Origin of the sequence: uncultured Mailhella sp. (assembly GCF_944324615.1) — a bacterium.
Taxonomy (GTDB): Bacteria; Desulfobacterota; Desulfovibrionia; order Desulfovibrionales; family Desulfovibrionaceae; genus Mailhella.
In genome coordinates this window covers 1-48,557 of the sequence record NZ_CALUWY010000021.1, presented here as the reverse complement: position 1 = coordinate 48,557, position 48,557 = coordinate 1, and the positions used below count along the sequence as shown (strand labels likewise).

The following is a 48,557-nucleotide window of genomic DNA, read 5'->3' as shown; positions in this document are numbered from 1 at the left end:
GGCGCACGCTTGCCGCTCGCGTCCTGTCGCGTGCCCTCCCCCGCCTATGACGGCCCCCGGAACGCCACTGATGCGGCAGAACAGGGAAAAACGCTCCTCGGCGGGGTGGGTCAAACGCGTCTGCCTGCAAAAACGCCCTTCTCCGGCCCTTCCGGCATCTCTCCCCCATCGGAACAGATACACGGGCAAACTCCCGGCAGCATCCGGCCTTCCCGGACATTCCCCGCCATACAGAGCCCGGGCGCACGCTTGCCGTCCCCGGCCTTTCCCACACCCTCCCCCGCCTATGACGGCCCCCGGAGCGCCACCGATGCGGCAGAACAGGGAAAAACGCTCCTCGGCGGGGTGAATCAAGCGCGTCTGCCTGCAAAAACGCCCTTCTCCGGCCCTTCCGGGCATTTTTCCCCATCGGAACAGATATGGGCGACCTCCCGGCAGTATCCGGCCCTGCCCGGCCATTCCCCGCCATACAGAGCCCGGGCGCACGCTTGCCGTACCCGGTCTTTCCCGCCACCTCACCGCCCATGACGGCCCCCGGAACGCCACTGATGCAGCAGAACAGGGAAAAACGCTCCTCGGCGGGGTGGAAAACGTGCTCCGGAACCGTACTTGCGCAACTTTTTACCGGAAAAATGAAAAAAAAGAGGAAAAAGGCCTTTTTTCCTCTTGCCAAAGGCGGACTCTTCCTATACAAATCTCTTCGTCGTGCCGAGGTAGCTCAGTTGGTAGAGCAGGGGACTGAAAATCCCCGTGTGGGCAGTTCGATTCTGTCCCTCGGCACCATATTTTTTTAAAGCCCGGATGTATCTCTCCAGGCTTTTTGCGTTTTCGGCGCTTCTCTTCCGCCTGCTGTTCCTGGTGCAGCGCTCCCTCTGCGTATCCTGCGGGAAGCGCTGTCAGACATCCCGCCCCGACTCTTCCGGCAGTAACAGGGAATGCTGCTGCCATGCCTGCGGACATGCAGGCCCTGCCGCATTCCCGCCCCGGCGCACGGCATCCGGCATTGCTTCCCACGCCGGTTCTCCCAGCTTGTCGAAGGCGCCCCCCTCCTCCGGAAAAAGTCCGGCAGAACGCAGGCTCCGGCGGCACAGGCTGTGCCGGAGAGGCGTCTCCACTCAGCAGACAAAAAAGCCCGGCCGGGAAGGCACGGGCTCTTTTTCGCAGGCACGCTGTCTACAGGTCATGCACCGCCGGGTTCCTCTGCAGGTATCGGATGCTCCGCCTTTTTCCCTGCAAAGGAACCCGGTTTCTCTCTGTAACGGTGTTATCAGGCTGTATGGCGGCAGGCTTCTCCTTCAGGAAAAACGCATGACGACAACAAGCCGGCCTTCCTCGTCGCCGCAAGCCTTGAGGTTCCCGATTCTGCGGCCTGCCTTTTCCTGCATGGCAGGCAGCATCCGCGCCCACGCGTCATGGACAGCGCCCGCACCTCTTGTTCCGTCCGTTTTCCGGCGGAAAAGAATCCGTGCCGATACAAGTTCCTCTTCTCAGATTCTCTGTCTCCGCAGGTCGGAGAAGCCGCTTACATATTTCTTCCGTAGAACGGATGGATCTTATCCATATAGCTGCACACATCCGTATCCACGCCATAAACGAAACAGGCGATATTGGTAGAGGGATATGCACTTATTTTCTCACCAGCGAACTCAGTAAGCACCACCTGCGCTTCCGAGGCATTTTTCATACTCTTATCGACATAGATAAATTTAATACTGAACTTCTTTCCCTGATCATTTTTAACATTAACGACATATTCACCCATGCCGTTTCCATGTTTTATATCATTGGTGCTGTATTCAAATCCCTTTTCTTCAATGACATCCATGATGCTTTCTTCAAGGTCGATATCATATTTATCTTTCACATAATCGTTCAACTTATCGTACATCACTTCACGCTGTTCAGGAGCATTGCTGTTTTCTCCGGAAACAGTCATTTCCACTTCAAGGGCATCGAACAGCGAGGTTTTATGCGCAGCGTCTTCCGCATCGTCCATATAGAAGAAATAAAAACATGCCGAGAAAATAATCCACAGAAAAAACAGCTTTCCGATAATCTTCATACCATTTCTCCATAAAAAGATAAAAAATAAAACAAGCTATATCCTGTATCTGAAATATATTATTTATGAATACCCTCTTCACCTCCAGAATGTATCTATTTTCAGAAATATTTACGTCGCATGGTATGCCGTCACGGCAAGGTGAGCCCCGGCTTTTCAGCGGATCGCCCTTGCCGTCGGCAGAAGAATGCCCGATTTCCGGACCTCTCTGTCTTCTCGTGTCTGCCGTATCGAACGGCCCCGGATTTTCCCCCATGCAGAGCGTACAGAACGGCTCTTCCCTTTCCCGGCCCGACGAACGCCCCATGCCGGGCGGCAGCAGGCTGTGGACAGGTGCGCGGCCCTTCCGCGCCCGTCTCTTCCGCTTCCGTCTCCCCTTCTGTCCCCCCTTTCTCCATAAGAATCTGTTCGACAACCGGGGCAGATACGGTGCGGATTCCCCCTTGCCGTCGGCAGAAGAATGCCCGATTTCCGGATAACTCTGTCTTCTTTATGTCTGCCGTATCACGGCCCCGGATTTTCCCCATGCAGAACGTACGGAACGGCTCTTCCCTTTCCCGGCCCGACGAACGCCCCATGCCGGGCGGCAGCAGGCTGTGGACAGGCGCGGCCCTTCCGCGCCCGTCTCTTCCGCTTCCGTCTCCCCTTCTGTCCCCCCTTTCTCCATAAGAACCTGTTCGACAGCCGGGGCAGATACGGTGCGGATCGCCCCTTGCGTATGTGCCGGAGCTTCCATGGCGGCCGCATCTGACCTGTTCAGGGCACAGCCCTCAGACCACTCCTTTCATCCACCGGTAAAAGGAGTGTCATGACAGGCTCAGGACTTGCATTTTTCCTTCCGGCTTTTCCCCAGAACGCCGGAAGGCACAGACTCTTTTTTTTCGCAGGGCACGCGGCCTGTACAGGCATGGCGCTCCGGGCAGGCCCGCGCGTATTCAGGGCGCAGGGCCGGATTCCGGGCGTTCCGCCGCCATGTCCGGCCCTGCGGCCTGCTATGCGTGAAAAGACACTCCCTCCCCCACCTCAGGCCAGGTATTTCTTACGCGCTCGGACACGCAGAAATAGCGGTACCAGATGGCGGCCATGACGCACATGCCGAAAAGGTTGCCCAGCGTCTCTGCCGAATAGGCGGCTCTGAGGATGGGCATAAGCTGCGCGCCGGAGACCGTGAGGGTCAGCATCATGGCAAAGAGGAACGGGAGCACGGCGTTGACCAGCACCGTGCCCACGATGATTTTCTTGATTCTGGCCACAGCCCCCGGACGAAGCCGGACAATGTGGTACAGCGCCAGGGCGTACAGTCCGTACCAGACCACGCTCAGCACCACGATGAAGAGTTCCGCCGGAAGCAGCGCGGGATTCGCGGCGGCAAAGAGCAGATCCCGCACCAGCTGGACCAGCATCACCACAATGCTGATTGCGCCCAGCACCACATACAGAAGAAGCCATCCGCCGAGGCCCCGGGGGCCGGGAGTCAGCACAGTACCCTGATCAGCCATGGATCAACGTCCCTTCTTTTTATGGATTTCCTTTTCCAGCTCGTTCAGAAGAGAAAGCATTTCCTTGGCGGGCATGATTCTCTTCCACACCATGCTGTTGGTCAGCCGGGCCGTTCCCTGCGTTCTGGCGAATTCCACATGTTCGGCAAACGCTTCGAGATTATTGCGGAAGTTGGTATTGAGCCTGTCGTCTCCCGCGTATTCCTTGCGAAGCTGAAGGATCTTGTTGGCCACATCCTTCGGAGGATATTCCGCGATTTCCTTCACGCTCAGGCGGTAGAAGTTGGTGGAAATCTCCAGGTTCCGGTAATGTTCAAGGATCTGCTCCTTCATCTGCTTTTCCTTGGCGGCCGGAAGATTGGGAATCTTCTTCTTCACATCCTTGAGCACATAATTCAGCTGATAGCAGCGGAAGGCGATGTTGGAGAGAGAATCGGCCTTGTACACCGCAGAACGCAGGGAGCTGAGAAGGTTGGCGTCTCTTTCGCGCGTGAGGGAGGCGTTGACGTCCTTCAGAAGATCCCTGAACTGATCGAGATTACTCTTCACAAAGGGCGAGGACGTGGCTCCGTAGATTTTTTCCAGCTCCCGCAGGGGATCGCCGGAAAGATCAATGGACACAAGCCTGTCCCTGGAAGCGGGCTTTGCGCCGGCGTCCTTTTCGGGAGCGGCTTGCTGAGCTTCCGGTGCAGCCTGCACATCGGGCTGCTCCTCAACCTGCGCAGAAGGCTCCGGAGCGGAAGCCACGGCGCCGCTCAGCTGTTCCTCTTCCTTGAGAATGCTCATGGCGCGCTTCATGCCCGGCACGTTGATGGAGGCAAGCACCACCCGGGCCCCCAGAGAACGGGTGCTGTAGGGCAGGAACGAGCCGTCGGCCTGCTTCTGGAACATCTGCACTTCCACGCGCTTGCCCGGATACACGTCTTTTTCATCCGTGGCCAGGAAGCTGCCGCCCTTGACCAGCAGGCCGCCTTCCGCGCCGTGCAGACGCCGGACATGACCGCCGCCCGCCACGGTATCGGAAATGGTGAAGCGGAAGCCCCCCTGCACGAATTCCGCCACGTTGCCGGCCATGTCGTACACGCCGAGAGTGTTGGCCATGCGGGAGCCTACGGGCATGGGCGCATCGTAACGGGAACCGAAGATGGCGTAATCTTCCACCACGCGGCCCTCGTCGAGCACAAAGTCATTGTCCACCTGCACCTCGGGCGGAAGGTTGCCTCCGCGTGCGGCAAATTCCCATTCCGCTTCCGTGGGAAGGCGGAGGAAGGCCGGAACATTGTCGATGCGGGGCACGGCGTCGACGTGGGAGGAAAGCAGCCACTCGTTGTATTTACGGAAGAATTCCTGAAGATCGTACCAGGAGATGTCGCTCACGGGGAGGTTTCCGCCTTCGGTGACTTCCTTGCCCTCCATGACGGCGGCCCACTGCGCCCGAGTGATTTCATATTTGCCTATGAAGTAATAGCAGTAGGCGTCCTTTTCATCGGCGGGGAGCTTTCCGCTCCAGGCTGCGGGCAGATTCTCCTGCCGGAAGGGCGCGCTGATGTGGGCGGCCATCTGCTTTTCATACAGGCTCCGGCCCTCCTCGGTGGAGCTCAGGCCCATGGGAAACTGCTTGTCCCCCAGAAAGCCGCTCACAGGAATGGCCACGGGGCGCAGCACCATGGTCATGCCGCAGGGCATGGGCAGTTCGATATCGTCGGAAGCGGGACGGGGATTGCAGCAGTCGGCGGGGCTGAGTGCTGCGGCAGTCGTCTTCCTGGCCGGTTTGAGCGCGGCCTCGCCCGTACAGGGCAGAAGAAGAAGGCCCGCCAGAAGAGAAAGCACAACGGTCTGTTTCAGCATGGTTACCTCTACAGTTCTCTGATAACGGCTGAAGGTTCAATGGCGGAGGCCCGTATCGCGGCACGCAGTGACGCAAGGACGGAAAGCGCCTGGACGCAGAGAAACGTCAGACAGAGGAAGGCGGCGGACACGGTGCAGATGGCCTCGCCGCCCGTTCTGTCGGAAAACATCATATCAATGGCAAAGGCCACAAGCCCGTAAAAGCCGAAGGCCAGAAGGCAGCCGGTTCCGCCCGTTGCAAGAGCCTGCACCACGGGATAGACCAGCAGCGAGGAGCGCGTGAAGCCTATGAGGCGCAGCATGCCCATGAGCTTCCACTTGCGGCGCACGGCGGCCTGTGCGGTGCTGGCCATGAAGGCGAAGAAACCGGCGCAGGTGCTGAGCGCAATGAGCATGATGACCGAAGAGAGGGTGGAATCGATGTTCTTGATGTTGGCAATGTCGCGGGAACGGGTCTTGACCGGAACATCCTGGGAAACGAACCACTGTTCAAGCTTCTCCACATCGTCCAGTGAGGCCGCATAGGCGCGGAACGACTCGAAATGCCGGACTTTGGCCGGAGGAAAATCCCCCTCGAAGCGCAGAAGTTCCGACGTCACGCCGTCGCGGAAATCCTGTATGGCCGTCAGGGTGTTCATGTCCACAAAGCCCGTGTCCATGCCCGTGGCCTCGGGCGGAAGCACGCCCTTCACCGTGAAGGTCAGTTTCTTCTGCTGGAATTTCCCCGAAGACAGCCTGCGCCCCAGGGAGGCGGACACTTCGTCCCCCGCAGCGACCTTGAGCTTTTCCGCAGCCGTGGCGGCAAGCACGATTTCAAAGTTGTCCGGCGAGGAACAGGGCGCGGCTATGCCGTGGCGGGAAAGGACGGGATCGCCGGGAGCGCTAGCCTCCAGCGTGACGGTACGGCGCACGCCTTCCCCGGCCACAAGCTGTATTTCGGAAGCCACGTCGCGCGTGCGCCCTATGCAGAACACGCATCCGGGCTGCGCGCCCGCCTTCCCGATGAAGGCCTCGTCAAAGCCCGCGCCCCTGCCCCCGGCAGGAATGAGCACCAGCACGGCAGGATCGCTCATAAGGTTCTCGCGGAGCCTTTCGATCACCCCCATGTGCACCCCGTGCAGCACCAGAAGCGGGGCAAGCATGCTGGCCAGGGCGAGCACGCCGCAGAAGGAAAGATTGCTTTCCCGCAGCCAGTCCCGCAGGGCAAGGCGCATCGACAACATGGAGAGATGGAACATCTACGCTTCTCCCCCCCGCTCATCCAGAACGGCGCTTAAATGATCCCCCTCACTGCGCACCACGATGGGCACTTCCCTGAAGGCGAATTCGTGCACGAGAGACACATCGTGCGAAACCATGACCACGGAGGCGCTGCACTCGCGCACCACGTCGAGAAACAGCTTCATGACCTTGCGCGAAAGCCCGGGGTCAAGGGCGGCCGTGGGTTCGTCGGCCAGCAGCAGGCGCGGCCGGGGAGCAAGCGCCCGCGCTATGGCCACGCGCTGCCTTTCCCCTATGGAAAGCGTATCGGGCCAGGCCCTGCGAAGGCGCGTGATTTCCAGCCTGTCCATGAGTTCCGCGGCCCAGGCGCGGGCCGCGGCATTGTCCGTGCCGGAGGCGTGCGCCGTGAGCGCAATGTTCTCCTCCACCGTGAGGAAGGGAAAAAGACCGCCCGTCTGCAGGACATAGCCCATGTGCACGCGCCTCAGATCCGTGAGCAGCTCCGTCCGGGACTGCTCCCAGAGACCGGCCACGTCCACTTCCTTTTCCCCCGTACAGAAGACAAAGCGCTCCGCGCCGTCGGGACGCAGCACCATGCCCAGAATGTCGAGCGTGGTGCTCTTGCCGCATCCGCTCGGCCCGGTAATGGCGATGCGCTCCCCTTCCTGTACCGAGAAGCTTCGGACATGGAGGCGGTAGCCCGCCCCCATGTCGCGCTGCTTCATGACGTTTTCAAGCTTCGTTATCATCAGGGAAGCATGTTGAGGGGAACACGATACACCCATTCATTGCTGTTGGTGGAGCCGAAGCCCTCCCAGTGGGTGTTGTCGCGGTCGTATTCTTCATAACGACGCACCAGCCCCTTCAGGCGGCTGATGAACTTCTGCCTTTCGCCGGTGCTCATGTCCAGCCAGTCCTGCTGACGGAGGCGGAGCACTTCGCTCTTGTAGGGCAGGCCGTCCAGCACCTCAAGCAGCACGCCCTTCTGCGCCAGGTTGGCGCCGGGGTCCTTGTTGAAGCTGGAAGGATCGCGGCTCATCTGAGCGGCGGCGGACATGAGCTGTTCGTAGAAGTTGAACTGCTCGCTGTCCTGCAGGAAGGCCTCTTCGGCCGTGGTGATGATGAGCTTGAGCTGCTTGCGGAGCTGGCTGAGCTGAAGCTTGGTCAGAAGCACCGCAGGATACACCACGGGCACGGGCGCGGCGTTGGGGTTCTCCTCCAGCGCGGTGAGGTCGGCGTCGGCTATCCAGGCGCTGACCACCTGCGGAGCGCGCGTTCCCTTGTGATCGCCCACAAACTGCAGCTGCATGGCGTAACCTATGGTTTCCGCCGTGCGGCGCGCCATTTCCTCGGCAGAAAGCTCTGCGGAAAGCTCCTGCGTCTTCGGCTTCTGCATGGCGCCGCCCTTGAGCTGCTTTTCCGCAATGGCGCAGTAGGTGTCGGCAATGAGCCTGCCCACGGCGTTGAAGGCCTTGGCGCCCTCGGCGGGCGTGGGGGCGTTGATGGGAATGTAGCTTGAACGGTTGTTGCTCAGTATCGACAGTTCCCGGTAGCACTTTTCCGCGTAGGCGTGATTCTTCCTGCCGGCAGGGGTTTTCACATGCACGGCCGTGAGGAATATCTTGTTCGTGCGCAGGTAGTCCGCCATGCCTTCCGGACTCATGCCGGTATTCGACGTGGGATCGCTGCCCGCCAGGGGACCGGCGTCCGTGATGAGCAGCATGGTCCTTGCGTCCACCTTGTCCCAGCTCAGGGCGTCCACGGCTTCCTTCACGCCGGCGAGGGAGTCCTCGTTGAAGTCATGGGTGGAAGCGGTGCATTCCTCCACCTGCTGAAGCAGATTCTCCAGCACGTCGCGTTCCGCCACGGTGGCAAAGTCGCTCACGATGCGGGTGTTGTATTCCGTGGCCGGGCGCTTTTCCACATTGCTGCGGAAGGCCACCACGGCGATGGCGACATTGTCCTTTGCGGGAGACTTCTGAAGCCTGTCGTACACGGTGCGGATGATTTCGCGCGTCTGGTCGATATAGGGCTTCATGGACTTGGTGGTGTCGATGACGAACACGATGCCCGTGGTCATGCCGTCGGACTTCTGCTCCTGCTGCGCGTCGGCCTTCTTTTCCTCTCCCGGCACGCCGGGATCGATGCAGGCCACATGCAGAAGCTGCGTGCCGCTGTCGTTGAACTGCGTGTCGATGTCCAGCACAGGCAGAAGATAGAAGTTCTTCTGCGAGACCTGACCGTCCTTTTCCATGGGTTCCGTGGCTATGACGGGCAGATCCGCGGGCTTTCTGGCCCCCGGAGTGTTGAACAGCTCCACATACTGCGCCACCGTGTCCTTGATGCTCTCGGCCGTGCAGACTTCCTGAACGGCCTCATGGCTTCGGAAGAACAGCACGGGCTGACGCCCCATCTGATCGGTGAACACCATGGTGATGGCCTGCGGCCATTCCGTGGAATCCGCCAGCCTGAGCCAGCCGTCGGCTTTGGTGGAGGACACGCCCACGCGCAGCATGTCGTTCTGCCGGGCGTACACATAAAACGAGGTGAACGTGCGGGGAGAACCCACCACCTGCGCGGCCGAAGCGTCGCTGTAGAGCTTCGCCCCGGGGTGCGACACCACACGCTGGAAAACCGTCGTCTTTCCTTCCTGCGTGAGCGGCTGCTCGGCCATGGCCGGAACCGCGACAAGCAGGGAAAGCACACATAAAAACGATGCTGCTATGCGATGGTTCATAACCCACCTACTTCATTTCCCGCAGCCATGCCGCGGCCTGAGCGTCGCCCTTCTGCGCGGCCTGTTCCGCCCACTGACGGAGTGCGGCACGCGCGCTTTCCCCTTCGGGAGACTTGCCGTAGTAATACCAGGCTTCCGCGCCGTCCTTCCCGATGGTTCCCCAGGCAGGACGCGAAGGATCCACGCATTCGGCATAACGCTGCGCCCCTTCGGGGTTGTCGGCCGATGCGGCATAATAATACAGGCGGAACAGGGCGTCCTGCTGCTCCACGGTATCGGCGTCCAGTTCGCCCGCAAGCTTCATGGCCGATTCGGGCGTGCGTTCGCCTGCAAAGAAGGAGGCCACGCGGCCCTTGGCGTCGGCACGCATCGCCGCTTCCTCGGCGGCCTTCTTCGCAGCCTCGGCCTTCGCCGCTTCTTCCGCCGCCTTCTTTTCCGCCTCGGCCTTTGCCGCTTCCTCCGCGGCCTTCTTTTCCGCTTCGGCCTTTGCCGCTTCCTCCGCGGCCTTCTTTTCCTCTTCGGCCCTGGCCGCCTCTTCCGCAGCCTTCTTTTCGGCTTCGGCCCTGGCGGCCTGTTCGGCCTGCTGCTGTTCGGCGGCCTGATCGGCGCCCGTGCCGCTCATCATGAAGTATGCTCCGCCCCCGGCCAGCAGGGCCACCACCACGGCGGCGGCGATGATCAGGCCCTTGCCGGACTTCTTTTCCCCGGTACCGGCCTCAAGGGGCGGAATGTTCATTGCGTCGGCCGATGCCGCCGCGGCCTTTTCCGCTTCGGCCTTGGCCGCCTCTTCGGCGGCCAGACTTTCCGCCTCAATGCTGGCGGCAAGCGCGGAGGCCTTCGCTCCGTCGGCCTGAGCGGCTTCTTCCGCAGCCTTTCTCTCGGCCTCGGCCCTGGCCGCTTCTTCCGCGGCCTTCCTTGCCGCTTCTTCCGCAGCCTTCTTCGCGGCTTCCTCAGCGGCCTTCTTCGCCTCTTCCGCCTCCACTTCCCGGTAATCCCGCAGGGTACCGGTGTGTTCCAGACCCGACCAGGCGATGTCGTAGGCGGGCATGACGGCCTCGGCCTTCACCTGCCCCGCGGCATCCACAAGGCGCACCTCATAGGTGCCGCCCTCCAGGCTGTCCACATAGGCGGGCCGCAGCTCGAAGGACACACTGCCCTCTTCCACCACGGGCGGTTTTTCCAGCTTCAGGCTTTCGGGGCTGCCGCCCCACCTGCCGTCGCCTGCGGCGCAGAGGTATTCGCAGGTGTTGCCGGTATACTTTCCTATGGCGATGCCGTCCCCGTCTTCGTAGAAGCCCGTGTCGGAGTCCTCACGCGTCAACGTCACACGGGCATAGCCCGGATCCAGGTCGTTCTGATCAAATTCCGCTCTCATGCGCTTGCCTGTTCCCCGTTAATCTGTTTGATGATGTTGCCGAGCAGGGTGTTTTCCTCAAGATTGATCTTGATGCCGTCGGAAGAGGTCACGTTGTCCACCAGCATGCCGTAAAACGTCGTCAGCCAGTCCTTGTACCACTGCTTGGCCTGGGACTTCGCCACTTCCGGCAGCACCGGATAATCGACCACGACGGGCGCATCCCTGAACACCGTAACGCTCTGGCCCCGGTAGTTCACCACGCGCTGGGATTCGGGCATATCCGCGGGATTCTTGCCCATCCAGCTCACGAAATCGTTGAGCACGCCTATGGCGTAGCTCGCCTGCTTGCGTATCTTGCTGTCCCGCGACACGTCCACGGGCATGGCGATTTCCCGGAACTTGCTCTCCAGCTTGTTCTGTATCTCCAGCCGGTTCACGGCCACGTCGAATTCATCGAGCATGGCGAGGAAGGTGGTCTTGGGGAACATGTAGTAGCCCGTGCACTCCGCCGTATCCGCCAGATCGCGCATGCGCGAACTCCATGCCTCGATGATGCGCTCGGCATAGAAGTACAGCTCGTCCTTGTCCGCCGGAACGGCGGCGGCAGAACCGCTGGCGGTGGAGGCGGCGGGAGGATTGTCGTCCAGCAGGGCAAGGACGTCGATATCCTCCATATCTCCGCTTTCGGGGGCGGGTTCTTCCTCCTGAGGAAGGGTGAACGTCGATTCCCGGTATTCGTCGCAGCGGCGTTCCGCCTCGCCGAACAGGTAGAAGAGCTGTTCCGGAGAAATGGAGAAGCGGTTCAGCAGTTCGGGGAAGCGTTCCTGGAAGTTGGGGTTGAGGAACAACTTGCCGAAGCTCTGGAAGAGCTGCATCTTCTTCTTCAGCTCTTCTTCCTGATTGCCGGAATGGTAGAAGGGAGCCAGGGTGGCAAGCAGCGTCTGACGCGCCGTGTACAGGGAGCCTGCAATCTGGTTGAGCTTCAGGTTCGGGTCGCACAGAGGCTGCAGGCAGCGCTTGATGTGCTCGATGCCGCCGTCGTTGAGCTTCATCACCTCGTCGAAGGCCGTTTCCGGAGAACGGAAGTGCTTCCGCACCAGATGCGACTCCAGAAAGGCCTTGCGAAGCTCGTCCCTGTAGGCTTCCATGCTGGGCCGCACGCCGGTTTCCTTCCAGCCTGCGTTGTCGGAGCTGTAATCCATCATGCTCGACCAGCGTATGTTCACGTTACGCAGCATGAACAGATTGTTGAAGGGCTGGTTGGGCGTCCATTCCTCCACCCAGCGGGTGTTCTGGCTGTACGCGCCCGAGAAATGCCCGAGAAACATGCCCTTCAGCACGTCGTCCCAGCGGGTTTCAGACCTCGCGCCGCTTTTTTCCTCGAAGTGATGATCCGACTTGGTGAGGATGTAGAAAAGCGCGGTCTTGGCGTGCAGGCGGTCTTCCGGCGTCTTGCCGTGGGTGGCCATGATCCATTCCTCCACCGCGCCGGGCAGGCCGGGCGTGTTGTCGGAAGTGGCCACGCACAGCAGCAGGCTGGTCAGTTCCCGTTCCGCGTTGTAGCGCTGGAAGAGATAGGCCACCTTGCCGCGGCGGAAGAACTGTTCCACCGCGCTGTCTTCCTTGCCCTTGGTCAGGTAGTCGCGGATGTCCGAACATTCCAGACGGGCCTTGTAGCCGGGGAAGTCCAGAAGGTCGGTATGGTCGAAGTAGTCCGCAGGCTTGTGCGTCATGACGAGGGTAAGCTCGGCGATGATGGCCGTGGCGTTCTTGCGCAGAATGGAGGCCCTTCTGCCGTCGGCCGTGCACATCTCTATCTCGCCGCGCACATGGATCTCGCCGCGCACATGGCACTGCGAAAAGTCGGTGCGGCCCAGCGTTTCCACGTCGATGATGCTCGCTTCGCGGGGCACGAGGGCATCCATGGCGCAGAAGGCCTCCTCGGCGTTGCCGAGTCTGGCCAGATCCGTGGCCAGGGCGAGGAACATGTCGTTGAATTCCGGTATGCCGTCCCAGATGATGCCGAAGAGTCTCGCGCGGTCGTCCAGCGACAGGCGCGGCGCCATTTCGATGGCGTCGTGCCAGTACACCTCATCCAGCGCGGCGGCGCGGCTCAGCCCGCCGAAGGAATTGGTGACGTATTCGCGCAGATCTTCCATGACATCCAGCGTGATGTGCGCGTTCCCGCTCCCGGTGCGGCCCTTCAGCGCGGCCACGGCGGTCTGTATGGCGGTCTTGTCCACCTTTTCCTTGTGGTCGCAGTCGCAGAAGTAGGTGTTGGCGAAGATCTTGACCAGTTCCGTTTCCGACAGCAGGCGCACATGCACCGGATAGCCGGAAGGAATGTTCGCCGGGGGCGTCATGGTGAAGCGGGTGACAAGACCCGTGGATTCCTTGGCACCGCCGGGGTTCAGATCCTTGAGAAAGTCATACTGCCTGCCGTCGAAATCGCAGCGCACTTCCTTGTTCTCGTCGCGCGCGAGGGAGGAAAGCAGGTAGGACTTGCCCGCCTGGCTCGGGCCGAACACGCCGGCGCACATCTTGCGTTCCGCCGCCCTGCCGAGCTTGCGGAACAGGCGCGCCTGACGACGCAGCTTGACAAGCACTTCTTCTCTGGATTTACCGCAGGCGCGTACCCTGTCTTCATTGCGCCGTATCCACTCCTGCGCCTGTTCGGCGGCGGCGGTAAGGCGCCTGGCATCAGCTATAATCGTATCCTTTTCCATAAAAGGCTTCCTTTTCTCTTCTTTTCCGTGAGGGCGCATCAGGAGAACAGAATGGCGGTATCCATCCAGCAGCCTTCCTCATCCTTCTTGCCGAGGGTACGGAGAAGAATGCGCACGGGCTTGCCGGGAACACGCACAAGCTCCATCTGCCCGTCGCTCATCCGGCGTTCCTGCACGGCGTCGAAGTCCTGATAATCGATCTGCGGTTCATCCAGTCTGGCCTTGATGTCTCTGCCGCTTTCGGGAATGTCGTCGATGCCCTCATCCTGTTCGGGCATGACGAAGTGCACCTTCACCTCATAGGGCGTATGGCCCTGGGCGTTGCGGCGGGATTCCTCGTCGGAGAATTCCATGCGCCAGCAGCGCGTGGCCGTCCAGCGGGGCACTTCGAGCTGCCGGAAGCCTATGGTGATGGGCGCGCTGAATTCCACGATCTTCGTATAGGTATCCTCGCCCTTCGCCTTGTCGGGGTTCATGTTGGGGAACCAGACCTTTTCCCGGGACAGGGAACCTTCCACATCGAGCTCGCCTATGTAGCGCGCCGTGCTCTTGAGTTCCAGGCGGCTGGAATCGAACACGAAGCCTTCGATGCTGTTTTCCGCCAGGGCGCAGAGGATGGCGCCCATGACCACGGTGGTCTTGGGGTCGGTGATCCTGCCCGTATTGTCGGCAAAGCGGTACCACGGACCCACGCGGTAGGTATGCATGGGCACCACGCGATCCGGAGCCACGGAAAGCTGGGAGAACACCTGACGCACCACGGCATTCCAGCGGGAGGGACGGCCGGTGAGCAGGAGCACGTCGCAGCCGTAGGCGTTGACGACCTCGCCCATGCCGCTGATGACGGAACTCACGCTGCTGCCCACCACCTTGTCCACCTCGGAACAGCGGATATGCATCTCCATGTCCATCACGTTCACGGCAACGCCGCAGCGCTCCCGCAGGGTGTCGTTGAAGAAGTCCACCACCGCGTCCTGAGGCTGCTCCGCGCGTGCGGAGTTTGTGACATCCTCCCCGCCGCGGAAAAGATCGCGCACGGAAACATTGATCTCGCTGGTGACATCGCGCAGATCCTTCTTCTCATAGCGCGCCAGAATCTCGTAGGCGATGGGCATGGCCACCTGCCGCAGGAACTGGACGCGCAGATTCTGGATGCGGATGTTCTCGCTCTTCTTGCCGAACACATCCCTCACCACGGAGTCGGCGTCGCTGTTGCGCACCCCGTGCTTCACCAGCGTATCGACAAAGGCCTTGCACACGATGCCGGAAACAATGGTCTTGAGCACATCGTCGCCGCCGAAGTTGAAGCCGTCGCGCATTTCCTGCTTAGGCCAGATGCGGTTGGTGGAGGATTTGTCGTTGGCAAGCACATAGGTGGTCACCGAAAGGTCGGTGGTGCCGCCGCCCATGTCGATGGTGGCCACGCGCAGCGTGGGCCTGGTTTCCGTCTGCGACGGCATGGTTTCCTTCGGCACGGTGCGGAGCCTGCCCATGATTTCAAAGAACAGATGGGCGTCGCCCTGATAGTTGCGGTTGATCTCGTTGTAGAGATACACAAGCTGCGTGCACGTCGCCTCGTCCCAGCGGCAGCGGATTTCGGGATTCATGCGGAAATCCTGCGTTCCGCCTTCCGGAGCGCGCCTGCGTCCGCCCTTGCCCGAAGGCGGTTCGGCAAAGAATATCTTCTTCCAGCCCAGGGCCTCCCACAGGATGTTGACGGCGGCATACGCCCAGCGGCGGTAGATGCGCTGTTCGGCAAAGGGCATGCCCGGGGGCACGGTGAAGATGACGCTGCGCAGGCGACGCGGCCTGTCGGGATACTGACGGCGGTAGCGCTGCGCCGGGGAGTTGATGGTCACAAGCGCCTGCTGGATGAGTTCCATGAACAGGAACATCATCATGGACGAACGGGAGAAGCGCGGCTGGTTGGCGGGCAGCGCATCCTGATTGCGGCAGCCCGGCAGCGTGGCGTCGAACAGCTTGGTGAGATAGCTCTTGTCCGCCGGAGCATCGCCCGTGGGGTTCAGCTCACGCACGCAGCCCACCGGCGTGCCCACGTTGTTGAGATAACGGCAGATGGGATGAGAGGAAATGAGCTCCTCCCTGTCGTCGGCGTTGGTCCTGTTGAAATACCACAGGTTGCTCGCCTCCTCCTGATCCCACAGGTAGCGCTTGGGGCTCGTCATGCCCGACGTGCCTTCGGCATTGGAGGCCATGCCCGCAAGGCGGCTCGCCTCAGGCCCGGTACGCACGGGAGACACCCAGGTGAAGGCGTTGGTCCTGCGGCCGGAACGACGGCTGTAGGTGGTGGAGCCGAATTCCACCTTGGAAAATTCCACACGGGTCTCGAAGGGCTCGGCATAGAATTCTTCCGGGCGGCTCAGGTCGCGCAGCTGCAGGCGGTAACTGTCGTTGAGGTCCGTGGTCTTGCTGAGCTGATTTTCCACCAGAAGGCCGGTACTGCGGGAGTTGCCGATATCGAGGATGAGATCCACGTCGATGCATTCGGACTGCACGTCGGAAGCCGTGTCCTGCGTGCCCGCAAGGTTCACGATGCGCACCTTCAGATTCCCTATCACCATCTGCAGGAACTGAAGATAGACAAGGTACGAGGCAAGGTAGTCCAGATGATTTTCCTGCTCGGCCATGCTGCGCGGACGCTCGTTCCTGTGCGACTTGTCGAGGAAATACTCATCCCACAGAGAATGAAGCCAGCCGTCCACCCAGCCTTCCGTGATGAACCAGGAATTGTCCCTTTCCTGATCGGCCAGGGAGCACACGGCGCGGGCCGTCACATCGTCGGGAGAAAGGGCGGCGTGCCTGCCCTTCATCGGTTCCTCCACCTGCATGTCGAAGGCCAGCACCACGCGCCAGTTGAAGATTTCCGGATCCTGCGCCGAGGGAACCCGCGTCACATAGGCGCGCGCCCAGTTCGTGGGGCCGGAGCGGAAACGCGGCTTGCCGTCACGGTAAAAGTCGCCGGATTCACGCAGAAAAGGCACGGGCAGCCACTGCCCGATCCACGGACCGAAGTTCTTCTCCGCCTGCACCACATAGTAGTCTTCATCGCGGTATTCGCCCTTGCCTTCGGGGTCGAGCAGGTATCCTTCCTCAGGATCCTCAAACAGCTCGCAAAGCTGAAGCGTCTCCTTGTTCTGCTCCTCACCGTCCTCCTTGAGGGGAACGGTCTTTTCCACAAAGGTTTTCTTGATCCTGCGCGCCTTTTCCGGCGGTATTTCAAAATCAAGGAACTGGGGAAGCCCATATGGAATGAGGCTCACCGTATCTTTATATTCCGGCATCTGCTGCATGATCGAGTTCTCCCTTCATTACTTCAGGCGGACAAACGTGGCGCCGCTCCAGGTGATTCCGCCGTTTCTGCCGTTGCAGATGGCCTGACCGCCCTGATCGCTGCACTCCATGTAATTTCTGTTGTACCCGGCTCTCTTGTCCTTCGAGCGGAAGTCGGACGTGTTGATGCGCAGCACGCCCTTCTTGTAGGTGGCTCTGGCGGAAGCGTCGTACCTGTAGCCTTCACGTTCCCGGATGGTGGCCGTGCCCCGTCCGTTCCTGTCGAAACGGAATTCCATGACCACGGGCTGATTGTCGCTCGTGCGCACAAGGCCGGTATTGCAGCGCCAGTATCCTTCAAGGAAGGACATGCTCTTGTCGTTCGCAGGCAGGGAAAGCCTGCTCTCCTTGCGGCTGCTCTCTTTCCGGCTCTGCGAGGAGGAAGCGCTCTGTGCGGCGGCAGCGGCGCTCTGCGCGGCGGAGTTGGCGGAAAGTTCCGCCAGCATGCCGGCAATGTCCACATCCCCGGTCTGCGCTCCGGCCGCAGCGGCCTGGGACGCGTCGGCAGAGCCGGAAGCCGCGGCGGCGTCCGCGCCCGGTTCGGGGGCCACGGGCAGAAGCTCTTCCATGCTCATCTGCCTGTCCTGCTCATCAAGAAAATCCTTGGACACAAGGCTTCCGCCCTCGATGCGCGTCCAGCCGTTGGAGACGTCGCAGAGAAGTTCCGCGCTCCTGCCGCTGCTGCATTCCATGAAGGTGGGGTAATAGCCGTGCCCCTTGCCGTCGGAATAGGCGCCGGTTCTGACGCGCAGCGTGCCCTTCGACGAACCTGCTGCCTCGGCGGCCGCCTTGAATTCCTTGCCGGAGCCTTCCCGGATGAGGGAATAACCCTTGCCGTTCTCGTCAAAATGAAATTCCAGCGCCACGCTCTCGCCGTCGCTCTTGCGGGCCAGATCCCGGCTGAAGCGCCAGTCGCCGGCAAGGGCAGAAACGGCATCGGAACCGGCCTTCATCTTCGCCTTTTCCGCGCTCGCCATGATGTCGGGCGCAAGTTCCGCGCCTTCATCGGAAACTTCGGTGAAGTTCCCTTTCTCAGGAGCAGGCATACCGGGCACACCGGGCAGAGCGCTCCACGCTCCGGCCGGGGCGTTCTGCGCGCCCGACGCTGCGCCGGAAGCGGCGGAGGGCTGGGCCGCACTCTGCGCGCCGGAGGCGGCCTGCGCCGCGCCGGTATCCGCGCCGCCGATCAGCCGGCCGCCTTCCCAGGAGGAAAAGCCGTCCGAACCGTTGCACACGGCCGCGCCGCCGCTGTTGCGGCATTCCATGAACTCGGGATAGTACACATACGGAGATTCGGGATTGCTGAAGGTGCCCGTCTGGATTTTAAGCGCGCCGTCGCTCATGGCCGCACGGGCCGGAGCCGTATGGCGGACGCCCTTGTCATCCACAAACGAGACCGTGCCCAGCCCGTTTTCATCAAAGGCAAATTCCGTGCCCAGCGTGACGCCGTCGGGACGGACGAAAAGCCGGTCGAAATTCCAGCCGCCTTCCATGAACGAGGCGTCCTGCGCCCCTTCGGGAATGACCAGCGCCTTCCCCTTAAGGTCGTCCCTGGCCTTGTCCATGGCAAGACCCGTCACCGCTTCCTTTTTCCCGGAAGCCTTCTGCGCATCCGCCGCCTTCTGTTCCTCGGCGGCCTTCTGCGCTTCTTCCGCCTTCTGCGCCTCGGCAGCGGCCTGTGCAGCTTCTTCCGCCTTCTGGGCTTCCGCAGCCTTCTGGGCTTCTTCGGCGGCATTCTGCGCCTCATCGGCAGCCTTCTGCGCATCCGCCGCGGCTTCCTGCGCTTCTTCGGCATTCTGCGCCTCGGCGGCCTTCTGAGCCTGTTCCGCGGCATTCTGCGCCTCATCGGCAGCCTTCTGCGCCTCTTCCGCGGCTTCCTGCACTTCTGCGGAGTTCTGCGCTTCGGCAGTCTTCCGCGCTTCTTCCGCGGCCTTCTGAGCCTCTTCCGCAGCCTTCTGCGCGTCATCGGCGGCCTTCTGCGCATCCACGGAGTTCTGCGCTCCGGCCTGGTTGTCGGAAGGCAGCTTCAGAGGTTCACCCTCTTCCCCGCTCTGAGCTTCGGAAGGCTGCGCCTGTTCCGCGTTTTTCTGCGGAGAAGGAAGGCGCAGACTGTTGGCAAACACCGGGGAAGGCATGACGAGCGACGCGATGATCACCGCACAGCTCAGAGATTTCATCATGGAACTCATTGTGCATTCCCTCCTACGGTGACTTCGACATGCCAGGATTCACCGTTCCTGTTCGTCCCCGTGCAGGAAGGCTTGCCCTTGATGCACACAATGGAGAACGGATCGTAGTTGTTTTCATTGGGGCAGATAAGTTCCCCAAGCTCGAATCTGACGGTATCGTCGGCGCCGTGACTTGCCGTCACCGTGCCTTCGCAGGTCTGCGCCTTTTCCACAATATAGCTCATGCCCTTCCCGTCCTGACCGGGGAAGTGCAGCCGCAGATCGACTATTTCATTATTTTCATTGGCAAGAACGCCCTTGGCCTCCACGTCGCCCTGCAGAAAACCGAAGGAGGTGTCGGGCATGGCGGGTTCTTCTCCCTGATTCAGAAAAAACCAGGCCGCAGCGGCAGCGGCCGCCAGCACGACCAGAAGCAGAAGAATAAGCGGCAGTTTCGACTTCTTTGCCTGCACGGGGGCAGCTGCGGCCTGCGGCCCGGGTTCGGCGGGCGCAACAGGAGCCGCCGGAGCAACAGGCGCGGCAGGTTCCGCGGGCTTCTCTTCGGCAGGTTTCTCCTCCGCGGGCTTTTCCGGCTTTTCTTCGGCGGGCTTTTCTTCGACGGGCTTCTCCTCATAGGGGAAAGGCACCACAGGGGTCACCGCCGCCTGCTTCTGCAGGGCGGCCTTGGCCTCTTCCTCGGCTATGGTCTTTTCAATCTGCCGGATGAGGCTCTTGCCTTCCTCCACCACGGACTTGTCCCCTTCGGAAAAGCCCCAGCCGGTGAGCACCGGGCTGCCGTTCACGCTGTACAGGTAGCTCAGATCGGGAATGATGAGCGCCTTTTCCAGCGTATCCGCGTAAATCTTATAGGTCTGGCTTCTGCCCTGCGCGCGCATCTCGCCCGCATAGGCCAGCAGCTTTTCAAACATGGTGCGGAAGCGGCGGAGCACCTGCTGCTTCTCCTCCGGAGGCAGATCCACCACCTTTACGGCTTCGCTGTCCTCGTCGGCATACCAGTCGATGCTCTGTCTGTCCTCCACGGGCTCGGCAAAAAGCCTGGCATAATCATCGCCCAGATCTTTATTGGATTCAATGATGCTCAGCACCTGATTGCGCATCTTGTAAATATCGTTTCCGCCGACCTGCGCTACGGTCAGGCCCAGTCTTTCCGTTGTGGCGATATGATTATTTCCCATGGCTGATTCCTTTCATGAAGCCTGGAGGATGAAGGAAAGGCGTATGCCGCCTTCCCCGCAGGGCGGCCGCACGCCGCCCGTGAACGGGTATCTGCAAAAAACAAAAAAAGAAACATCGCTCCCCCCTTGGCATAAGGAGGGAGCGATGAAACCGTTACGCGAGCTGTCCGGCCACGCCGAAGAGCTGATCAACAGACGCCATGGCGTCCTGGAGATCCTTTTCCGTCTGAGCCTTGGCCTTGTTCACACGGGCCGTATCGCTCACCATCTTGTTCTTCTGGCGGGTGGTGGCGTTGCGCACCTTCTGCAGGTCCTTCTGCGCCTGACGCTGCTTGGCCTTGGCAAGCTGCAGGTCTTCCTGTTCCTGCTGCTTCAGGAAGGCTTCACCGTCGGCAAGGCGTTCATCCATTCTCGTCTGAGAGTCGGCCCAGTAGGTATTGATGTTTTCAATACCGCCCTGGATTTCCTTCATGCGGGCCAGGAATTCTTCCTTGGAAATCTTCTTGGCCTTGGCGGCACGGGTCAGCACGGTGATCTGGTCACGATAGCACTTGTACGCCTTTTCCACGGAAGCGCGTTCCAGATCCCAGCCCCTGGAGCTTTCGCCGAGGATGTTCTGGTATTCCTTCAGACGTTCATTTCTGTCGTTGATCTTCATGAGGCGCGCGGAGAAGAAGCCCGTCACGCCGCCGGCAAGAGCACCGGCCGTGGCGCCGATGGCCGCGCCCTTCCAGTCCTTGGAAGTGAGGCCGCCGATCAGCGCGCCACCGAGAGCACCCACCACCGCTCCCGTGGCGGCGCCCTTGATTTCCTGACTGTTGTCCTGATCCTTGCACAGCCTGGCTATGGGATCATAGCATTCCGGATAATAGTTCGCCTGGAAAACGGGAACAGCCTGTTTGGTTCCGCACCCGGTCAGGGAAAAGACAAGCATGACGGAAAGAAGACATACGATAACCTTGGACATTTCATACCCCTTCGCTAAGTATTAATAAAAAACGCAAAAGAGTTCTACCCCCCTGAAGAGTAGAACTCCTTTTTGCCTTTGCAACTCAAGCTATGACTCCTTTAGATCTATGAATTTATTATGTTAATAATTATATAGCAAAAAGTTATATCAAAAAAGAACCAGTCAGAATCAACAGATTTTATAATCTGTTGTTTTATAGCTACCCTCCGGAGCTCATGTCAAGGGAAAATTGGTATTTTTTGACTTATCAGGCAGTTGCAGTACAGCATTTCTGTGATCCTGCCGCACTTTCCCGGCCTCGCCTTCTCTGCATGCAGAAAAAGGCCGCGGCAGGCGGCCCCGGCGCCTGTCTTCCCGCCCTCCCCCACGCCCCGGCAGAGGCCCTTTCCCGGCGCTCTGCCGCACCGGGCAGGCCGGGCAAAGGCCCCGGAAAAAGTCCGGGCAGAAGGCAGGCCCGGCATGAGCCGGAAAGGCAGATTCCGGTCAAAATCCCCCAAAAGCCCGGGACGAGCTTCCTTTCTTCCGCAGGGCACACGCCTGCGCGGGCCATGAGGGCGATGCCGGGCAAGGCCGGGTGCATACGCGCCGCGCTTATGCCGGGCGCAGGGCCGCGGGGCACAGGGGCCGGGCGTTCTGCCGCCCTGTCCGGCCCCTGCGCAGGATTCCCCTCCCGGAAAATGCCTTTTCCAGCAAAAAAGGCCGCACCGGAAACGGCACGGCCCTTTCTTATGCATGTCGGAAGGCGTTCTACATCCCGGCCGGCGCCCTGGAAATGCCCTCCCGGGCCAGAAGATGGTAGATCTCCTCCAGTTCCATGGGAAGATAGTAGTAGAAGCCCTGTATCATGTCGCAGCCGGATTCCTTGATGAGGTTGTTCTGCTCGCGGGTTTCCACCCCCTCCATGCACACCTGCTTGCCGAACTTGTGGCAGGCATACACGATACTGGAAATGAAGTTCTTTTTTTCGTTGGAGGCGGTCATTTCCCCCAGAATGGAACGGTCGACCTTGATGATGTCCGTGGGATACTGCAGAAGCATGCGGAAGGAGGAATACCCGCTGCCGAAATCGTCAAGGGCAATGCGTACGCCCTTGTCCCGGCACATGCCGGCAAAGCGGCGCAGGTTTTCCGCGTCCGCATCCATGCAGCTTTCCGTGACTTCGGCCACGAGGTGGGAACCTTCCAGATTGTACTTGGCAAGGGTCTGCGCCATGACGTCGGGAAAATGCTCATCCGACATCTGATGCAGGCTCACGTTGAAGCTCAGATAAAAATCGCTGCGGTAGGCGTTGATGCGCAGGCAGTTGCAGACGGTCTGCTCGAACACCCAGCGCCCCACGGAATGGATCATGCCGTTTCTTTCCAGAAGCGGGATGAACACGGTGGGAGAAACATCCTCATCCCCGAAGCGCCAGCGCAGCAGGGTTTCGCCGCCCACGATGCTGCCGCTGGAAACAATGGGCTGCACCACCACGCGGAAGTTCTTCATGCCGTGCAGCACGTCGTGATTGAGGGTGAGCGCCATGAGGGAAAGGCGCTTGCTCTTTTCGATGTTGCTTTCGGAATACTCCACATATTCGTGCTGTACTTCGTGCTTGGCAATGCGTATGAGCGACACGGCCCGCTCAAGGAAATCCTCGGGCTTGACCTCGTTTCCCCGGTATTCCAGAAGCGCGAAGGAACAGGGCTGCTGTATGGATACGCCGAACAGCGCGTAACGGCCGGAAACCACGTCGCGTATCCTTTCCATGAGCAGCTTCGTGCTGTCGTGGCAGAGGCTGTCCACCACGGCGATGAAGCGCATGCCTTCCAGGCGGTAGAAGGTGAGCTTGTCGGAAAGCTCCTCCACAAGGCCCATGGCAATGCTGCGGATGAGGTTGTCGCCGCAGGCGCGGCCGCGGGTGCTGTTGATTTCCATGAAATGGTTCATGCTGAAGCCGATGGCGGAAATGGTGGTGCCGCTCTTGTGGGCCTCCTCCAGCAGGCGGAACATGATGCCTTCGCGCGGGAAGTTGGAAATGGGGTCCACCACGAAGTTCTCATCCTGATGCGTCACACGGCCGGAGAAGAACAGCGGAATGTTTCCGTCGTCGCTCCACTTCATCATGCCGTAGCAGCGCACCCAGATATTGCGGCCGTCGGCCGTGCGCACCCTGTAGCGCAGATCGTGACACACGCGCTTTTCCCTGAGCATGGATTCCATTTCCTGACGGTACAGCTCCCTGTCCCTGTCGGTGCTGATCCTCTTGGCCCAGTCCTGAAAAAGTCCGGGAACCACGTTTCCGCTGAAGCCGAACTCGTCGCGCATGTTGTCGGAGATATAGAACATGTCCTTCTGCATGTCGCCGAAGTAGAAATAACTCGTCGTGTTCTGCATGCCGATGGAAATGAAGAACTGCTCAATATCGCAATAGGTGGAGTTCACGAACTGATAGAACAGGCTGTCGGGGTTGCCGCCTCCGGCGACGCGGCCCGTGCCCCTGCGCTCCACCCCGGGCAGGCGGCGGTTCAGGGCATAGTATTCCCGCTTGTCGCGGTACATCACGCTGTCGGCCCGGGAAACCAGTTCCTCCAGGCACAGAGGCTGCTTGTCCGACCAGGCGTAGCCCACGGCAATGTGATACTTGTCTTCCCGGACGCACTTCTGAAGCCGTTCCACCTTGTTCAGAAAGGCCTTTTCCCGGATGTTCTCGAACACGATCACAAATTCGTCCCCGCCGCTGCGGAAGATGTCGGGAGTGCGCAGGGCGTTGCGGATAAGCTCGTAGCAGTGCCGGATGAGCGCATCGCCCCCGGTGTGGCCCAGAACGTCGTTCACCTGCTTCAGCCCCGTGACGTCGCAGAACACCACGCCCAAAGAATACCCGTTCCACGGGCTGCCGTAACGGTCGAACAGGGCGTTGCGGTTGAAGGCGCCGGTGAGCGAATCGCGGAAGCTCATGGTGTTGAGACGCCGCAGAAGGTCGCGCCGCCTGAGCAGGGAAACCATGAAGCAGCTGAGCACCTTGAAGAGCGAGGCCACCAGGTGGAGCTTGTCGTTGTCGGGATTGTCCACGCCGATGAAGCCCATGATGCGGTCGCCCATGCGTATGGGCCCTGCCGTGAGCGTCTGTATGTTCTGGGGCTTCAGAATGGCGTAGGAGGTGGGGTGAGTGGTGCGGATATCTTCAATATCCTTGATGATGACCACCTGCCCCTGTTCAAAGATGTCAAGCCACCACTGCAGGCTCGACGTATGAATGTCCTGAAGAAGATCCTTCTGCGGCGACACACCATCCCTGCACCACTCGTAGGTGTTCACGGCGGTGGTATCGTGCATCTCGAAAATGTACGTCCGGTCGCAATGGAAGGTTTTCCCGATATAGGCGAGTATCGAATCCACCGCTTCATCGGGAGTCAGCGTGGAAACCACATACTGAAGACACTCGTTGATGATCGTCTCGTTCTTCGCATACATGACGCTTTTTTTGGAAACGGTGTCGCTGTCGACATCGACGGCGATTTCAATCCTGTATGCTCTGCCGTTATAAACGAACTTTGTGTCTTTTATTAAAAAATTCTTGTTCATCACAGGGTTCTTGTGAACCCATGAAATGAACTTCTTTTCGTTCAGACTGGAATTATTGCAGAAATCACAGGGACGCCCTATGCCCTGCAGTACTTCATGGCATTTCTTATGTGCATATTCATCCGCGGAAGAATATCCCAGAGACTCCCTGAGCTGTTTATTCATGTAAACAATCTCATGACTCTCCATGTCGGAAATATACACCATTTCATCCATTTCTTCAAAAATGGCTGAAAGAAATTCGATCATATCGCTCACCCGTAATTCCGGCACAAAAGTGCCGCCCCTCTCACGGCGTTGATTAATGCATTTTTATGAAAAATACAATCCCCGACCCGGATGATTCAGCGGTGCAAAAAAAACACCAAGGCCTTGTTCATATCTGTATCTTAGGAAAATTTCGCTGTAAAAATGGACTGCTTTCCTTATACAGAGCAGAAAAATATCCTGTCCCCTTGCACCTGCCCTTCTGCTCTGCCGGAATGAAGCACAAAAAAAAGCCGCTTTAAACAAAGCGGCACCCGTTTTTCTGAATGATGCAGGGAAAAGCATCACCCCTTCGCTTTTTTCATGCAGGAAAAGGCACGCATCTGCTGCGCAAAGACGGCGGGGGTTCGACATGCATCCCTCCGGAGCATGAAAAAAGCCAACAGGAAACGTATTTTCCCACAACACACGGCCCGGCGCTCACGTTCAGGAAATATTGCATCTCCGTACCCTTCTGCACAGAAAAAAAACGTCCCGCAGCAGAGGATACACATGCATGCGGGAAGCGGGCAGAAGGTGAGGGGCGAACATGGAAATATTTATATAAGACACTTTGATATTACCACGAAAATGCGTCATAATGACATGGAGCCTTCCTGCGCACCGGACAACGCAGAACCGCCGCGCGCCCAGGCAGAGACGGGCACAGGCGCCGTCCCGGCACGCTCACAAGGCTCCCCGCTCCGGCATACCCGCTTCGCTCCGGCGGGCTGTTCCGGAAGACGGAAAAGCAACAGACATTTTTCTCATGTCCCCCCTCGGACACAGCCTGCAGCGGCCCCAAAAACACGCCGCAGATGCGCTGTGACGGAACGAATTTTCCCCCGAACTTGGATTAAAGTCAATACTTGCATAAAAAACTGTTTGTGAATCACGCGAAAAAACGTACGTTTTTCTTCCCCAAAAGGAGTGAAAACGTGTCGAACAAGAACAAGCAGCCGCTTGCCGTGATTGTGGGCGCCAACATCATGGCAAAAAGAAAGCGCATGGGAATGAATCAGGCCCAGTTTGCCGAAAAACTGGGTATAGGGCCTGATTCGCTCTCGCGCATCGAACGCGGCCTTACCGCGCCCCGTTTTCAGACGCTGGAAAAAATCGCCCTTATTCTGGAATGCCCCGTGGCGGAACTTTTTCTCACCGGCGACGACCCCGCCTTCCGCAACTTTGTGGAACGCCATCACGGCGACGACGCCATGAGCGAAATCATCTTCATGGCCGAAAAGATCATCCAGACGGCGCGAAAGCGTTCCTGACCCATACCCTTTTCTGCTCCCCGGAGCAGGGCCCCGTTTTCTTCCCCTCCGCCCGCCTCCCCTTGCGGGCGGAGAGACTTGACTTATTTCAACAGTTGTTGAACTATCCCACCCATGGAAAGCAGATATGCCAGCCGAATTTTTGAAGCCCTTTCGTCCGAGGTGCGCCTCGACGTGTTCCGCCTGCTCGTGAAGCATGCGCCGGACGGGCTTGTGGCCGGGGACATTGCCCGGCTTCTCGACCTGCCCGCCACCAACCTTTCCTTTCACCTCAAGGCGCTGGTACAGAGCGGCCTGGTGCATGGGGAAAGGGAGGGGCGCTTTCTGCGTTACCGCGCCTCCATTCCCCTCATGCTCGACATCATCGCCTACCTCACGGCGCAGTGCTGTTCCGGCAGGCCGGAATGCTGCCGCGCCTTCCGTGAGGAAAGCGGCGTGGATGCGCGCTTTCTGCCGCCCGTGGCGGCCCCCTCTTCCGACAGGAAAGCCTGACGGCCGTGCAGGCAGGGAAAGCGCGGCCCTTCTGCCGCATCTTATATTTCAATAGTTCAACAATTCTTGAAGGAGTCAGCATGTCCGGACCCGCCTTTTTTTCAAGCTCACCGGCAGGCAATGCCGGAGAAAAACAACGTGTTCTGCGCTATGCGGCCCTCTGCGCCCTGTGTGCCGCGCTCTGGTGGCTTGTGTACAGCCATGTGCAGGCGGCCTCCTCGTGGCTGGTCTTCGACGTGCTGAAGATTCCGGCCTCCTCCCGCCTCGGGCCTGCGCTGGAATTTTTCCTGTACGACACGGCAAAGATCCTGCTTCTGCTCATAGCGCTCATCTACGTCATTGCGTGGCTGCGCGCAGGACTGGACACGGAGCGGGTGCGCGGCTTTCTTGCCGGCAGGAAAAAAGGCTTCGGCTACGCGCTGGGCGCGCTGTTCGGGGCGGTCACGCCCTTCTGCTCCTGTTCCAGCGTGCCGCTTTTTCTGGGCTTCAGCACTGCGGGCATTCCCGTGGGCATCACCATGGCGTTTCTCATCACCTCGCCCGTCATCAATGAAATTGCGGTGGTGCTGCTGTGGGGGCTGCTCGGCATGAAGTTCACCCTCCTCTATGTGGCCGTAGGCCTTGCGGCGGGCATGCTCGGCGGCATGTTCATGGACGCGGTCAACGCCGGGCGCTTTCTTCAGCCCTTTGTGCGGCAGGCCATGACAAGCCCGCTGCGCCCCCTGGTGGCGCCCGGACTCCGGGCACGGATGACCGTGCTCAGGCGTCACGCCTTTGCCCTGCAGGAAACGCGCACCATTTTCCGCCGCGTGTGGAAATGGGTGCTTGCGGGCGTGGCCGTGGGCGCGGCCCTGCACGGCTTTGTGCCTGCGGGGTGGTTTGCCGAAAACCTGGGCGCCGGGGAATGGTGGTCGGTGCCCGCCGCCGTACTGCTGGGCATTCCCCTCTACTCCAACGTGACCGGCATCGTGCCCGTGATGGAGGGGCTGCTTGCCAGAGGCCTGAGCGTGGGCACCACCATGGCCTTCTGCATGAGCGCCGTGGCGGCCAGCCTGCCCGAACTCATCCTGCTCAGGCAGGTGATGACCGGAAAGCTGCTGGCCCTCTTCCTCGGCTATGTGTGGGTGATCTTCACCCTTACGGGCTGGCTGTTCAACGCCCTGCAGGGCGTGCTTTTCTGATTCCGCACGAACGCGCCCCGCTCTTCTGCAAAAAAACGGCCGCAACACGGACACTTCCCCCGCGCGGAGCTTCGGCTTTTCTGATACATAGGCCGCATGGCACGAAAAACGGATAATTCCCCCGCGCGGGGATTCGGCGCGCAACGCAGTGCGCCCCCTCTTTCGCCCAAAACGGCTTTTGCACGCAACGCGGGGCAACGCTCCCGCGGGCTTCTTTCACGCAACGCCCCGCGGAGTTTTTAGCGCGCAAGGCCCCCGCACGGAGCGTTTTAGAACACAACGCCTTCCGCGGGGAGACTGCTTTCACGCAACAAAAAGCAACACGCGCGGGGCTTCGGGGTGCAACGCAAGGCCCCCCGCGTTTTTTGACGTGCAACGTGAGGCATATGGCCGTACAACGCGGAAGACCGCACCAGGATTCCATAAAAAACAGCGTGTTGCGCGCAACGCAAAGGCCCCGGGGCTTCGACGCGCAACGCAGCGCGGCCCCTTCTTCCGCAAAAAACGACGTGTTGCGCGGAAGGCGGGGCAACGCTCCCGCGGGCTTCTTTCACGCAACGCCCCGCGGAGCATTTTGGAGCGCAAGGCACCCCCGCGGGAGTATCGCCCGCAGGGCCCTCCGGGGCCCCGTCCGGGCATTTCCGGCCCTCTGAAGGTCTCCCGCCCGGGCAGCCGGGCAAAAAAAAAACGCCTCCCGGAACTCCCCGAAAGGGAAGCTCCGGAAGGCGTAAGCGGATCATGAAGCGCGAAGAGCTTTCGCTCAGCGGCGTTTACTGCTTGTAGTGGCGCAGGAACTGCTCAAGCTTCTCCACGGCCTCGGAGAGGATGGAGATGCGGGGCAGGTACACGATGCGGAAGTGGTCGGGCTTTTTCCAGTTGAAGCCGGAGCCGGGCACGAAGAGGATGCGTGTTTCGCGCAGGCAGTCCAGGGCGAACTGGGTGTCGTCGACGATGTGGTAGCGTTCCGTGTCGATCTTCGGGAAGATGTAGAAGGCCGCCTTGGGCCTTGTGGCGGAAATGCCCGGAATGCTGTTCAAAGCCTCGTAAATGAAGTTGCGCTGTTCGTAGATGCGGCCGCCGGGCACGATGTACTCGTTCACGCTCTGGTAGCCGCCGAGGGCCGTCTGAATGATGGCCTGCCCCGGCACGTTGGAGCACAGGCGCATGTTGGAGAGCATGTTGATGCCCGCGATGTAGTCGGCGGCAACGCTCTTGTTGCCGCTCAGGATCATCCAGCCCACGCGGAAGCCGCAGACCATGTGCGACTTGGAAAGGCCGCTGAAGGTCACGCAGAACAGGTCGGGCGCCAGGGAGGCGATGGAGACATGCTTTTCCCCGTCCATGACCAGGCGGTCATAGATTTCATCGGAAAAGATGATGAGCTCATGCCGCCTTGCGATATCCACAATGCGTTCGAGCACCTCCACCGGGTAGAGCGCGCCCGTGGGGTTGTTGGGGTTGATGATCACAAGGGCCTTGGTCCTGTCGGTGATCTTGCTTTCCATGTCCTCCAGGTCGGGGTACCAGTCGGATTCCTCATCGCAGATATAGTGCACGGCCTTGCCGCCCGCGAGGTTGGCGCAGGCCGTCCAGAGCGGATAATCCGGGGAGGGGATGAGGATTTCGTCGCCGTTGTTGAGCAGCGCCTGCATGGAAAGCTGAATGAGTTCGCTCGCCCCGTTGCCGGTATAGATGTCCTTCATGCCCACGCCCGGAATATTCTTGATCTGGGCATACTGCATGATGGCTTTTCTGGCGGAGAAAATGCCGCGCGATTCCGAATAGCCCTGCGACTTCACGATGGAGTCGCGCATGTCGATAATCACCTCTTCCGGTGCGGAAAAACCGAACGGCGCGGGATTGCCGATATTGAGCTTCAGAATGTTCATGCCGTTCTCTTCCATGCGGGCGGCTTCGTCCACCACGGGTCCGCGCACGTCGTAAAGCACATTGTCCAGCTTGCTGGATTTGGAAAAGGTTCTCATCATCACTCCCGGTATGCTTTGCCAGAGAAACATGGAAATTCTGGGTAACACGCTGAAAAAAGCGCAATATCCGGCGCAGAGGCGCGCATTCCGGGCCGGCCGCCTCTGGCGCAGGCTTCCCGGATTCCCCGAAGGGGGCGGCGTCAGGCAACCCTAGCACCATTCCCCCCGAAGGCAAAGGACATCCTTCCCCTTTCCGGCAAAAAATCCCCGCCTCCCTCCCCCGGCAGAAAAAAAAGCCCCCCTGCCCCGCCGGAAAGGCCCTTTCGCGTGAAAAAAGGCGCAATTTTTACCGCTTTCTTTGTATTGTTTCTATAATTATTGGAAATAAAAGGATATTTTTGAAAATTTTGTTCCTTTTCGCCCAAAAAACGCGCCGCGAAGGCCGCGTTTTCCCCCCTTTCCGGGGCCTGAAAGCCGCACTCCGAAAAAAAAAGAACGACCGCCGTATATGGAAGAGCGCGATACGCTCTGTGCCTGTGATTCCGCACCTTTCGGCAAGGAACGCCGTACCATGCCCCACACGCTGAACTGGTGCACAAGGCATATTAATTATTCAGCCGTGTTGACGTTGTGGAAAGACTTTCGTACTGTGGCGCAAAGAACTGTCATCCTGACCAACAAGGAGAACGTCCATATGAAGTACGTGTATCTGTTTCATGAAGGGAATGCACAGATGAAAAGCCTCCTGGGCGGCAAAGGCGCCAACCTGGCGGAAATGACCAATATCGGATTGCCGGTGCCCTTCGGCATGACCATTTCCACCGACGCCTGCCGCGACTACTATGCCCATGGAGGGAAGCTCCCCGACGGCCTGGTGGATGAAGTCATGGCCAGCCTCGCCAAGGTGGAGGAAAAAGTGGGCAAGCGCTTCGGCGATGCGGAAAATCCGCTGCTGCTCTCCGTGCGTTCCGGGGCTGTTTTCTCCATGCCCGGCATGATGGATACCATTCTGAACCTCGGTCTGAACGCCGTCACCTTCCCGGCTCTGGCAAGGCTGACGAACAATCAGTGGTTTGCCTGCGACACCTACCGCCGCTTCATCCAGATGTTCTCCGACGTGGTCATGGAAATTTCCAAGGAAAAATTCGAGGAAATCCTGCAGGAGCAGAAGGCCGCCCAAGGCGTGAAGCTCGACCAGGAACTTTCGGTGGAGTCGCTGCAGACGGTCATCACCCGCAGCAAGGAACTCTATCGCAAGGAAATCGGCAAGGACTTCCCCGAAGACGTGCACGAACAGCTGCTGCTCGCCATTGAAGCGGTGTTCCGTTCCTGGAACAACCACCGCGCCATCGTGTACCGCACCATCAACAAGATCGACCACAACCTCGGCACCGCAGTCAACATCCAGTCCATGGCCTTCGGCAACATGGGCAACGACTCCGGCAGCGGCGTGGCCTTCACCCGCAACCCCTCCACCGGTGAAAACAAGCTCTACGGCGAATACCTGGTGAACGCCCAGGGCGAAGACGTAGTGGCCGGCGTGCGCACGCCTCAGCCCATTGCCCACCTCGCCGAGGAAATGCCCGAAATCTACAAGCAGTTCCGGGACATTGCGGAAAAGCTGGAAAAGCATTACCGCGACATGCAGGACATCGAGCTGACCATCGAACACGGCAAGCTCTTCATCCTGCAGACCAGAAACGGCAAGCGCACGGCTCAGGCCGCCCTCAAGATCGCCTGCGACATGGTGGAGGAAGGCCTCATCACCAAGAGCGAAGCCATCATGCGCATCGACCCTGAAAACCTCGCCAACGTGCTGCACCGCCAGATCGACAGCTCCGCCAATCCGCAGGTTCTGGCCAAGGGTCTCGCCGCCTCTCCGGGTGCCGCCTTCGGTTCCGTGGTGTTCGACGCCGACGAAGCCGAACACCTCGGCCGCCTCGGCTCCAAGGTCGTGCTCGTGCGTGTGGAAACCACGCCTGACGACATTCACGGCATCGTGCAGGCTCAGGGCATTCTCACCAGCCGCGGCGGCATGACCAGCCATGCGGCCGTGGTGACCCGCGGCATGGGCAAGCCCTGCGTGTGCGGCTGCGAAGCCGTGAAGGTGGACTACGCCCAGCAGTGCTTCACCGTGGGCGACGTGGTGGTGAAGAAGGGCGACCTTATCTCCATCGACGGTTCCACCGGCCGCGTCATCCTGGGCGCCGTGCCGCTGAAGGACCCCGAACTTTCCCATGAATACCAGACCATTCTGAGCTGGGCCGACGAAGTGCGCGACCTGCATGTGCGCGCCAACGCCGATACGCCGGAAGACGCGGAAAAGTCCCGCCACTTCGGCGCGGAAGGCATAGGCCTGACCAGAACCGAACACATGTTCATGGCGCAGGAACGCCTGCCCCATGTGCAGAAGATGATCCTTGCCGAAACCAAGGAAGACCGCATCGAAGCCCTGAAGCCGCTGCAGATCATGCAGGAAAACGACTTCTACGGCATCCTGAAGGCCATGAACGGCCTGCCCGTGTGCATCCGTCTGCTCGACCCGCCGCTGCATGAATTCCTGCCCAGCCTCGAAAAGCTGCTCGTGGAAACCACGGAACTGCGCGTGCGCGGCGACAACCCCGAACTTCTGAAGGAAAAGGAACATCTGCTCGCTCAGGTGGAAAAGCTGCATGAAGTCAACCCCATGCTGGGCCATCGCGGCTGCCGCCTCGGCATCACCTACCCCGAAGTGTACGAAATGCAGATGTACGCCATCTTCAACGCGGCCTCCCGCCTCACCCGCGACGGCTACACTCCTCTGCCGGAAATCGAAATCCCGCTCACCATCAGCCTTGCGGAAATGGCCATGCTCAAGGAGCGCTGCGACCGCATCGCCAAGGAGTGCATGGAAGAACACAAGGTCACCTTCCCCTACCTGTGCGGCAGCATGATCGAACTGCCCCGCGCGGCCCTGCTGGCCGGGGAAATCGCGGAAGCTGCGGAATTCTTCAGCTTCGGTACCAACGACCTCACGCAGACCTGCTTCGGCTTCAGCCGTGACGACGCGGAAGGCAAGTTCCTGCCCGTGTACATCAACAAGCACATCATGAAGGACAACCCCTTCGCCGTGCTGGACCGCAAGGGTGTGGGCAGACTGATGGAAATCGCCATTGCCGAAGGCCGCAAGACCAGGCCCGACCTCATGATCGGTATCTGCGGCGAACACGGCGGCGACCCGAGCTCCGTGGAATTCTGCCATCTGGCCGGACTCGACCTCGTGAGCTGCTCGCCCTACCGTATCCCGATTGCGCGCCTCGCGGCGGCTCAGGCTGCCCTGAAGTACCCCAGAAAGAAATAATCCCCTGAACATAAACCCTCCGGGCGCTCTGCGCCCGGCAGAGACATGAAAAAGGGCCGCCTGACGAACGGGCGGCCCTTTTCTGGTGCGAAAAAAGCCCCGGAAGGCCGGTCAGGCCCGTAATCCGGGGCGCATCCTTCGGCCCCCACGGGGGCGGAGGAAACAGAGGATCAGACGCGGATCACCTTGTCCGCAAGGTCGAGGCTGGTCACGATATCGAGCATGTTGGTGGTTTCGCCCACCTTTTTCTGTTCAAGAAGGTGATAGTAGTCCAGGCACGTTCCGCACACGAGTATGCTCACGCCCAGGCCTTCCAGCTTCTTCAGCGCATCCAGGGCAGGCCCGGGGGTGGAGGCCAGGCGCACGCCGCCGTTCACCATGACGATGCGCCACAGGCGGCTTCCCATTTCCGGGAGCGTGGAAAGAAAATTGACCATGAGCTTTGCGCCGAGTTCGTCGCTGCCGCTTCCCACCACGTCGGAGCTGAGAAAGACCAGCGTGCGGCAGGGCGCTTCCTCCCCGGCCTGCGCAATGACTTCCTCGGCCGCAGCGCAGCTCACGCCCGCCCGGGCGGCCTTCACGGCCCACAGGGCTTCACCGCGCTTTTCCACCTGCGGGGCATAGCCGCTCCGGGCAAGGAAGCGGCTCACGTTTTCCGAGGCCGGGGCGTTGTCCACCAGCACTTCCACATCCGCGGGCTTTTTTTCCAGAAGCGCGCGGGTACGAAGTACGGGTTCCGGGCACACGAGGCCCCGGCAGTCCAGAAGTTCCATGCTGTTCTCCTTTCCTTGAAGGGTTGAACAAAAGGCCCGCCCTCAACGTGCGGGCAGTACGCGCCCTCCGCCGGATGCTCCCCTGCGGAAGGCGCCCGCCTCCGTGCAGGGTAGCGGCTTTTCCCTGCCGAGGCAAGGAAGGGCCGCCTTTACTTCACCCTCCGCGCCTGCTATCGTTGCCATGATCCGGCCCGTATGCGCCGTTCTTTTCTTGTGAGGAAACAGCCATGTTGCTTTCAACCATTGTCAAGTCATACAGGAAGGTCAGGGTACTTTGCGTGGGCGATGTCATGCTCGACCACTTCCTGTACGGAAAAGTGGAACGCATTTCCCCCGAAGCCCCGGTGCCCGTGTTCAACTTCCAGAGCGAAAAAAGAATGCTCGGCGGCGCGGGGAACGTGGTGGCCAACCTGCACAGCCTCGGCTGTTCGGCCGACCTCATCTGCTTTGTCGGAAGCGACGCGGCAGGCGAAGAAGTGCGCCGCCTGCTCGATGCGGTGTGTGAACACGCCATGGCCGTGGCGGTTCCGGGCTTCCCCACCATTGAAAAGACCCGCGTCATTGCGGGCAACAACCACCTCCTGCGCATCGACAACGAACGGCGCTTCGACTGCGCCGCCGATACCGGCGACATTCTCGGCCCGGAACTCGACGCGCGCGTGAAGGCGGCGGACATCGTGCTTCTTTCCGACTACGCCAAGGGCATGCTTTCCCCCGAGCGCTGCCGCCGCATCATCGACGCCTGCAAAAAGGCGGGAAAACCCGTCATCATCGACCCCAAGGGCGACGATTATTCCAAGTACGCCCATGCCACGGTGGTCAAGCCCAACCTCAAGGAATTCAATCAGGCCACGGGCATGGACTGCCGCCCGGCCGAAGCGGATTTCAAGGAAAAGCTCTGCCGGGGCGCCCGGGAACTGTTTGAACGCCACGGCATAGAAAACCTGCTCGTCACCCTGAGCGAACACGGCATGGCCTTTGTTTCGGCAAAGGCCCCCGATGCGGTGTTCCAGATTCCCACCGAGGCGCGGGAAGTGTTCGACGTGTCCGGCGCGGGCGACACCTCCCTTGCGGCCTTCGGCGCATCCCTTGCCGCAGGCGCGGACATTCAGGACGCCATGAAGCTCGCCAACATCGCTTCCGGCGTGGCCGTGGGCAAGCTCGGCACCTCCTGCGTGACGGATGTGGAAATTCTGGACGCGCTCTCCCGCAGGCGCAGCGCCTCCGGCCCGGGCTGGAAGCAGAAGCGCAAGATCATCAGCCGCCGCGAAGCCGCCGAAATGGCGGCCCAGTGCCGCGAACAGGGCAGAAAGGTGGGCTTTACCAACGGCTGCTTCGACCTGCTGCATCAGGGACACCTGCATTCGCTCATGCAGGCGCGGCAGGAATGCGACGTGCTTGTGGTGGGCCTCAATACCGATGCCTCCATCAAGAGACTCAAGGGCCCGGAACGCCCCATACAGGACGAAAAGACCCGCGCCCTGCTGCTGGCCTCCCTGGAATTTGTGGATTATGTGGTCATGTTCGACGACGACACCGCCCTGCCCCTGGTGGACGCCATACGGCCCGACCTCATCCTCAAGGAAGGCTATACCATCGACCGCTGGCCCGAGGCTCAGTTTGTGGAAAGCTACGGCGGAAAGGCCGTGACCCTCTCCCGGCTGGAAGGCTATTCCACCACCAGCACCATACAGCGCATGAAGGGCTGAGGGGCATATGAACTTTGAACGTATACGGGGGAAACCCCGTATACGTTTTAATAACGATTTTTGTCTAACTTCAAGTTTTCCTTACAATCTTATGGATGATAAAGACCAGAACATTCAAAGATATGAACAATGGCTGACCGAACTTGGATTAAATTCAGAAGATCAAAATAATTTAAAACGACAAATATATTTATATATCTATAATAGAAGATATTTTATTTTATTATTGATTGTATTATTATTGCCAATATTAATATATTATATTGTTAACTATATTGATATTAATTATCATTTATTTGATCGTTATAATTTTTCTAAAGATAATTGTATCTCTTTTCTTGGATCTTATTTAGGAGGAATAGCAACATTTATTGGTGTTGTGATGACTATATGTTATTCATATAGACTACAGAATATACATGAAGAAAAAAATAAGCTACAAAAAGAATGCGATTCATTAATTCATTTTGTAAAATTAAACAATATATCTCAATTTTGTAATAAAAAATTTACAGAATTTAGTGCATGTATCGCATCAGAGCATGAAGATGAGCGCATACAGGAAATTTTAAAGGATATATACATATATAATAACGAAATTTAATTCGCCATGACGGATTTAACTATTACAAGTAACATTTTTTCTATGAATAAAAATTGCACAAATTGCAAATACAAGTGTAATTTATATAAAATAAAAAAGAGTTTATTCATATAATAAATGAGTATACATCAAAAAATTATTATTTAATTAATGATATGATATATATAATGACTATAAAACTAAACTCTATAAAAAAACATTCTTTATTATTGAATAATAATATTTCTATTACTGAAGACGAATTAAAACGTGAAATTGATAATGTTAAACATAACTTTGATATTTATTCTAGTAAATACCGTGAACTCAACGATCATATACAAAAAGCGATAGAATTATACAGCATCGACTATACACCAAAAATGAACATTCTCATCAAATACTATATACAGGAATGCAACAAAAGTATATGTTCTTCATTATTGCATAAAAATATATTCTGATATTGGTTGGAGAGATTGTAAAAAGCTTTTTCACGGCCGAGCTGGCGGCGAAAAGCTCCCTGCGGAAGCTGTTTCCATCACATCATACCGAGAATGGCTGAAATGCCGCCCCTTCCCGGGCAGGCGCTTTCCCTGCCTTCAAGGCTCCGCAGACATGCGGGGCCTTTTTTTGCGGCCGGGCCCTCTCCCTTTCCGCAGAAAGGGACGCACGCCGGATGCAGAGGCTTTTCCCCTGCGGCGCGGATGTTGCCCACGGCTGTTCCGGCTCTCAGAAGAAAAGCCGCGGCGTTTCCGCACAGGCCGCCCCCGCGGGGCACCCGGGGCCATTTCTCCGGCATAGCGCCAAGGCCCGGAACGGCCAGCATATTCCCCCGCAAGACTGAGGGAAGGCACGCCCCTGCAAAATTCCCTGCAGCGCGGAATTTGCCGCAGGCGCTCCCGGCGGGAACGGCCTCCGGGCTCACGGCAGGCATGGCTCCCTGCGGAAACGAAGCGCCGCGCGGCGGGAGGCGCGCCTCCCGCAGTCTCATGCCGGAAAACTACACCGCGGGGTAGGCGTATATGTCGATGACGGTCCTGGTAGCGGCAAGCGCCCTCAGAGGAACGTGCCGGTCCTCGCCGTGCAGAGAATCACGCAGGATGAGGCCACCCGGTTCCGTGCCCACCACGGCCATGTAATGGTTGCCCTGGTGCAGCAGCACCATGCGATCGTTGTTCAGATGGTGCGCAATGGTCTCAATATCCCGTTCGGACGACACCGTTCCCTGTAACCACTCATCCCCGTCTTCCGTCCGGTAAGGAACGACCGTCATGCCGAAGAGCCCGGCGAACTCGCCCGCCATCCCCAGCCTGCCGGGACTCCACAGGGCATCGTGGGACTGGTAGATCACCCCTGCGGAATGTTCCAGACGGCTGAACGTCCTGTACGGGTCCGTACTGCTTCCCCGGCGACTGACGGTGCCGTCCCAGTTGCTTTCCCCGGGCAGGTGCAGACGGCCGTCGGCCGTGAGGCTGTTTCTGAGAATCGCCCGCCCCCTTTCCGTGGTCATCAGGCTGTTCAGCACGCTGATCATGAAACAGGTGTTGGTGCTGGTCCCCTGCTTGAGTATGGTCTGCGCGCTGATCTGTGCCGGCGTAAGTTCGGTACGGATCTGCACCTTTCCCCCGGGGGCCGGATGTGTCCCCTTCCTGCGCAGGTCGGGCCTGCGCTCTGCGACAAGGCGTTCCGCCATATCCGCCACGGCCTGACGCAGCGTCGTGCGGCGCACGCGCCCCGCCGTATCCTGCATGGTGGAAATCTCCTTCATCAGATCGTCAAGAAGTTGCAGGATAAGCGCCATGCGCTCGCCCTCGGCTACCTTCGGGAAATTCATAAGCAGGTATCGTTCTGCCATCTCGTAAATGCCCGAAGAGATGCCGTGCTCACCCCACACATAGGTCTCGCGCAGCTGCGCCTCATCCAGAGCTTCCCCTTCAGACGCTGCACCGGAAGACTTTTCCTCCGCCTTTGCCGAAGCCTCAGGGGCCTTTTCCTCAGCCTTTGCGGCAGAAGACTTTTCCTCAGACCTGGCCGAAGGTGTCTCGACGGCCTTTTCCTCAGGCTTTGCGGCAGAAGTCTTCTCCTCCGCCTTGGCCGAAGGAGCTTCGGCGGAAGGCTCCTTCTTCGCGGAAGCTTGGGAAGAGCTGATGTCCCCGGCCACGTCGGCCACGATTTCGCGCAGCACGTCGAGATCCCAGTTGAGCCCGTCCGCTCCCTGCAGAAATTCCATCACACGCCCGCTGACAAGCTGCGTCAGTCTGGTCCGCTCCTCCTGGCTGAGCTTCGGGTTCAGGCGCGCCACTTCCTTGTCTGCCATCTCACTCACGTTCACATAATGCACCTGCCCGATATCGGGCCTCACGGATTCCCGGGCCATGGCGTTCGCTATGGTCTGCAGCACATCGGACTTGAAATAGGAGGGATCCTTGTCCTGCAGAAAGGTCTTCATGTGACCGGCGATGATCTGCGCCCGGCGGCTCCGCTCCGCCTTTTCGAGGTTCGGGAACTGATGCACCATGGCCTCTTCGGCAAGGCTTTTCAAATCGACGCTGCTCTGTTCCGAACCGGTCCGGGAGATTGTGCGCGCGGCGCCTTTCCCCGATTCCCCGCCGACTCCCTTATCGGCAAGGGACGTGCGCGCGGCGTTGATGAAACGGTCGTTCCGGATCATCTCATCCATGGCCCGGCTCACGGCGGCGTTGCGCGCCTCTATGGCCGCCCTGCCCGAAGCCGAAAGGGAACGGAAGGCATCGGCTATTTTCTGAAGAATCCGCTGAGAGGAACTCTGAGCTTTCAGGTGGCCCTGTCTGTCCACCGTCACCGAACCGCCCGCCGCCAGATGATGTTCCAGCTGAGATAATGTGTTTATAGGCATACGCGATCTCCCGTTTCATCAGACTTTCAAAAAGTTCACCATCAGCGCGTCGTCCTTCCCCTCTTCAGGGGAAGGCTGCCAGGCATCCAGCCTGACCATCCAGTCCACCGCCGCGAAAAGCATGTTGTCCACAATCTGCGTGAAGCCTTCCCCGTTCAGGGAAAAGGCGTCCCACGCGAGCTGGAGCGTCACCACTTCCTGCGATTCGTCCACGCCCAGGGTGAAGCCCGAAGTGCCGCTGAAAAAATTGTTCGCGGCAAGGAGCTTCATGCAGAATTCCCCGCGCCCGTTCTCCTTCCCGGGAAGCGGCGCCACCACCGTATGGAACAGAAGCATGCCGGAGGATTCCAGAAAACCTACACGCAGGCGTACCCCCTCCACCAGAAGAGCCACATGGTTTTCCCCCTCTTTTTCGCAGGTGCAGCCCGTAGCGGATGCATACGCTGTTGTCAGTTCGTCAAGAATTCTGTGCATGGATGCTCCTTTCATGCCAACGCCGCAGGCATGGCGGCCTGTATGGATACCTTATTGCAAGAAACGTGCCGGAAAAACGGTTTTTCGCTTCTTTTTCCCCTGTGGACTATAGCACCGGCGGAATACGCCTACAAGGGCGCTGCGGCAGAGGTGCCGTATTCCGGGCCTTTTCCTGAAAAAAGCGTATCCGGCACGGCGCGCCCCGTGCATGAAGAAAGGCTGTGCCGCACGCACGGAAAAAGGGCCTTTTTCCTGCCGCATGGCCTGCCCTTTTTTGCAGAAAAGCCCGCTCTTGTGCGCGGCAAAAAGGCGCTCCGGGCAACGCAAAAGGCCGCGACACATTTTTGCCAGAAAGGAAATTTTCCATAACAGCGTGTAATTTTTGCAAAAGACTCACCATTTCCACTGCGACATCTCCCTTTTCAGCAAAAAAGAGCCACAGTGTTTGACAATTTTTGAAAACCTATTAGTCTGGAGAAAATTGTCCTTCCCAGGGTGTTCCCTTGTCCTGCAAGGGCGGGAACGCCTTCCGGCAACGGCCCGGCTTCTCCGGCGCCGCATGCCGGCTCCCTTTAAAGCGCCTGCGCGATGAAGGTTCCCGGGGCGGGATGTCCGCCGGTTTTTTCTCTCTCCTTGTGCGGTACAGGGCCAGAAGCCGTGCGTTAACTTTTTGCCCCGTGTGCCATGGATCGGCTACTGCTCACCCTGACCATCATCTTCGTCAGCCTTCTTGCCGGATACGGTATCCGGCAATGGGTGGGTTCGGGCCGCGCTCCCCTTTCCGAACAGGCGCTTCTGCGTCTGCGCCTCATCATTCAGAAAACGGCCATGTTCGGGCTTATCCCGGTTTCGGCCATGCTCTCGCTCTGGGGCCTGCCCTCCCCCGATCCGCGCCTTCTGTCCCTGCCTGCGCTGGGGCTTGCCGCGTGGGTGGCGGGCGGCGCGCTTGCCCTCGTCTTTGCCCGCCTCATGCGCCTTTCGCCCGAAAAGACGGGCAGCCTGTACTGCTGCGGCACCTTTACCAACATCGGCGCCGTGGGCACCCTCGTTGCCGTGATGTACTTCGGCGAAAGCTCCATTGCCATGGCCTCGCTCTACCGCCTGTGTGAGGAAATGTTCTATTTCTCCGTGGCCCTTCCCGTGTCGCGCAGGTTCAGCCGCAGCCCCCGCGAAGGCGCCGCGCGCCGCTTCCGCCTCGACCCCGTGCTTGCGGCCATCGTGGCCGCCCTTGCCCTCGGCCTTGTGCTCAACCTTGCGGGAGTGCCCCGTCCGGCCTTGTTCGGCACCCTTTCCACCGCCGCCATGCTTGCAGGCACCGTGTGCTTCCTGCTCTCCATAGGCATGGGCCTGCGCCTTTCGCGCATGGCCTGCTATGCCAGGGAATCGGCGGCCGTCTCCCTCATCAAATTCGTGCTCGTTCCCGTGCTCATCACCTCGCTTGCCATGCTTGCGGGGCTGGGCGAGGTGGATGGCGGCGTGCCGCTCAAGGTGGTCGCCATTCTTTCCGCCATGCCCGTGGCCATGAACGCGCTCATTCCCCCGTCCCTGTTCGATCTGGACCTGGACCTGGCCAATGCCTGCTGGGTATTCACCACCCTGGAACTCATTGTGGTGCTGCCCATCCTTATTCTCATTCTGCCGCTGCTGTAGACGGCAAAAACATGCTCTCGCCCATGCCAGGGGCGGGAGTAGTCTGCGTTTCGGGTGCAACGTGGCTTCGCGTCACCAAGAATATATCCGAGGAGGAAGTTATGAAGCTTTTCCGTACCGCCCTCATGGCCGCCGCCTGTGTGGGAATCCTGTCGGCTCCGGCGCTCGCCGCCTACAAGCAGGAATACAAGCTGAGCGTGGTGCCCGCCGCCACCTCCGGCTGGGGCCTTTCCGCGACCTATTTTGCCGAACTCGTCAAGGAACGCACGGGCGGCCGCATCAACATCAAGGTGTACCCCGGCGCTCAGCTCATGGCCGGCAAGCAGACCTCCGAACTGCTGCTCGTCCGCCGCGGCGCCATCGACTTCGCCCTTGCCTCCACCATCAACTGGTCTCCCCAGGTGCAGGAACTCAACCTTACCGCCCTGCCCTTCTTCGTGGCCAACAACCCCGACCGCTACAAGGCCATGGACGCCATTGAAGACGGCAAGTCCGGCAAGATGCTCGTGGACGCCGTGGAAAAGACCGGCGTGAAGTTCATAGGCTGGGGCGAAAACGGCTTCCGTGAACTCACCACCAGCAAAGGCCCCATCAACAAGCCTTCCGACATCAAGGGCATGAAACTGCGCGTGTGCAGCACCCCCATCTTTGCCGACATCTTCACCGCTCTCGGCGCCAACCCCCAGGCCATCAACTGGTCCGAAGCCGTGACCGGCTTCCAGCAGGGCATTGTGGACGGGCAGGAAAACCCCACCAACGGCATCAACATCACGCTCCAGATCTGGACCTGGCACAAGTACCACACCGACTGGCACTACATGATCGACCCGCTGCTGCTCACCGCCAATTCCAAGGTGTGGAAGTCCTTCTCCAAGGAAGATCAGGCCATCATCATGGAATGCGCCGCGGAAATGGAAAAGTACAGCAAGGCCCTTTCCCGCCTGGGCTTCGACGACGGCTCCTCTCTTGAATACCTGAAGAGCATCAACAGAGTGCCCGCCGTGACCGATCCCTACAAGACCATGGAAGAAAAGGGCATGAACATCGTGAAGTTCACCGATCAGCAGGTGGACGAATTCTACGCCGCCACCCAGAGCGTGCGTGACAAGTGGACCAAGGAAATCGGCGAAGACCTCGTGAAGGCCGCCGAGGCCGACATGAAGGCCGCCCAGTAACACAGTTTTGAACCGGGAGCGGCTCTCCCGCCGCTCCCGGCCTTTTCAGCATCGGGGATGTATCATGTGGAGCTTTCTGAACGCCCGCTTCGAGGAACTGCTCGGAGCCTTGCTTCTGGCCGTGATGGCGTGCATCTCGTTCATCAACGTGATCGTGCGCTACTGCACCAATTTTTCCTTTTCCTCTTCGGAAGAACTGACCGTCAACCTCTTTGTGTGGATCGTTCTTCTGGGGACTTCGCGGGCCTTCCGCGAAGGGGGCAACTTCAGCATGAACCTGCTGTACGACGCCATGCCCCGGCCCGTGAGAAAGCTCCTTTATGTGTTCAGCGTGCTGTGCTGCATCATATTCTTCGCCGCCCTCTGCTGGCAGGGCTGCATTGAAGTGATGGACGAAATCGAACTCAACGTGGTTTCCGAGTCGCTGGCCATCCCGGTATGGATCTACACCATAGCCACGCCGCTTTTCTCCGCCCTCATCATCGTGCGCATTCTCCAGAAGGTCTGGGAAGATTTCCGCACCAGAAGCTACTAGACCTTCAAAGGCCGCGCGGGCTTGCCCGCAGGCCCTCCCAACGCTTATTCCACGGAGTTTACGCATGGATATGGAACTTTTCAAAGACCCGGCCTTCTGGCTCCTCATCACTTTCGCCGTTCCGCTCATCTTCCGCGTGCCCATCGCCATTTCCCTGGGCCTTTCCGCCCTGCTCGTGGGCTGGTGGTGGGATATGGGCGTGGACATGCTCTCCTACAACTTCTTTGCCGGCGTGGCCAAGGTGCCGCTGCTCGCCATTCCCTTCTTCATCCTTGCCGGATTCATCATGGAACGGGCGGGCATCGCCGCACGCATCGTGCTGCTTGTGGAAACCATCGTGGGCAACATGACCGGCGGCCTTGCCGTGGCCACCGTGGGCGTGGCCACCTTCTGGGGCGCGGTTTCCGGCTCCGGCCCGGCCACCGTGGCGGCCCTCGGCCTCATCCTCATTCCGGCCATGGTGAAGAGCGGCTATGACAAGCCCTTTGCCGCGGCCACGGTTTCCGTCACCTCCGGCCTTGCCATCGTCATTCCGCCGAGCATCGCCTTCATCGTATACGGCGGCATTGCCGATGTCTCCGTGCCCGCCCTGTTTGCCGCAGGCTTCATCCCCGGCGTGGTGGTGGCCGCCTTCCTCATGATTTCCGTGCTCCTCACCTCCCGCAAGAAGGGCTACCGCGGCAAGCCCAGAACCATGCCCGTTTCCAGGGCCCTGCGCGAAGCCTTCTGGGGCGTGATGACCCCCGTGGTCATCCTCGGCGGCATCTACGGCGGCGTGTTCACCCCCACCGAAGCCGCGGCCGTGGCCATTTTCTACGGCCTGTTCGTGGGCGTGTTCATCTACCGCACCATCAACAAGTTCTCCATCCTCGCGGATGTGCTGGTGGAATCGGTGAAGGCCACGGCCGTCATCATGTTCGTGGTCACCTGCGCCGGGCTTTATGCCTGGGTGGCCAGCACCGTGGGCCTTGTGGAACGCGGCGCCGCCGTGCTGCTTTCCCTTTCCGACAACCCCACCGTGCTGCTTCTGCTCATCAACGTCATTCTCTTCATCGCGGGCATGCTGCTGGACGCCATTTCCATCTATTATGTGCTGCTGCCCTTCCTGCTGCCCATCATGGCCCACTTCGGCTGGGATCCGGTGTGGTTCGGCGTGATGATGACCATCAACCTCGCCCTCGGCCAGGTGACCCCGCCCGTGGCCGTGAACCTCTATGTGGGCGCAAAGATCAGCAACCTCACCATGGAGCAGATCACCCCGCCGGTGCTGCCCATGCTCGGGGCCGCCACCGTGGCGCTCATCATCATCATGCTCTTCCCCGACATCACCCTGTTCCTGCCCCGCCTGCTCGGCATGTAAGGGCCTGCCCTGCCGCATGAAAAAAGCGCTTCCCGCAAGGGAGGCGCTTTTTTTTCCGCCGCGCGCAGGACTCCCGGTACCTGCATAAGGAAAACGCCCCGCGAAGGCCCCGGGCAACGTGCAGATCCTGCCGGGAGCCTGCGCAGGCTCCCGGCCGTGGCGACAGGCGGGCCCTCAGCCGGAAAGAAAAGCACGGCCCGCGGCCGACAGAAAAAGCCCCGCCAGCGCACATGCTTCCCCGGGCGTTTTCCGCACGTTTTCCGCGCACCGGGCCTTCTCCGGGCTGGGGCGGATGCTGTCCTGCGCGGGCCGTTCAGGCGGCGGAGTCCGTAAGGATGATATCCACCACGGCGTCCCCGTCCTCTTCCTCCACGGAAGCGAGCATCAGAAAGCTGCGGATGCCGCCTTCTCCCGCCAGGTCGCGCACCGTTGCCTCCACCCTGTCCACGGCTGCGTTAAAATCGTGCATCTTCACGTTCACGGACATGCGTATCACCATGATGACACAGGGAAAAGCACCGGTGGAATAAAGGCCGGGCACGGGAGAAAGCGCCTCTTCCGCCGCCTGTTGCAGATGTTCGGCGCTCCCGTGCGTGAGCACGGCGATTGAGCAGGCTGCGGCCGCGTCCAGTTCCTCCCTGTCGCAGTCTGCAATCCCCGGCTCGCGGCACCGCTCATCCAGAAAAGCCTGAAGTTCCGCGCAGCTCAGCTTTCTCACCCCCGGTACGGACATATGTTCCCCGACATCCTGCATACCATGCTCCTTGCTTGTGTTTTTTCCATGCCCGGCCTGCACAGGGCGCGGGCATGGGCGGCTCGCGGCCGCCTTTTCTTCAAGCATAGCGGAGGGCGCGCCCGTGCACAGGAAAAACACGCCGACCGTCCACAGGGGTATGGAAAAAACGCCGTACAAAAAAGCCGAACGCGAAGGAAAAGGCGCAGGCCGGGAACAGCGCACGCTGAAGAACAGGCTTCTGCCGCCCGGCGCCCCGCAGCAGGCCGGTGGCGCCGCCTTATGCGCCTTCCTTCATGGTTCCCCGCAGTCAACGGGGTACAGGCCGGCACGTTTCCGTGCGCCTGCCATGGAACTTCCTCTGAAAAAACGCCGCGCCCCGCCCGGGCCGGAAGCTCCCGTGCAAAGCCCTGCCGCCCGGCGCCCCGCAGGCGCATGGCGTCCGGATTCCCACGGCAGAGAAGAAGGAAGAGGACTTTTCCCCCACCTCCCCTTCCGGGAAAAAGGGCGCCCGCCCCTGAAAGGCAGCGGCGGAAAAAGCGCGTCCCTCCCCGGCGCCCCCGCAGGGACAGAACGCCTGCCGGAAGGCACCTTCCGACAGGCAGAGCGTTCCGACACGGACGGGAAAACAACGCCGCGCGCACAGGCAAAAAAGCCCCCGTGCGCGCGGCGAAGGAAAACGTTCTTCGTGATGCCGATGATGCTTCATGCCGCACCGCAGACGATGCGGCAGAAAACCCGGACCGGGAGGCCGGACCTGAAGCCCGGCCCTTCATGCCGTCCGCAGGCCCTTTCCTCCGGGCTGCTGAACCGTTATGGCGCCCACGTTCAGACGCGCGCGGCCAGACCTGCACATTCCCAGAAATCCCGCAGGAAGAGGCAGTTCTGCATCACCGAGCTGAGTCCCTCCGGATTGCCCTTCCTTTCGCGTACCAGGGCGGAGAGAAAACCGGGAGCCTCCCAGTCGTCCACCACGCATTGCCGCTTCTCCAGCTCCTCCGCCCGTCTCTTCGCATCGCGCAGGCGCAGAACGGCGGCATCCAGGGCCTCCCTGTCCATGCAGGGTGCCAGGCGCTGCCTGTAGTCGTTTTCATCCACGGCCATGAGCGCCTGGAAGGTTTGTCTGTCGATGCGGGGCAGCAGGGCAAGCTGCTTGAAGCCGTACTTCGGCTTCAGAACCCTATACTGCTTGTCAGTGAAAGAGCGTGTGTCGATCACCATGCGGGGCAGGTCCATGCCCGTATTCCGCAGAATCTGCTGCGCTGCCGGTATGGTGCCCACGTCCATCGGGTCTGCCATGGCGCCGAGCCAGTGCTCTCCAAAGGTGTTTATGAGCACGCTCTGATACTCCGGATCCAGCAGCTGAGGATTGATGAGAACGGAACTCACCGTGATGTCCGCATCGCTCAGGCGTTCCAGCATATCTCTGGACACAGGCACAACCTCATTCCGCTGCACGCTCCTGCCGAGAATGCCTTCCAGTGCGCTCCTCTTATCATCCGTGAGGCTGCCGACTTCCACCGTCATGGGGGGCAGGCTCAGGCCTGCACGCTGCAGCGCCTCCCGCTGCCCGGGCACCTTGTCCACATTCCATGCCGTCCCCGCCCCGCTGAAGAGCAGCGCGCCCATGCCGTTCACCAGCGCCTCACGCTGCCCGGCGCTCAGCTTCTGAACGTCCACGAGCATCCGGGGAAACGTCACCCCGGACGCCTGCAGCGCGCCATGCAGTCCGGGTTCGCCGGTGATGTCCACCGTCGTGGCCCCCACCCTGCGCCTGCTGAAACTTGCATCGTTGTCGATGCCCGTCACCTTCACATCGCCGGTATCGGCGTTGATGTATACAAGGTAATTCCCCATGTGGCGATCGCTCTGGCCGGAGAGCAGATCAGCCCACTCCAGCCTGCTGAGTTCCCGCATGAGGTTGCCCAGCATGTGCCCCCCTCAGCCCCTTGCTGTCCAGGTGTCCAAGGGCCTCCGCAAAGGAAATCTCCCGTCCGTCCGAAGTGACGGCGCAGGGCTTGCCGTCGCTGATATCCGCGGCGGACCTTCCCGGCGCCACCTCCATGAAAAGCCCCAGACGCCCCTCGTTCATGCCTATGGAGGAACGGGCCACCACGTCGCCGCAGCCTATGGCGTCGGCCGAACGGCAGGCGGCCACGTTGAGCTGCATGACGCGCAGCTCTGTTCCGAAGCCCAGCTGTCCCGCGCAGAGCTGGGCAAGGCTCTGCCTCGCCCCCACCTCCGGCTTGAAGACGAGCGAAACCTCTTCCCCGCCCTCGCCCCGGTATGTGCAGAGCTGCACCGTACTGCCCACGCCCTGCCCCAGCACGCGGGCGCCTGTGCGCAGGGCGTCGCTCGCGCGCATCTCCAGCTGATCGGCGGGAATACCCCGCAGAGAAGCTTCCAGAACCGTGGGCATGTCCACATGCCTCTCAAGCGCCGCCGACACATATTCTCCGCGCAGTACCATCCTGCCGCTGTCGAACATGTTCTTCATGGCGACGATGTCATCCATCTGCGCATCAAGCACATCCGCATGGGCCATGGGCGAAGTGACGAGCTTATCCATCAGCGCGGCGACCTCGCCCTTCATGAACGTGTCGCTCTTCAGGAAGGTCATGAAAATCCGTGCGGTATTGGTGTCGAGCATGACCCCGCTGTAATCCTCGTACTCGTACTGAAACTCCTCGATCGTTCTGATGTCGGACCGGGAAAGTATGCTCAGCATCTGAAGAACCTCGATGCTCTCCCGCGCACTCCCCGTGCGCAGGTGGCCGGCGGCGGATATCATCCCGGCCTTGAACTGCGCGTCGGTGATCTGCCCCGCCTCCACCTGCTGCTTCAGCGTCCGCAGTTCGTCGTTATAAAGCGCCACCGACGGCTTCAGCCCCTGCACCAGCGCGCTCAGGTTCGAAAAGAGCATGACCCCGGGAGAACATCCAGCTGTTCCGGGTCAATTTCGGACAGAAGATCGCTGACGGCAGCGCTTACTTCCCTGCGGGCCTCTATCTGATGAAGCCCCTCCAGCCTCTCCGAAGCCCGCCGGAGCAGCCCGCTCAGCGCTTCGCGCAGACCGGCATCCTCCTGAATCATGCCGCTGTTCACGCCCGGGGCGTCCATACGGCTCTTCAGCGCTTCCACCTGCCGCTTCAGGCCGTCCGCCGCAGCGGTGAACGCGGCCGGACTCATGCCCGTATTGCGCTCCAGCGCATCCAGGGCGGAAAACATGGCCTGCGCCTGCACGGAAATCTCATTCAGAAGCGCATGGCCGTGCATGGCGGGAGAAACCCTGCGCATCCCTGCAAACACGCCCGCCTTTTCGCCCATATCCGCGAACCGTTCGGCCATGCCCTCCCTGAGCGCCTTATCTTCCGGGGAAGCATCGCTCTTCCGAGCCTCCAGCTGAAGGGAGGCCACAAGGTTCAGTGCCTCCGAAGCGCGGAACTGCGCCTAGGCTCAGGACTCATTAATTGCCAAAAGGGTAAAAAGTTCTTATTGTCGGCATAGGGAGGATGCCATGAAGG

Annotated in this window: 32 protein-coding genes and 1 tRNA gene; 11 read left to right on the top strand and 22 right to left on the bottom strand. The window is 59.9% G+C overall.

Translation table 11 applies throughout. From position 1 onward, the window contains the following. Positions 1 to 707 precede the first annotated feature (707 nt). A tRNA-Phe gene (locus tag Q0K07_RS06660) sits at positions 708 to 783 on the top strand. Between the two features lie 739 nt (positions 784 to 1,522). On the opposite strand, the gene Q0K07_RS06655 is transcribed toward Q0K07_RS06660, so the two are convergent. The 14 genes from Q0K07_RS06655 to Q0K07_RS06590 all read right to left on the bottom strand — a co-directional run bounded on the left by Q0K07_RS06655 (position 1,523) and on the right by Q0K07_RS06590 (position 25,323). Further along, entirely contained in the window at positions 1,523 to 2,062 is a 540-nt protein-coding gene (locus Q0K07_RS06655) for a hypothetical protein (protein ID WP_294557904.1), read from the bottom strand. 992 nt (positions 2,063 to 3,054) lie between these two features. Beyond that, positions 3,055 to 3,561, bottom strand: a complete 507-nt coding sequence (locus Q0K07_RS06650) for a DUF2569 family protein (RefSeq protein ID WP_294557903.1) — start codon at positions 3,559 to 3,561, stop codon at positions 3,055 to 3,057. 3 nt (positions 3,562 to 3,564) lie between these two features. Next, entirely contained in the window at positions 3,565 to 5,409 is a 1,845-nt protein-coding gene (locus Q0K07_RS06645; protein ID WP_294557902.1) for an SUMF1/EgtB/PvdO family nonheme iron enzyme, read from the bottom strand. A gap of 8 nt (positions 5,410 to 5,417) precedes the next feature. After that, positions 5,418 to 6,647, bottom strand: coding sequence for a hypothetical protein (locus Q0K07_RS06640; protein ID WP_294557901.1), 1,230 nt, complete (start codon positions 6,645 to 6,647; stop codon positions 5,418 to 5,420). After that, positions 6,648 to 7,379: an ABC transporter ATP-binding protein gene (locus Q0K07_RS06635; RefSeq protein ID WP_294557900.1), complete on the bottom strand. Its 732-nt coding sequence runs from the start codon at positions 7,377 to 7,379 to the stop codon at positions 6,648 to 6,650. Next, positions 7,379 to 9,367 carry a vWA domain-containing protein gene (locus tag Q0K07_RS06630; RefSeq protein WP_294557899.1) on the bottom strand — a complete coding sequence of 663 codons (1,989 nt, stop codon included), beginning with the start codon at positions 9,365 to 9,367 and terminating at the stop codon, positions 7,379 to 7,381. The genes Q0K07_RS06635 and Q0K07_RS06630 overlap by 1 nt, the downstream gene beginning before the upstream one ends. A gap of 7 nt (positions 9,368 to 9,374) precedes the next feature. Continuing rightward, the gene (locus Q0K07_RS06625; RefSeq protein ID WP_294557898.1) at positions 9,375 to 10,742 is read right to left on the bottom strand and encodes a hypothetical protein; all 1,368 of its coding nucleotides are present in this window, start codon (positions 10,740 to 10,742) and stop codon (positions 9,375 to 9,377) included. Continuing rightward, complete coding sequence (locus tag Q0K07_RS06620; protein WP_294557897.1) at positions 10,739 to 13,450, bottom strand: virulence factor SrfC family protein; 2,712 nt, start codon at positions 13,448 to 13,450, stop codon at positions 10,739 to 10,741. The genes Q0K07_RS06625 and Q0K07_RS06620 overlap by 4 nt, the downstream gene beginning before the upstream one ends. A gap of 38 nt (positions 13,451 to 13,488) precedes the next feature. Next, positions 13,489 to 16,761 carry a virulence factor SrfB gene (locus Q0K07_RS06615; RefSeq protein ID WP_294557896.1) on the bottom strand — a complete coding sequence of 1,091 codons (3,273 nt, stop codon included), beginning with the start codon at positions 16,759 to 16,761 and terminating at the stop codon, positions 13,489 to 13,491. An 18-nt stretch (positions 16,762 to 16,779) separates the two neighbouring features. Continuing rightward, positions 16,780 to 18,990, bottom strand: coding sequence for a hypothetical protein (locus Q0K07_RS06610; RefSeq protein ID WP_294557895.1), 2,211 nt, complete (start codon positions 18,988 to 18,990; stop codon positions 16,780 to 16,782). Then, a complete protein-coding gene (locus tag Q0K07_RS06605; protein WP_294557894.1) occupies positions 18,987 to 20,165 on the bottom strand; it encodes a hypothetical protein in 1,179 nt (392 codons plus the stop codon). The genes Q0K07_RS06610 and Q0K07_RS06605 overlap by 4 nt, the downstream gene beginning before the upstream one ends. A gap of 154 nt (positions 20,166 to 20,319) precedes the next feature. Further along, positions 20,320 to 21,132 (bottom strand): lipoprotein, encoded by an 813-nt coding sequence (locus Q0K07_RS06600; protein WP_294557893.1) that lies wholly within the window; start codon positions 21,130 to 21,132, stop codon positions 20,320 to 20,322. Positions 21,133 to 21,882: 750 nt separating this feature from the next. Continuing rightward, positions 21,883 to 24,951: an EAL domain-containing protein gene (locus Q0K07_RS06595; protein WP_294557891.1), complete on the bottom strand. Its 3,069-nt coding sequence runs from the start codon at positions 24,949 to 24,951 to the stop codon at positions 21,883 to 21,885. Positions 24,952 to 25,014: 63 nt separating this feature from the next. Then, entirely contained in the window at positions 25,015 to 25,323 is a 309-nt protein-coding gene (locus Q0K07_RS06590; RefSeq protein ID WP_294557890.1) for a hypothetical protein, read from the bottom strand. Between the two features lie 563 nt (positions 25,324 to 25,886). Here Q0K07_RS06590 and Q0K07_RS06585 point away from each other — a divergent pair. The 3 genes from Q0K07_RS06585 (at position 25,887) to Q0K07_RS06575 (ending at position 27,895) form a co-directional block, all read left to right on the top strand. Next, on the top strand, positions 25,887 to 26,222 hold the full coding sequence (locus tag Q0K07_RS06585) for a helix-turn-helix transcriptional regulator (RefSeq protein WP_294557889.1): 336 nt from the start codon (positions 25,887 to 25,889) through the stop codon (positions 26,220 to 26,222). A gap of 114 nt (positions 26,223 to 26,336) precedes the next feature. Continuing rightward, on the top strand, positions 26,337 to 26,714 hold the full coding sequence (locus Q0K07_RS06580) for a helix-turn-helix transcriptional regulator (protein WP_294557888.1): 378 nt from the start codon (positions 26,337 to 26,339) through the stop codon (positions 26,712 to 26,714). A gap of 80 nt (positions 26,715 to 26,794) precedes the next feature. Then, a complete protein-coding gene (locus Q0K07_RS06575; protein WP_294557886.1) occupies positions 26,795 to 27,895 on the top strand; it encodes a permease in 1,101 nt (366 codons plus the stop codon). A 770-nt stretch (positions 27,896 to 28,665) separates the two neighbouring features. Here the strand turns inward: Q0K07_RS06575 and Q0K07_RS06570 are convergent. After that, the gene (locus tag Q0K07_RS06570; protein WP_294557884.1) at positions 28,666 to 29,883 is read right to left on the bottom strand and encodes an aminotransferase class I/II-fold pyridoxal phosphate-dependent enzyme; all 1,218 of its coding nucleotides are present in this window, start codon (positions 29,881 to 29,883) and stop codon (positions 28,666 to 28,668) included. 634 nt (positions 29,884 to 30,517) lie between these two features. Here Q0K07_RS06570 and ppdK point away from each other — a divergent pair. Next, positions 30,518 to 33,163, top strand: coding sequence for a pyruvate, phosphate dikinase (ppdK, locus tag Q0K07_RS06565; RefSeq protein WP_294557882.1), 2,646 nt, complete (start codon positions 30,518 to 30,520; stop codon positions 33,161 to 33,163). A gap of 170 nt (positions 33,164 to 33,333) precedes the next feature. On the opposite strand, the gene yedF is transcribed toward ppdK, so the two are convergent. Continuing rightward, positions 33,334 to 33,936: a sulfurtransferase-like selenium metabolism protein YedF gene (gene yedF, locus Q0K07_RS06560; RefSeq protein WP_294557881.1), complete on the bottom strand. Its 603-nt coding sequence runs from the start codon at positions 33,934 to 33,936 to the stop codon at positions 33,334 to 33,336. A 227-nt stretch (positions 33,937 to 34,163) separates the two neighbouring features. Here yedF and Q0K07_RS06555 point away from each other — a divergent pair, with 227 nt between their 5' ends. Both Q0K07_RS06555 and Q0K07_RS06550 read left to right on the top strand, forming a co-directional pair. Further along, positions 34,164 to 35,645 carry a bifunctional heptose 7-phosphate kinase/heptose 1-phosphate adenyltransferase gene (locus Q0K07_RS06555; RefSeq protein WP_294557880.1) on the top strand — a complete coding sequence of 494 codons (1,482 nt, stop codon included), beginning with the start codon at positions 34,164 to 34,166 and terminating at the stop codon, positions 35,643 to 35,645. Positions 35,646 to 35,652: 7 nt separating this feature from the next. Further along, positions 35,653 to 36,249 carry a hypothetical protein gene (locus tag Q0K07_RS06550; protein ID WP_294557879.1) on the top strand — a complete coding sequence of 199 codons (597 nt, stop codon included), beginning with the start codon at positions 35,653 to 35,655 and terminating at the stop codon, positions 36,247 to 36,249. 982 nt (positions 36,250 to 37,231) lie between these two features. Here Q0K07_RS06550 and Q0K07_RS06545 read toward each other — a convergent pair. Together Q0K07_RS06545 and Q0K07_RS06540 are read right to left on the bottom strand one after the other, a co-directional pair. Further along, positions 37,232 to 39,106 carry a hypothetical protein gene (locus tag Q0K07_RS06545; protein WP_294557877.1) on the bottom strand — a complete coding sequence of 625 codons (1,875 nt, stop codon included), beginning with the start codon at positions 39,104 to 39,106 and terminating at the stop codon, positions 37,232 to 37,234. Positions 39,107 to 39,124: 18 nt separating this feature from the next. Next, positions 39,125 to 39,580: a type III secretion system chaperone gene (locus Q0K07_RS06540; protein WP_294557876.1), complete on the bottom strand. Its 456-nt coding sequence runs from the start codon at positions 39,578 to 39,580 to the stop codon at positions 39,125 to 39,127. A gap of 684 nt (positions 39,581 to 40,264) precedes the next feature. Here Q0K07_RS06540 and Q0K07_RS06535 point away from each other — a divergent pair. The 4 genes from Q0K07_RS06535 to Q0K07_RS06520 all read left to right on the top strand — a co-directional run bounded on the left by Q0K07_RS06535 (position 40,265) and on the right by Q0K07_RS06520 (position 44,300). Beyond that, positions 40,265 to 41,230: an AEC family transporter gene (locus Q0K07_RS06535; protein WP_294557873.1), complete on the top strand. Its 966-nt coding sequence runs from the start codon at positions 40,265 to 40,267 to the stop codon at positions 41,228 to 41,230. A gap of 101 nt (positions 41,231 to 41,331) precedes the next feature. Further along, positions 41,332 to 42,405, top strand: coding sequence for a TRAP transporter substrate-binding protein DctP (gene dctP, locus Q0K07_RS06530; RefSeq protein WP_294557872.1), 1,074 nt, complete (start codon positions 41,332 to 41,334; stop codon positions 42,403 to 42,405). A 64-nt stretch (positions 42,406 to 42,469) separates the two neighbouring features. Next, positions 42,470 to 42,940, top strand: coding sequence for a TRAP transporter small permease (locus Q0K07_RS06525; protein ID WP_294557869.1), 471 nt, complete (start codon positions 42,470 to 42,472; stop codon positions 42,938 to 42,940). Positions 42,941 to 43,004: 64 nt separating this feature from the next. Next, positions 43,005 to 44,300 (top strand): TRAP transporter large permease, encoded by a 1,296-nt coding sequence (locus Q0K07_RS06520; RefSeq protein ID WP_294557866.1) that lies wholly within the window; start codon positions 43,005 to 43,007, stop codon positions 44,298 to 44,300. A 313-nt stretch (positions 44,301 to 44,613) separates the two neighbouring features. On the opposite strand, the gene Q0K07_RS06515 is transcribed toward Q0K07_RS06520, so the two are convergent. The 4 genes from Q0K07_RS06515 to Q0K07_RS06500 all read right to left on the bottom strand — a co-directional run bounded on the left by Q0K07_RS06515 (position 44,614) and on the right by Q0K07_RS06500 (position 48,381). Beyond that, the gene (locus Q0K07_RS06515) at positions 44,614 to 45,054 is read right to left on the bottom strand and encodes a hypothetical protein (RefSeq protein ID WP_294557865.1); all 441 of its coding nucleotides are present in this window, start codon (positions 45,052 to 45,054) and stop codon (positions 44,614 to 44,616) included. A gap of 807 nt (positions 45,055 to 45,861) precedes the next feature. Further along, positions 45,862 to 46,965 carry a hypothetical protein gene (locus Q0K07_RS06510; protein WP_294557864.1) on the bottom strand — a complete coding sequence of 368 codons (1,104 nt, stop codon included), beginning with the start codon at positions 46,963 to 46,965 and terminating at the stop codon, positions 45,862 to 45,864. Then, a complete protein-coding gene (locus Q0K07_RS06505; RefSeq protein WP_294557863.1) occupies positions 46,919 to 47,956 on the bottom strand; it encodes a hypothetical protein in 1,038 nt (345 codons plus the stop codon). Before Q0K07_RS06505 ends, Q0K07_RS06510 begins: the two co-directional genes overlap by 47 nt. Further along, the gene (locus Q0K07_RS06500) at positions 47,938 to 48,381 is read right to left on the bottom strand and encodes a hypothetical protein (RefSeq protein ID WP_294557861.1); all 444 of its coding nucleotides are present in this window, start codon (positions 48,379 to 48,381) and stop codon (positions 47,938 to 47,940) included. The genes Q0K07_RS06505 and Q0K07_RS06500 overlap by 19 nt, the downstream gene beginning before the upstream one ends. Between the last annotated feature and the right edge of the window lie 176 nt (positions 48,382 to 48,557).

Coding starts and splice junctions, on each gene's coding strand:
- Q0K07_RS06510 (WP_294557864.1), bottom strand. CDS start 46,965: ATGCTGGGCAACCTCATGCGGGAACTCAGCAGGCTGGAGTGGGCTGAT.
- Q0K07_RS06650 (WP_294557903.1), bottom strand. CDS start 3,561: ATGGCTGATCAGGGTACTGTGCTGACTCCCGGCCCCCGGGGCCTCGGC.
- Q0K07_RS06555 (WP_294557880.1), top strand. CDS start 34,164: ATGTTGCTTTCAACCATTGTCAAGTCATACAGGAAGGTCAGGGTACTT.
- ppdK (WP_294557882.1), top strand. CDS start 30,518: ATGAAGTACGTGTATCTGTTTCATGAAGGGAATGCACAGATGAAAAGC.
- Q0K07_RS06645 (WP_294557902.1), bottom strand. CDS start 5,409: ATGCTGAAACAGACCGTTGTGCTTTCTCTTCTGGCGGGCCTTCTTCTT.
- Q0K07_RS06505 (WP_294557863.1), bottom strand. CDS start 47,956: ATGCTCTTTTCGAACCTGAGCGCGCTGGTGCAGGGGCTGAAGCCGTCG.
- Q0K07_RS06570 (WP_294557884.1), bottom strand. CDS start 29,883: ATGATGAGAACCTTTTCCAAATCCAGCAAGCTGGACAATGTGCTTTAC.
- Q0K07_RS06615 (WP_294557896.1), bottom strand. CDS start 16,761: ATGCAGCAGATGCCGGAATATAAAGATACGGTGAGCCTCATTCCATAT.
- Q0K07_RS06605 (WP_294557894.1), bottom strand. CDS start 20,165: ATGGGAAATAATCATATCGCCACAACGGAAAGACTGGGCCTGACCGTA.
- Q0K07_RS06525 (WP_294557869.1), top strand. CDS start 42,470: ATGTGGAGCTTTCTGAACGCCCGCTTCGAGGAACTGCTCGGAGCCTTG.
- Q0K07_RS06640 (WP_294557901.1), bottom strand. CDS start 6,647: ATGTTCCATCTCTCCATGTTGTCGATGCGCCTTGCCCTGCGGGACTGG.
- Q0K07_RS06620 (WP_294557897.1), bottom strand. CDS start 13,450: ATGGAAAAGGATACGATTATAGCTGATGCCAGGCGCCTTACCGCCGCC.
- Q0K07_RS06635 (WP_294557900.1), bottom strand. CDS start 7,379: ATGATAACGAAGCTTGAAAACGTCATGAAGCAGCGCGACATGGGGGCG.
- Q0K07_RS06590 (WP_294557890.1), bottom strand. CDS start 25,323: ATGTCGAACCCCCGCCGTCTTTGCGCAGCAGATGCGTGCCTTTTCCTG.
- Q0K07_RS06545 (WP_294557877.1), bottom strand. CDS start 39,106: ATGCCTATAAACACATTATCTCAGCTGGAACATCATCTGGCGGCGGGC.
- Q0K07_RS06515 (WP_294557865.1), bottom strand. CDS start 45,054: ATGCAGGATGTCGGGGAACATATGTCCGTACCGGGGGTGAGAAAGCTG.
- Q0K07_RS06600 (WP_294557893.1), bottom strand. CDS start 21,132: ATGTCCAAGGTTATCGTATGTCTTCTTTCCGTCATGCTTGTCTTTTCC.
- Q0K07_RS06520 (WP_294557866.1), top strand. CDS start 43,005: ATGGATATGGAACTTTTCAAAGACCCGGCCTTCTGGCTCCTCATCACT.
- Q0K07_RS06500 (WP_294557861.1), bottom strand. CDS start 48,381: ATGGCCGAACGGTTCGCGGATATGGGCGAAAAGGCGGGCGTGTTTGCA.
- yedF (WP_294557881.1), bottom strand. CDS start 33,936: ATGGAACTTCTGGACTGCCGGGGCCTCGTGTGCCCGGAACCCGTACTT.
- Q0K07_RS06540 (WP_294557876.1), bottom strand. CDS start 39,580: ATGCACAGAATTCTTGACGAACTGACAACAGCGTATGCATCCGCTACG.
- Q0K07_RS06595 (WP_294557891.1), bottom strand. CDS start 24,951: ATGATCGAATTTCTTTCAGCCATTTTTGAAGAAATGGATGAAATGGTG.
- Q0K07_RS06580 (WP_294557888.1), top strand. CDS start 26,337: ATGGAAAGCAGATATGCCAGCCGAATTTTTGAAGCCCTTTCGTCCGAG.
- Q0K07_RS06535 (WP_294557873.1), top strand. CDS start 40,265: ATGGATCGGCTACTGCTCACCCTGACCATCATCTTCGTCAGCCTTCTT.
- Q0K07_RS06655 (WP_294557904.1), bottom strand. CDS start 2,062: ATGAAGATTATCGGAAAGCTGTTTTTTCTGTGGATTATTTTCTCGGCA.
- Q0K07_RS06610 (WP_294557895.1), bottom strand. CDS start 18,990: ATGAGTTCCATGATGAAATCTCTGAGCTGTGCGGTGATCATCGCGTCG.
- Q0K07_RS06550 (WP_294557879.1), top strand. CDS start 35,653: ATGAACTTTGAACGTATACGGGGGAAACCCCGTATACGTTTTAATAAC.
- Q0K07_RS06630 (WP_294557899.1), bottom strand. CDS start 9,367: ATGAACCATCGCATAGCAGCATCGTTTTTATGTGTGCTTTCCCTGCTT.
- Q0K07_RS06625 (WP_294557898.1), bottom strand. CDS start 10,742: ATGAGAGCGGAATTTGATCAGAACGACCTGGATCCGGGCTATGCCCGT.
- Q0K07_RS06575 (WP_294557886.1), top strand. CDS start 26,795: ATGTCCGGACCCGCCTTTTTTTCAAGCTCACCGGCAGGCAATGCCGGA.
- dctP (WP_294557872.1), top strand. CDS start 41,332: ATGAAGCTTTTCCGTACCGCCCTCATGGCCGCCGCCTGTGTGGGAATC.